Source organism: Rhizobium johnstonii 3841, from assembly GCF_000009265.1.
Taxonomy (GTDB): Bacteria; Pseudomonadota; Alphaproteobacteria; order Rhizobiales; family Rhizobiaceae; genus Rhizobium; species Rhizobium acaciae.
The window spans coordinates 4,944,757-5,002,061 of record NC_008380.1 but is presented as its reverse complement, the minus strand read 5'-3'; the positions used below and the strand labels follow the sequence as shown (position 1 = coordinate 5,002,061).

51 protein-coding genes, 2 tRNA genes and 2 pseudogenes (2 of these 55 only partly in view) are annotated in these 57,305 nt (G+C 59.3%); 26 read left to right on the top strand and 29 right to left on the bottom strand.

Annotated elements, in window-relative coordinates; genetic code table 11:
- From RL_RS24170 to bfr, 3 genes are all read left to right on the top strand, one after another.
- Positions 1-3,259 carry the 3' portion of an error-prone DNA polymerase gene (locus RL_RS24170; RefSeq protein WP_011654032.1) on the top strand. 206 nt of this gene lie to the left of the window's left edge, so only the last 3,259 of its 3,465 coding nucleotides appear in the window; its start codon lies beyond the left edge, outside the window; the stop codon is at positions 3,257-3,259.
- A gap of 123 nt (positions 3,260-3,382) precedes the next feature.
- The gene (locus RL_RS37880) at positions 3,383-3,781 is read left to right on the top strand and encodes a (2Fe-2S)-binding protein (RefSeq protein WP_080667645.1); all 399 of its coding nucleotides are present in this window, start codon (positions 3,383-3,385) and stop codon (positions 3,779-3,781) included.
- Positions 3,747-4,232: a bacterioferritin gene (gene bfr, locus RL_RS24160; protein ID WP_003543950.1), complete on the top strand. Its 486-nt coding sequence runs from the start codon at positions 3,747-3,749 to the stop codon at positions 4,230-4,232. The genes RL_RS37880 and bfr overlap by 35 nt, the downstream gene beginning before the upstream one ends.
- A 135-nt stretch (positions 4,233-4,367) precedes the next feature.
- Here the strand turns inward: bfr and RL_RS24155 are convergent, their stop codons facing one another.
- From RL_RS24155 to rsfS, 6 genes are all read right to left on the bottom strand, one after another.
- Positions 4,368-4,901: an RNA pyrophosphohydrolase gene (locus RL_RS24155; RefSeq protein ID WP_011654030.1), complete on the bottom strand. Its 534-nt coding sequence runs from the start codon at positions 4,899-4,901 to the stop codon at positions 4,368-4,370.
- A 38-nt stretch (positions 4,902-4,939) separates the two neighbouring features.
- Positions 4,940-6,130, bottom strand: a complete 1,191-nt coding sequence (locus RL_RS24150; protein WP_028742674.1) for a divergent polysaccharide deacetylase family protein — start codon at positions 6,128-6,130, stop codon at positions 4,940-4,942.
- Between the two features lie 74 nt (positions 6,131-6,204).
- Positions 6,205-7,527: a S41 family peptidase gene (locus tag RL_RS24145; RefSeq protein WP_003543943.1), complete on the bottom strand. Its 1,323-nt coding sequence runs from the start codon at positions 7,525-7,527 to the stop codon at positions 6,205-6,207.
- Positions 7,517-8,917 (bottom strand): murein hydrolase activator EnvC family protein, encoded by a 1,401-nt coding sequence (locus tag RL_RS24140; protein ID WP_011654028.1) that lies wholly within the window; start codon positions 8,915-8,917, stop codon positions 7,517-7,519. The genes RL_RS24145 and RL_RS24140 overlap by 11 nt, the downstream gene beginning before the upstream one ends.
- A gap of 172 nt (positions 8,918-9,089) precedes the next feature.
- The gene (gene rlmH, locus RL_RS24135; RefSeq protein ID WP_011654027.1) at positions 9,090-9,572 is read right to left on the bottom strand and encodes a 23S rRNA (pseudouridine(1915)-N(3))-methyltransferase RlmH; all 483 of its coding nucleotides are present in this window, start codon (positions 9,570-9,572) and stop codon (positions 9,090-9,092) included.
- 117 nt (positions 9,573-9,689) lie between these two features.
- Complete coding sequence (gene rsfS / locus RL_RS24130) at positions 9,690-10,133, bottom strand: ribosome silencing factor (RefSeq protein ID WP_032984631.1); 444 nt, start codon at positions 10,131-10,133, stop codon at positions 9,690-9,692.
- 210 nt (positions 10,134-10,343) lie between these two features.
- Here rsfS and RL_RS24125 point away from each other — a divergent pair, with 210 nt between their 5' ends.
- Positions 10,344-10,721 carry a winged helix-turn-helix domain-containing protein gene (locus RL_RS24125; protein ID WP_011654026.1) on the top strand — a complete coding sequence of 126 codons (378 nt, stop codon included), beginning with the start codon at positions 10,344-10,346 and terminating at the stop codon, positions 10,719-10,721.
- Here the strand turns inward: RL_RS24125 and modC are convergent, their stop codons facing one another.
- The 7 genes from modC to obgE all read right to left on the bottom strand — a co-directional run bounded on the left by modC (position 10,722) and on the right by obgE (position 18,213).
- Positions 10,722-11,789 (bottom strand): molybdenum ABC transporter ATP-binding protein, encoded by a 1,068-nt coding sequence (gene modC / locus RL_RS24120; protein WP_011654025.1) that lies wholly within the window; start codon positions 11,787-11,789, stop codon positions 10,722-10,724.
- Positions 11,786-12,487 (bottom strand): molybdate ABC transporter permease subunit, encoded by a 702-nt coding sequence (gene modB / locus RL_RS24115; RefSeq protein WP_011654024.1) that lies wholly within the window; start codon positions 12,485-12,487, stop codon positions 11,786-11,788. Before modB ends, modC begins: the two co-directional genes overlap by 4 nt.
- Before the next feature lie 276 nt (positions 12,488-12,763).
- Positions 12,764-13,555 carry a molybdate ABC transporter substrate-binding protein gene (modA, locus tag RL_RS24110; protein ID WP_011654023.1) on the bottom strand — a complete coding sequence of 264 codons (792 nt, stop codon included), beginning with the start codon at positions 13,553-13,555 and terminating at the stop codon, positions 12,764-12,766.
- Between the two features lie 494 nt (positions 13,556-14,049).
- Positions 14,050-14,712, bottom strand: coding sequence for a nicotinate-nucleotide adenylyltransferase (locus RL_RS24105; RefSeq protein WP_028742673.1), 663 nt, complete (start codon positions 14,710-14,712; stop codon positions 14,050-14,052).
- On the bottom strand, positions 14,687-15,970 hold the full coding sequence (locus tag RL_RS24100; RefSeq protein WP_011654021.1) for a glutamate-5-semialdehyde dehydrogenase: 1,284 nt from the start codon (positions 15,968-15,970) through the stop codon (positions 14,687-14,689). Before RL_RS24100 ends, RL_RS24105 begins: the two co-directional genes overlap by 26 nt.
- Positions 15,963-17,132, bottom strand: a complete 1,170-nt coding sequence (gene proB, locus RL_RS24095) for a glutamate 5-kinase (protein ID WP_028742672.1) — start codon at positions 17,130-17,132, stop codon at positions 15,963-15,965. The genes RL_RS24100 and proB overlap by 8 nt, the downstream gene beginning before the upstream one ends.
- Positions 17,119-18,213 (bottom strand): GTPase ObgE, encoded by a 1,095-nt coding sequence (gene obgE / locus RL_RS24090; RefSeq protein WP_011654019.1) that lies wholly within the window; start codon positions 18,211-18,213, stop codon positions 17,119-17,121. Before obgE ends, proB begins: the two co-directional genes overlap by 14 nt.
- 84 nt (positions 18,214-18,297) lie before the next feature.
- Here obgE and RL_RS24085 point away from each other — a divergent pair, with 84 nt between their 5' ends.
- Complete coding sequence (locus RL_RS24085; RefSeq protein WP_011654018.1) at positions 18,298-19,164, top strand: endonuclease/exonuclease/phosphatase family protein; 867 nt, start codon at positions 18,298-18,300, stop codon at positions 19,162-19,164.
- 37 nt (positions 19,165-19,201) lie between these two features.
- Here the strand turns inward: RL_RS24085 and RL_RS24080 are convergent, their stop codons facing one another.
- The 4 genes from RL_RS24080 to rplU form a co-directional block, all read right to left on the bottom strand.
- Positions 19,202-19,789, bottom strand: coding sequence for a GNAT family N-acetyltransferase (locus RL_RS24080; RefSeq protein ID WP_028742671.1), 588 nt, complete (start codon positions 19,787-19,789; stop codon positions 19,202-19,204).
- Positions 19,786-20,442, bottom strand: coding sequence for a GNAT family N-acetyltransferase (locus RL_RS24075; RefSeq protein WP_003543911.1), 657 nt, complete (start codon positions 20,440-20,442; stop codon positions 19,786-19,788). The genes RL_RS24080 and RL_RS24075 overlap by 4 nt, the downstream gene beginning before the upstream one ends.
- 126 nt (positions 20,443-20,568) lie before the next feature.
- Positions 20,569-20,838, bottom strand: coding sequence for a 50S ribosomal protein L27 (gene rpmA, locus RL_RS24070; RefSeq protein ID WP_003543909.1), 270 nt, complete (start codon positions 20,836-20,838; stop codon positions 20,569-20,571).
- 34 nt (positions 20,839-20,872) lie between these two features.
- On the bottom strand, positions 20,873-21,190 hold the full coding sequence (rplU, locus tag RL_RS24065) for a 50S ribosomal protein L21 (protein WP_003543907.1): 318 nt from the start codon (positions 21,188-21,190) through the stop codon (positions 20,873-20,875).
- 304 nt (positions 21,191-21,494) lie between these two features.
- Between rplU and RL_RS24060 the strand changes: the two genes are divergently transcribed.
- Positions 21,495-21,584: transfer RNA gene (locus RL_RS24060), tRNA-Ser, on the top strand.
- Between the two features lie 214 nt (positions 21,585-21,798).
- Here the strand turns inward: RL_RS24060 and RL_RS24055 are convergent.
- The 3 genes from RL_RS24055 to RL_RS37875 form a co-directional block, all read right to left on the bottom strand.
- Positions 21,799-23,241, bottom strand: a complete 1,443-nt coding sequence (locus RL_RS24055; protein ID WP_011654016.1) for a hypothetical protein — start codon at positions 23,239-23,241, stop codon at positions 21,799-21,801.
- A 549-nt stretch (positions 23,242-23,790) separates the two neighbouring features.
- Positions 23,791-23,985 (bottom strand): hypothetical protein, encoded by a 195-nt coding sequence (locus RL_RS24050; RefSeq protein ID WP_011654015.1) that lies wholly within the window; start codon positions 23,983-23,985, stop codon positions 23,791-23,793.
- Between the two features lie 291 nt (positions 23,986-24,276).
- The gene (locus RL_RS37875) at positions 24,277-25,188 is read right to left on the bottom strand and encodes a helix-turn-helix domain-containing protein (protein ID WP_049778405.1); all 912 of its coding nucleotides are present in this window, start codon (positions 25,186-25,188) and stop codon (positions 24,277-24,279) included.
- Positions 25,189-25,385: 197 nt separating this feature from the next.
- Between RL_RS37875 and RL_RS24040 the strand changes: the two genes are divergently transcribed.
- Both RL_RS24040 and RL_RS24035 read left to right on the top strand, forming a co-directional pair.
- Positions 25,386-26,396 (top strand): site-specific integrase, encoded by a 1,011-nt coding sequence (locus tag RL_RS24040; RefSeq protein ID WP_041936519.1) that lies wholly within the window; start codon positions 25,386-25,388, stop codon positions 26,394-26,396.
- Positions 26,397-27,595: 1,199 nt separating this feature from the next.
- Positions 27,596-28,126: a hypothetical protein gene (locus tag RL_RS24035; protein WP_011654012.1), complete on the top strand. Its 531-nt coding sequence runs from the start codon at positions 27,596-27,598 to the stop codon at positions 28,124-28,126.
- 416 nt (positions 28,127-28,542) lie between these two features.
- Here the strand turns inward: RL_RS24035 and RL_RS24030 are convergent, their stop codons facing one another.
- Entirely contained in the window at positions 28,543-28,803 is a 261-nt protein-coding gene (locus tag RL_RS24030) for a hypothetical protein (RefSeq protein WP_041936518.1), read from the bottom strand.
- A gap of 206 nt (positions 28,804-29,009) precedes the next feature.
- Between RL_RS24030 and RL_RS24025 the strand changes: the two genes are divergently transcribed.
- Complete coding sequence (locus RL_RS24025) at positions 29,010-29,567, top strand: recombinase family protein (RefSeq protein WP_011654009.1); 558 nt, start codon at positions 29,010-29,012, stop codon at positions 29,565-29,567.
- A gap of 211 nt (positions 29,568-29,778) precedes the next feature.
- Here the strand turns inward: RL_RS24025 and RL_RS24020 are convergent, their stop codons facing one another.
- The gene (locus RL_RS24020; RefSeq protein WP_011654008.1) at positions 29,779-32,925 is read right to left on the bottom strand and encodes a type ISP restriction/modification enzyme; all 3,147 of its coding nucleotides are present in this window, start codon (positions 32,923-32,925) and stop codon (positions 29,779-29,781) included.
- 231 nt (positions 32,926-33,156) lie between these two features.
- On the opposite strand from RL_RS24020, the pseudogene RL_RS40670 reads away from it, so the two are divergent.
- Positions 33,157-33,349, top strand: a pseudogene (locus RL_RS40670) (DUF91 domain-containing protein); the annotation flags it as partial.
- A gap of 131 nt (positions 33,350-33,480) precedes the next feature.
- A tRNA-Ser gene (locus RL_RS24015) sits at positions 33,481-33,570 on the top strand.
- A gap of 339 nt (positions 33,571-33,909) precedes the next feature.
- On the opposite strand, the gene RL_RS24010 is transcribed toward RL_RS24015, so the two are convergent.
- From RL_RS24010 to RL_RS24000, 4 genes and pseudogenes are all read right to left on the bottom strand, one after another.
- Complete coding sequence (locus tag RL_RS24010) at positions 33,910-35,541, bottom strand: ArnT family glycosyltransferase (protein ID WP_028742670.1); 1,632 nt, start codon at positions 35,539-35,541, stop codon at positions 33,910-33,912.
- 29 nt (positions 35,542-35,570) lie between these two features.
- Positions 35,571-35,711: pseudogene (locus RL_RS40665) on the bottom strand (ATP-dependent DNA ligase); the annotation flags it as partial.
- Positions 35,712-35,841: 130 nt separating this feature from the next.
- The gene (locus RL_RS24005) at positions 35,842-36,402 is read right to left on the bottom strand and encodes a DsbA family protein (RefSeq protein WP_011654006.1); all 561 of its coding nucleotides are present in this window, start codon (positions 36,400-36,402) and stop codon (positions 35,842-35,844) included.
- A gap of 36 nt (positions 36,403-36,438) precedes the next feature.
- A complete protein-coding gene (locus RL_RS24000; protein ID WP_011654005.1) occupies positions 36,439-37,875 on the bottom strand; it encodes a DUF6880 family protein in 1,437 nt (478 codons plus the stop codon).
- 201 nt (positions 37,876-38,076) lie between these two features.
- Between RL_RS24000 and RL_RS23995 the strand changes: the two genes are divergently transcribed.
- The gene (locus tag RL_RS23995) at positions 38,077-38,331 is read left to right on the top strand and encodes a DUF2934 domain-containing protein (protein WP_041936517.1); all 255 of its coding nucleotides are present in this window, start codon (positions 38,077-38,079) and stop codon (positions 38,329-38,331) included.
- Between the two features lie 33 nt (positions 38,332-38,364).
- Here the strand turns inward: RL_RS23995 and RL_RS23990 are convergent, their stop codons facing one another.
- Together RL_RS23990 and RL_RS23985 are read right to left on the bottom strand one after the other, a co-directional pair.
- The gene (locus RL_RS23990) at positions 38,365-38,934 is read right to left on the bottom strand and encodes a GNAT family N-acetyltransferase (protein WP_011654003.1); all 570 of its coding nucleotides are present in this window, start codon (positions 38,932-38,934) and stop codon (positions 38,365-38,367) included.
- Between the two features lie 161 nt (positions 38,935-39,095).
- Positions 39,096-39,740 carry a ThuA domain-containing protein gene (locus tag RL_RS23985; protein WP_011654002.1) on the bottom strand — a complete coding sequence of 215 codons (645 nt, stop codon included), beginning with the start codon at positions 39,738-39,740 and terminating at the stop codon, positions 39,096-39,098.
- 268 nt (positions 39,741-40,008) lie between these two features.
- Here RL_RS23985 and galE point away from each other — a divergent pair, with 268 nt between their 5' ends.
- A complete protein-coding gene (galE, locus tag RL_RS23980; protein WP_011654001.1) occupies positions 40,009-40,992 on the top strand; it encodes a UDP-glucose 4-epimerase GalE in 984 nt (327 codons plus the stop codon).
- Complete coding sequence (locus tag RL_RS23975) at positions 40,970-42,529, top strand: alkaline phosphatase family protein (protein ID WP_011654000.1); 1,560 nt, start codon at positions 40,970-40,972, stop codon at positions 42,527-42,529. Before galE ends, RL_RS23975 begins: the two co-directional genes overlap by 23 nt.
- A 6-nt stretch (positions 42,530-42,535) precedes the next feature.
- Here the strand turns inward: RL_RS23975 and RL_RS23970 are convergent, their stop codons facing one another.
- The gene (locus RL_RS23970) at positions 42,536-43,033 is read right to left on the bottom strand and encodes a DUF1993 domain-containing protein (RefSeq protein ID WP_011653999.1); all 498 of its coding nucleotides are present in this window, start codon (positions 43,031-43,033) and stop codon (positions 42,536-42,538) included.
- 376 nt (positions 43,034-43,409) lie between these two features.
- Between RL_RS23970 and RL_RS23965 the strand changes: the two genes are divergently transcribed.
- The 12 genes from RL_RS23965 to RL_RS23915 form a co-directional block, all read left to right on the top strand.
- Positions 43,410-44,339: a sugar ABC transporter substrate-binding protein gene (locus RL_RS23965; RefSeq protein WP_011653998.1), complete on the top strand. Its 930-nt coding sequence runs from the start codon at positions 43,410-43,412 to the stop codon at positions 44,337-44,339.
- A gap of 69 nt (positions 44,340-44,408) precedes the next feature.
- The gene (locus tag RL_RS23960; RefSeq protein ID WP_011653997.1) at positions 44,409-45,950 is read left to right on the top strand and encodes a sugar ABC transporter ATP-binding protein; all 1,542 of its coding nucleotides are present in this window, start codon (positions 44,409-44,411) and stop codon (positions 45,948-45,950) included.
- A gap of 34 nt (positions 45,951-45,984) precedes the next feature.
- Positions 45,985-47,010, top strand: coding sequence for an ABC transporter permease (locus tag RL_RS23955; protein ID WP_011653996.1), 1,026 nt, complete (start codon positions 45,985-45,987; stop codon positions 47,008-47,010).
- Between the two features lie 250 nt (positions 47,011-47,260).
- Positions 47,261-48,319: a dipeptidase gene (locus RL_RS23950; RefSeq protein WP_011653995.1), complete on the top strand. Its 1,059-nt coding sequence runs from the start codon at positions 47,261-47,263 to the stop codon at positions 48,317-48,319.
- A 37-nt stretch (positions 48,320-48,356) separates the two neighbouring features.
- Positions 48,357-50,000 carry an ABC transporter substrate-binding protein gene (locus RL_RS23945; RefSeq protein WP_041936516.1) on the top strand — a complete coding sequence of 548 codons (1,644 nt, stop codon included), beginning with the start codon at positions 48,357-48,359 and terminating at the stop codon, positions 49,998-50,000.
- An 18-nt stretch (positions 50,001-50,018) separates the two neighbouring features.
- Positions 50,019-51,086 (top strand): ABC transporter permease, encoded by a 1,068-nt coding sequence (locus tag RL_RS23940; protein ID WP_011653993.1) that lies wholly within the window; start codon positions 50,019-50,021, stop codon positions 51,084-51,086.
- The gene (locus RL_RS23935) at positions 51,083-52,018 is read left to right on the top strand and encodes an ABC transporter permease (RefSeq protein ID WP_003543863.1); all 936 of its coding nucleotides are present in this window, start codon (positions 51,083-51,085) and stop codon (positions 52,016-52,018) included. Before RL_RS23940 ends, RL_RS23935 begins: the two co-directional genes overlap by 4 nt.
- Positions 52,015-52,848 (top strand): ABC transporter ATP-binding protein, encoded by an 834-nt coding sequence (locus tag RL_RS23930; RefSeq protein WP_011653992.1) that lies wholly within the window; start codon positions 52,015-52,017, stop codon positions 52,846-52,848. The genes RL_RS23935 and RL_RS23930 overlap by 4 nt, the downstream gene beginning before the upstream one ends.
- Complete coding sequence (locus tag RL_RS23925; RefSeq protein ID WP_011653991.1) at positions 52,845-53,594, top strand: ABC transporter ATP-binding protein; 750 nt, start codon at positions 52,845-52,847, stop codon at positions 53,592-53,594. Before RL_RS23930 ends, RL_RS23925 begins: the two co-directional genes overlap by 4 nt.
- A gap of 163 nt (positions 53,595-53,757) precedes the next feature.
- Complete coding sequence (locus RL_RS23920; RefSeq protein WP_003543859.1) at positions 53,758-53,946, top strand: hypothetical protein; 189 nt, start codon at positions 53,758-53,760, stop codon at positions 53,944-53,946.
- A gap of 128 nt (positions 53,947-54,074) precedes the next feature.
- Positions 54,075-54,239, top strand: a complete 165-nt coding sequence (locus RL_RS40245; protein WP_003543858.1) for a hypothetical protein — start codon at positions 54,075-54,077, stop codon at positions 54,237-54,239.
- Positions 54,240-54,889: 650 nt separating this feature from the next.
- Positions 54,890-57,305, top strand: the start of a protein-coding gene (locus RL_RS23915; protein WP_011653989.1) for a GH36-type glycosyl hydrolase domain-containing protein. Its footprint extends 6,104 nt past the window's final position; the window shows 2,416 of its 8,520 coding nt (coding positions 1-2,416); its start codon is at positions 54,890-54,892; its stop codon lies off the right edge, out of view.

The window sequence follows — 57,305 nt, the reverse complement described above, 5'->3', positions numbered from 1 at the left end:
TGAGATTATGGCCCAAGCGAAGAAGGAAGGAAAAGAGGCGGAGATCCTCGATCCTATCCGGATTCAGCCGGGCGCCCGTCTCGTCTTTTCCGATGGAACGCCTGATATCCTCGCCTATCCATGCAATCGACGGGGCTGGGCGAACCTTTGTCGTCTTCTCACCGCCGGCAATCTGAAGGAAGAAGCGGTAAAGGGAAGCTGCATCCTGACGGAAGCGGAACTCATGAAATGGGGGGACGAGATGATGCTTGCCCTCGTTCCCGATCGCACCCTTGCCGGTCATCAGGCGGGTCAGTCGACGCTGGAAGATTATCTGGAACGGTTTCGCAGACGCTTCCGCAAGGCTTTTTATATGGCGCTGGCGCCAGCCTATGATGGCCGCGACAGGCAGGTCTTTGCAGTGCTTGCCATGCTTGCCGCTCGAAACCGTGTGCCGCTGATTGCAACCAACCAGCCGCTTTACCACCATCCTGAACGCCGGCCGCTTTCGGATGTCGTGATCGCGATCCGGGAGCATGTACAGATAGCACAAGCCGGATTTCTGCTGGCGCCGAATGCCGAGCGCTACCTCAAGGATTCACGTGAAATGACCCGGATCTTCCGGGACTATCCTAATGCGGTCGAGAATACGCAGGTATTTTTCGACAGGTTGATCTTCTCCCTGAAGGAACTGGAGCACAATTATCCGCCAGAAAACGATCCCGGCGAAACGCCGCAGGAGACACTCGAAAGGCTGACGAGAGCGGGAGCCGCTAGACGCTATCCCGAGGGTATCCCGCCCAAGGTGGCGCAACAGATCGATTATGAACTCGATCTCATTAAAAAGAAGAAATATGCCTCTTATTTCCTGACAGTTCACAGGATCATCCAACACGCCCGCTATAAACTTAATATCCTATGCCAGGGACGCGGATCGGCGGCAAATTCGGTCATCTGCTATTGCCTCGAAATAACGGAAGTCGATCCCGAAAAGAGCACGCTGCTCTTCGATCGCTTCATTTCGATGGATCGCGACGAACCGCCGGATATCGATGTCGATTTCGAGCATGACCGGCGTGAAGAGGTCATTCAATTCATTTACGAAAACTACAAAAGAGAACATGCCGGGCTGACGGCGGGCGTGACCACCTACCGCACCCGCTCGGCCGGCCGCGAGGTTTCCAAGGCCTTCGGGCTGTCGGAGGATGTCCAGTCGGCGATCAGCAGCCTCGTCTGGGGTTGGTCGGAGGACAATCTCTCCGAACGGGATGCAAAGGCGGCGGGACTCGACATCAAGGATCCGGTGACCCGAAACGTTCTTCAGTATGCTTCCGAACTTCTCGGCTTCCCGCGCCACCTCACCCAGCATGTCGGCGGCTTTGTTATTACGCGGGACAGGCTCGACGAGGTGGTGCCGATCATGAAGACGGCGATGCCGGATCGCTACATGATCGAGTGGGACAAGGACGACCTCGACAACGTCAAGATCCTCAAGGTGGATGTGCTGGCGCTCGGCATGCTGACCTGCCTGCGAAAAGCCTTCTCGCTGCTTGAATTGCATTACGACGTAAAGAAGACGCTCGCAGATCTCGGCAACAAGGAGCATGGAGACGAAGGCGAGCCGGTTTACGAGATGATGGGCCGGGCCGATACGCTCGGCGTCTTCCAGATCGAAAGCCGGGCGCAGATGAGCATGCTGCCGCGTCTCAAGCCGAAGGTGTTTTACGATCTCGTCATCGAGGTGGCGATCGTGCGGCCAGGCCCGATCCAGGGCGATATGGTGCATCCCTATCTGAAGCGCCGGGAGCAGCGGGCCAAGAACATTCCGATCGAATATCCGAGTCCGGAACTAAAAGATGTCCTAAAGAGAACTCTCGGAGTTCCTCTGTTCCAAGAGCAAGCCATGCAGATCGCCATCACTGCAGCAGGCTTCAAGCCAGCGGAAGCCGATCGCCTCAGACGGTCGATGGCGACATTCAAGAGAACAGGCACAATCGATAATTTTAAAAAGCGTTTCGTCGATGGGATGATCGAAAATAACTACGCCCGCGAATTCGCGGAACAGTGTTTCAAGCAAATCAAGGGCTTCGGTGAATATGGTTTTCCAGAAAGCCATGCCGCTTCCTTCGCGCTGCTCGTCTATGCCTCCTCATGGCTCAAGGCCTATTATCCCGACATCTTCTGCGCGGCGATGCTGAATTCCCAGCCGATGGGCTTTTATGCGCCGGCGCAGCTGGTCCGGGATGCACGCGAGCACGGAGTAAAGATCCTGCCGGTCGATATCAATGAATCGAACTGGGATTGCGATCTGGAAGAGGCCGCTTTCGATCGGAATGCCGTCGATTTTCGACATCATGAGATGCGCGAGATCATCAAGACCCGGCATGCGGTGCGGCTCGGCTTCCGGCAGATCAAGGGTCTCTCGACAGACGATATGGAACGGCTCGTCGATAATCGAGGCGAAGGCTACAGCTCGGTGCGGGATCTCTGGCTGCGGTCCGGTCTGCAGAAGTCGGTCATCGAGCGACTGGCGGATGCCGATGCGTTCCAATCCCTCAAACTGTCACGACGCGAGGCGCTCTGGGCGGTGCGGGCGCTGGATGTGAAGAGCGCGGCCGAGGAATTGCCGCTTTTCGAGCAGGTCCGCCATGTCGACCTCCAGGCCGAGCCCGTAGCGAAGCTGCCGGAAATGCTGCCGGGAGAGCAGGTTATCGAGGATTATCGTTATCTCTCACTGTCGCTGAAGGCGCACCCCGTCTCCTTCCTGCGCGAGGAATTGCGCAAGGCTGGCGTGACGCGCAGTGTCGATCTGTTGAAGGTCGCGAACGGGCAGAGGGTGACGATCGCGGGCCTCGTGCTGGTGCGCCAGCGGCCGGGTTCGGCCAAAGGCGTGATCTTCATGACGCTGGAAGACGAGACCGGCGTGGCCAATGTGATCGTCTGGTCGAAAATGTTCGACAAATACCGGTCGGTCGTGATGGGCGCCCGGCTGGTAAAAGTCCGCGGCAGGCTGCAAAGCCAGAGCGGGGTGATCCATACTGTCGTCGAGCATATCGAGGACATGACGCCGGCGCTCGGTATCCTGCAACGCGAGGCCCGGCGTTTCGGCGTCTGCGAGCGGGCAGACGAGGTGCTGAGGCCGGGTGCCGATCAGCGGCAGAAAAAGCTTGCGAATGTGCAGGAAAGGGCGGAGCTGGAAAAACGGATGGTTGCCACAGGCCGCCATGCGGGCGCGACGGAAACCGCTGAGGTGATGCCGCGCGGACGCAACTTCCATTGAAGTGCGTCGCCAGCGATCAGAACCATGCAGCGCGCCTTCACTGCCTTATGGCGTCATCCCTATGAAACCGCTGCATAATCCCGTACGACATGCATGAGGGTCTCATCCGCGCACCGCTGTTTGATGCTGCAGGACTCGAATTTTTTCTTGACAGCCACCATCTTCTTTAGCAGAAAACACGATAGTCAGTGTCATGTTTGGAATGAAGACGTGCTCGTCTGCAGCTGCAATTATATAACCGACAAAGAAATCCGGGAGGTTATCACCAACCTTCTCGATGAAGACTGTTGGCAGCTTATCGTGCCTGCGAAGGTCTATCACGCCATGGAAAAACGCGGCCGCTGCTGCGGCTGTTTCCCCAACGTCGTCGACATCATTATCCAGACGACCGAGGAATATCACGCCCGTCGCCACTCGACGGAGACCGAAATATTTGATTTCATGTCCCGCTTGAAACAATTCCATGAGGAAAACAGGAGAGCGGACATTGAAAGGCGACAAAAAGGTCATCGAGCGGCTTAACGAGGCGTTGTTCCTCGAACTCGGTGCGGTCAACCAATATTGGGTTCATTACCGTCTTCTTGAAGACTGGGGTTACACCAAGCTCGCCAAGAAGGAGCGCGCCGAATCAATCGAAGAGATGCACCATGCCGACCGGCTTGTTGCACGCATCATCTTCCTCGAAGGCCATCCCAATCTGCAGACCCTTGCACCTCTGCGCATCGGCCAGAACGTCAAAGAAGTTCTGGAAGCCGATCTTGCCGGCGAGTACGACGCTCGTGCGGCCTACAAAAAGTCGCGCGATATCTGTCATGACGCAGGCGATTACGTTTCCATGAAACTTTTCGAGGAGTTGCTGGCGGACGAGGAAGGTCATATCGACTTCCTCGAAACACAGATCGACCTGCTCGAGAAAATCGGCGAGAGCAAATACGGCCAGCTCAACGCCGATTCCGCCAACGAAGCCGAATAATATTCGAACGAGATGCCGGCCGCCCATGGCGGCCGGAATTCCCCGATCTGACACGGTTGAACGCAAATCGGTGCGGTCGGCCTCCTTCGGAGGCATCGTTACCGAGCGCAAACGGAGGTGGTCATCCTGCCGTGATCAATCTTCCGATTGAAGTGTTTCCAAGTGCTGGAACTCGGCCACCACCTGGTCGTAGACGGCGCGCTTGAAGGGCACGATCAGCCCCGGCAGTTGCCGCATCGGCTTCCATTCCCAAGCATCGAATTCCGGTTCATGGCCGCCAGGCGGCGGGTTGATTGCGATCTCGTTGTCGTCGCCGTCGAAGCGGAAGGCGAACCAGCGCTGCGTCTGGCCGCGGAATTTCCCCCTGAGCCCGATGCCGATCAGTGCCGGCGGCAAATCATAGTTGATCCAGTCTCTCGCTTCGGCAAGCAGGGTCACCGTCTTGATGCCGGTCTCCTCGTAGAGCTCGCGATAGGCGGCGTCCAATGGATCCTCGCCCTTGTCGATGCCCCCCTGCGGCATCTGCCAGAGCTGTGGGGAGCCGTCATATTCGGAATTGCCGTCGGAGATGCGTCTTCCCGCCCAGACGAGGCCATCGCGGTTCAGGATCATCACGCCGACGCAGGGGCGGTAGGGCAGATCCTCGGCTTTCACGGTCGCCTGGCTCATCTTCTTCTCCGTTCTGGGATTCTTCTCAGGGATCCATCTCAAGGATTCCTGGGGTCGTTTGAAAGGGCGGCAACGCCGACGATCTCGATGCCGCGCATCGCGGCCTCCTCGCTCCATTTGGCGATGGCGTCAACGCTCTCATCGAAAGCCGAGGCGACGCCGATCGCCTGGCCGTTCTTGCGGGCGATGCGCTCGAGCTCGTCGAGCTTCTTCAGGACGGCGTTGATATCGAGCTGGCCGTCGAGCTGCAGGTCGGCGAAGGCATAGGGCAGTTCGGTTCCCTTGGCGATCGCCGCCGTCTTCGACTGCGCCGATGTACCATCGTCAAGAAACAGCAACCCGCGCTTGCCGATGTCGCGCATGACAGGTTCCATGGCGGCGGGATCAGACAGGAAACGGCCGCCGAGATAATTCATGACGCCGGTATAGTTGGTGATCTCGCCCATCGCCTTGTGCAGGTTTTCGATGTTGCGGGCAGCCGACTTCGTGGTCAGCAGCGTTTCGGGGCCCGGATCGTTCGCCGGATAATCAAAGGGCTCGAGCGGCACCTGGAGAAGGATCTCGTGACCGCCGCGGCGGGCTTCCTGCATCCAGCGCTGCAGGCTGTTGCCGCTTGCGGCAAAAGCGAAAGTGATCTCTTCCGGCAATTCCGCGATGGCGCGCTGCGTTCCGGTCTGGCTGAGCCCGAGGCCGCTGACGACGATGGCGATGCGGACGCCGCGCGCGCCGGACGAGGGACGCGCATATTGATCCATCGGCCGCCGGCCATCGGGGCCGACGATCGGCAGCCTGCCAAAAGGCGTCTCTTCGAGCAGTGCTTCATTGGGCTGGGCTGCCATGCGCGGATCCTGGCCGATCTGCATGGCGTCGACCAGCACCGGCCCGCCGCCGTCACGCGTGCGAGGGCTGTATTTGGTGACGACCGAGCCGTCGCCGGTGACCATCTGCTCGACATTGGCGCCCGAGCGCGGGTCGGCGCGGGGCATACCGTCTGCCGCTTGGCCGGCCGTCGGCGGCTGAGGAGTATTGGCAGGGGGTGTTGCGGCTTGTTCGCCCGTCGGCGGTTTGGTGCGTTCGAGCTCATCGCCGCGAAATGCCGTATAGAGGGAAAAGCCGCCTATCGCAAAAAGACAAAGACTGGCGGCGATACGGCCGAGGCGCAGGATACCTGGGCGCCGGCTGCCGGTTTTGCGGTTGCGGCCCAAAGGCGCATGCAGGTCCGTTCCCAATTTTTCGCCCGCTCCAAAATCGGGAAACAGCAGAAAGGGTCAAGGCCGGGCGAGTGCCCGGCCTTGAGTTGCGATTACTTGGCGACGACGGCCTTGTCCGGGTTCGGCGGGAAGGCCGGATCGGTCTTCTTGCCGCGCAGGAGGTCGAGCGCGTAGTTCAGTTGAACGTCGTCCTTCGGATCCGGCGGGACGTAGGCAACGGAGCCCGAACCTTCGTCCGTCTCGCTCTGGCCCTTGATGTGGCCGCGCAGGCTGGATTCGCCTTCGGTCACCATCTTGCCCTGCAGTTCCTCCGGCAGCGGTTCCTCGACTTTGATGTCGGGGGTGATGCCGGTGCCCTGGATCGAGCGGCCCGACGGCGTGTAGTAGAGCGCAGTGGTCAGGCGCAGCGCGCCGTTTTCACCGAGCGGGATGATCGTCTGGACGGAGCCCTTGCCGAAGGAGCGCGTGCCGAGAACCGTGGCACGGCGCAGATCCTGAAGAGCGCCAGCGACGATTTCCGATGCGGAAGCCGAACCGCCGTTGATCAGCACGATCACCGGCTTGCCATCCGTCAGGTCGCCCGGGCCTGCATTGAAGCGGCGGGTTTCATCCGGATTGCGGCCGCGGGTCGAAACGACTTCGCCACGCTGCAGCAGGGCATCGGAGACGTTGATCGCCTGGTCGAGCAGACCGCCCGGATTGAGGCGCAGGTCGAGAACATAACCCTTCAGCTTGTCGGCCGGAACGGTGTCCTTGATCTTCTTGATCGCCTTTTCCATGTCGGGATAGGTCTTCTCGGTGAAGGAGATGATGCGGAGATAACCGACATCGTCCTCGACACGCGACTTGACTGCCTGGACGGCGACGACGTCACGGACGATCGTCAGCTCGATCGGCTTGTCGGCACCCTTGCGGATCAGCGTCAGTTTGATCGGCGTGTTGACGGCGCCGCGCATCTTCTCGACGGCGTCTTCCAGCTTCAGGCCGCGCACTGACTGGCCGTCGATCTCGGAGATGTAGTCGCCGGCGAGAACACCGGCCTTGGCGGCGGGCGTATCGTCGATCGGGGTGATGACCTTGACGAGTTCGTCTTCCATCGTGACTTCGATGCCGAGGCCGCCGAACTCACCCTTGGTCTGGGTGCGCATGTCCTCGGCGTCCTTCGCATTCATGTAGCTCGAATGCGGATCGAGCGAGGACAGCATGCCGTTGATGGCGTTCTCGATCAGCTTGTCTTCCGCAGGCGGCGTCACATATTGCGCACGCACACGCTCGAAGACATCTCCGAAAACCGAAAGTTCCTTGTAGGTCGAGGACCCGGCCGCTTCTGCCGGCACACCCGCCGAGTAAATGACGCTCATTGCGGTCGCACCCATCAATGCGCCGACCAGAACAAGAGAAGCCCTACGAATCATTGCGTGCCTTTCCAGTGTCTTTGGCGGTCCACCACGGCCGGGAATCGACCGGTTTACCGTCCTTTCGAAATTCAATGTAAAGCGTTGGCCGGTTCGTTTCCAGCGCCAATGCAGTTGCGCTTGCCACTCTTTTCGCGCCCATCACGGCAAGCGGCTCGCCGGAGAAAACGAATTTTCCCTGACGGGTATTGATCGTATCCATTCCCGAGAGAACCAGGTGGTATCCATCGCCCGCGTCGAGGATGATCATCTGGCCGTAACTGCGGAATGCGCCGGCGAAAACCACCAGACCATCCGCAGGCGCCGTCACCACTGTCTCTGGATTGGTGGCGACCGTCATTCCCATGGCCTCGTGCCCGGTGCCGTCGGCATCGCCGAACTGGCGCAGGATATCGCCCGTAACGGGCACCTCCAATTTCGCCTTCAATTCTCCGAAGGGATATGCGGGCGCAATGCGGTTTTTATCGGGCACGCCGCTGTCGGCAAGCGCCTTGGCCTGGGCGCGCTGCTCGTCCGTCAGCAGCTTGCGGTTCTCCTCGGCCTGACGGGCGGCAGCGGCGGCATCCCGCACCGAAGCGATCTCGGATTCCATCGAGTCGACCAGGCCTTCGAGGCTGGTCGCCTTGCCTGCCAGCTCCTCGGAACGTTTCCTTTCGGCCCCGAGTTCGGCGGCGTTGCTGCGGCTGAGCTTGTCGTTTTCGGCAAGCAGCAGGTCCATGCGCCGTTCTTCCTCGATGCCATCAGTCATCGTCCCGGTCAGCGAGGTCTTCTCGGCAGCACTTGCGGTCTGCAATGCGGCGAGGCTTGCGAGGTCTGCGGCAAGCTTGTCGGTCTCCTTGCGGATGCCGGGCACGACGGCGCCGAGCAGAATGGCGCTGCGCACGGAGGCGAGCGCATCGTCGGGGGTAACGAGCAAAGCGGGCGGCGGGTTACGGCCCATGCGCTGGAGCGCTGCCAGCACCTCGGCCAGCAGGCCGCGGCGCTCGTGCAGAGAACGGCGGATGCCATCCTCCTTGACGCCGAGATCGGCAAGTTTCTTCTCGCTTTCGAGGATCTGCTTTTCGAGCGCCTTGCGGCGGGCAGCGGAATCGATCAGTGCCTGGCGGATGCTTTCCGTGCTCTTTTCGAGATCGGCGATGCTCTGCTGAAGCGCGCTCACCTTGTCGGTGGAGAGGTTGATCGTCTTCGACAGGGTTTCGAGTTCGGCACGGGTCTGGTCACGCTTGGCGGCAAGTTCGGCCGCAGGATCGGGCGGCGCCGGCTCGGCTGCCGGCGGCGGTGCGGATTGTGCCGCCTCGGGCGCGGCATCCTGCGCCCGGACGATGAACGGATTTGCCGACATGACAATCACCGCCACACCGACGCCGGCCGCGATAGCCGGCAGGATCATGCGGTGTCGCCTGGTGGATGCTCTCGTCATGCGTGTTGGGGCACTTTCTCAAATCGCGCGGAGACTAAGCTGATTTGGTGCGCTTTGCCATAAGGTTTGCAGGAGAACGGGCTGCCTAGCAAAACACGGCTGCGTGACATTGCGATTACCGACGCATCGGGCCGACGCGGCATCAGACGCGGTGATAGGGATGGCCGGACAGGATGGTGACGGCGCGATAGAGCTGTTCGGCGATCAGCGTGCGCACGAGCTGGTGCGGCCAGGTCATCTTGCCCAGGCAGAGCGTGGCGTCGGCACGGTCGTAGAGGGAGGGGTCGAGGCCGTCGGCGCCGCCGATCGCGATGGTCAGCTCGCGTTTGCCTTGGTCGCGATAGGAGCCGAGCAGGTTTGCGAAGGCTTCGCTGTCGAGCGCCTTGCCGCGTTCATCGAGAAGAATGAGGATGCTGCCATCGGCAAGCGATTTCAGAAGCATCGCCGCCTCTTCACGCTTGCGGGTCTCCGCATTGGAGGCCCGGCTTTCGGCAACTTCGGCAACGCGGGTCAATTCGAGACCGACGGCAGGGCCGGCCTTGGCAAAACGGTCGAAATAACGGGCGGCAAGATCCTTTTCCGGGCCGGACTTCAGCCGTCCCACCGCAAAAAGACCTATTCGCATTCATCCGCTCCCGCTCATGCGGCACATCGGGCGCACACTACGCCACCGGCCGGCTTGTCTGTTTGCCGGCCAGCCAATGCCACGTCTCAGGCGCCGGACAGAATGCCGGCTTGCCTGTTAGTGCCGTGTTTCTTCGTCCATATCCGGAGCCGCCCACATCTTTTCGATGTTGTAGAACTCGCGGATTTCGGGACGGAACACATGCACGATAATGTCACCAGTGTCGATCAGGACCCAATCGCCGCCTTCCTGACCTTCGACGCGGGCCGTACCGAGGCCGTCGTCCTTAAGGTCGGTGAGCAGGTGATCCGAGATCGCCATGACATGCCTGTTCGAGCGGCCGGAGACGACGATCATGTAGTCTCCCAGCGCCGATTTTCCGGCAATGTCGATGGTGACGATATCTTCAGCTTTGGAGTCCTCGAGGCTGGCGAGGACGGTTTCTAGGGCACGGGCGGCGGCATCGGCGCCACGTTCCGCACTCTTCGGGATAACGGCGAGCGTTTTTCCCTTGGCGTGTACTGTTGTCAGTGCTTTCCCTTTCCTGGAATGACAAACTATGCACAACACAGATCCGATCACGACCGGATCATGGTTAAGATAGGCATCAAACCATTAATGTTTCAAGACATGCTAAGGTACAGAACGGCCGAAAATCCGATCTGCCGTTCGAATTGAAGTATTTGACCGCTCGGGGCGGCCTCGTGCGGGCGGTGTACAGTTTCCATGCCGTAGCGTAAAGTGCGGCAAATTCCACGATCTCCAGATTCAATGACCGACTCAGCCGCAAAAACACTCGTGCCCGTCCTGCGAATCAGCTTCCCGGACGAGGATCGTCTTGGCCATGGCAAGATGGAACTGCTGGAGCATATCCGCCAGACCGGATCGATCTCGGCGGCCGGGCGGGCGATGGACATGTCCTATCGGCGGGCGTGGCTGCTGGTCAGCGAGATGAACCGGATGTTTAACGAACAGGTGGTGGAATCGCAGCGCGGCGGGCAGAAGGGCGGCGGCGCGGCGCTGACGCCGTTCGGCGAGGAATTGCTCGAGCGTTTCCGCCGGATGGAAAAGACGGTGCGGACCAGCCTTGCTGAGGACCTCGCCTGGCTCGAGGCCAAGCGCAACCTGCAGCAGGGCGAGCACGGCTGATCAAGCCTCCAGGGCAACTGTCTTGATGATGGCGAAGATCGCCCTTCCCTGTCGAAGATCCAGACGCTCGCAGGACAGTGTGGTGATCCGGGAAAGAATGATATCGCCGCCGCAATCGAGCCGGATTTCCACCGTTCCGTCCTCGGTCGATGACATCCCGTCTATCCTTGCTTCCAGGATATTCAGCGCGCTGAGCCCCTCGGGCCTTGTGGTCGCCAGCATGACATCGCGGGAGGGGATGCGGATGCGGACCGATTTGCCGGGCGCAAGGGCCGCACCCGGAATATGGACCTGACAGGATTTCAGCGCGACCGTCGATAGATGGTGCCGCGCATCGAAGCTTTCCACCGTGCCTTCCAGCAGTGCGCCTGCCTCGCGCCGGTCGGAGGCGGTGGAGGGGCGGCTCAATATGTCGATGGCGGGGCCGGTCGCTTCCACCTTGCCGTCGCGCATGACGACGACCTGGTTTGCCAGCCGCGCCACCTCGGCGATCGAGTGGCTGACATAGACGATCGGTATGTCGGTTTCGTCGCGTAATCGCTCGAGATAAGGCAGAATCTCGGCCTTGCGGGCATCATCGAGGGCAGCGAGCGGCTCGTCCATCAACAGCAGGCGGGGCGAGGAGAGAAGTGCGCGGCCGATGGCGACGCGCTGCTTCTCGCCGCCGGACAGCTTCGCGGGGCTGCGCTCCAGCAGCGTCTCGATACCGAGCAGGTCGACGATGTGGTCGAAGCTCTCACCGTGTGCCGTTCTCGCCGCGAACCAGCGGCCATAGGTGAGATTGGCGCGAATGCTGAGATGCGGGAAAAGCCGGGCCTCCTGGAAGACATAACCGAAGCGGCGGCGATGTTTCGGGACGAAGATGCCGGTTGTGGTTTCGGTCAGGGGCTCGCCGTCGAGGACGACACGGCCTTCGTCCGGGCGGGCAAGGCCGGCGATAATGCGGATCATCGAGGTCTTGCCGGAGCCGGAGCGGCCGAACAGCGCGGTGACGCCGCGCTCGGAGGTGAATGCGGCATCGAGCGAAAAGGCGTCGAGCCTCTGTTTTGCCTCGACGATCAGCGTCATTCCGGGTCGATCCTCCGGCCGGCGAGACGGGCGAGGAATTCGGAGGCGAGCAGGGCGGCCATCGAAATGACGACGGCGACGAGCGTCAGGCGGAGCGCGCCGGCATCGCCGCCCGGCACCTGGGTGAAGGTGTAGATCGCCGCCGACAGCGTCTGGGTTTCGCCCGGAATGTTGGAGACGAAGGTGATCGTCGCGCCGAATTCGCCCATCGCCTTGGCAAAAGAGAGGATCATGCCGGCGATGATGCCGGGCAGGGTCAACGGCAGTGTGATCGTCAGGAAAACCCAGACAGGGCCGGCGCCGAGCGTTCCGGCCGCCTCTTCCAGCTTGCGGTCGACCGCCTCGATCGACAGGCGGATGCTGCGCACCATCAGCGGAAAGGCCATGATGGCGCAGGCCAAGGCCGCGCCCGTCCAGCGGAAGGAGAGAACAATGCCGAAATACTGGTCGAGCAGGCTGCCGATCGGACCGCGGCGGCCAAACAGGATGAGGAGAAGAAAACCGGTGACGACCGGAGGCAGGATCAGCGGCAGGTGAACGACGCCGTTCAGCACCGACTTGCCCCAGAAGCGGCCACGGGCAAGCAGGAGAGCAACGAGGATGCCGAAGGGTAGGCTCGCCAGCATGGCGACAATCGAGACGCGCAGGCTGAGCAGGATCGCCGTCCATTCCTCATTGCTCAAGCCCAATATGTTCAAATGCGATGCTCTCCCTGGAAATCCGCCATCACCCGATGCCTGCCCCTCATCCGCCTGCCGGCACCTTCTCCCCGCTCGCGGGGCGAAGGGGAATAGCCGCAACCTCTCCGTCCCTCGCTAACGTCTCGCTGGGCACGTCCCCTCGCCCCGTTTACGGGGAGAGGGTTAGGGTGAGGGGCAACATCGGCACGAACCAGACTGCTATCTGCGGCTCGCCTTATTGAGTCTTCACGCTAAGCGGTCACTGTCGATTCCGCAATCATCTCAACTTCTCAATCATTTCAGTGTGGTGAAACCCTGCGCCGTGAAGAAGGCGGCTGCCTTGTCGGATTTCAGGAAGTCGAGATAGGCTGATGCATCCGGGTTCTTGCTCTCGGCGAGGATCGCGATCGGATAGATGATCGGCGGATGGGACTCGGCGGGGAAGGTGCCGACGACGGCGACACCCTTATCGGCTGCGGCATCCGTCTGATAGACGATGCCATAAGGCGCTTCGCCGCGCGAAACGAGGGCAAGGGCAGCGCGCACGCTTTCGGCGCCGGCGACCTTGGTTTCGACCGATTTCCAGACGCCGAGCCTTTCGAGCGCGGCCATGCCGTATTTGCCGGCCGGAACCGATTTCGGTTCACCCATGGCAAGCTTGCCGTCACCCAAAAGGCCGGCGAGATCGAAGCCTTGCTTGACATCGACCGGTTTTGCCTTGTCCTTTTCGGCAACGAGCACAATCTTGTTGCCAAGCAGGTTGGAGCGGGTGTCGGCCTTGATCAGTTTCTTCTTGGCGACGTAATCCATCCAGTCGAGGTCGGCCGAGATGAAGACATCGGCAGGGGCCGCGTTTTCGATCTGCTTGGCTAGCGCGCCGCTTGCCGCATAGGAGGCGACGGGTTCCTTGCCGCTTTCCTTTGCCCAGGCGGCATTGGCGGCGTCGAGCGCATTCTTGAGGCTCGCCGCCGCAAAGACGGTAAGTTTTTCGGCTGCGGCGGCAGGCGCCGGAAGCGCTGTCGCGCCAAGCCAGAGGACTGCGATCGCGGCGGTCGCCAGTTTCATCCATTGGCGGCGGTTTTGCATAATTCATTCCCCGGAGTTCGAAATATTGCGACGAATATAACGGGCCGCGCGCCTTGGCTAGGGATATATCCAAGAAAATATAACCGTATCGGGCGCTCGCGTTCGCAGCGGCGCCACGTTCACGCATTCGTGAGGTGCATGGCTTCCGCCGAAAGTGAGATCAGCAGGGCGAAAATACCTGAAGTCAGTTTGCAAACCGCAAGGACTCCCTGCGACCGAGGCCGGTTCCTTAATTTTTGCTAATAAAAACGGCAATGGGGAAGCCAAACCCGCCTCGAGATTTGCATCGGGTGCATTGCTGCAATGCACCAATCGATATTCATCTTCGTGCGAAATATGCTACAACACACTCATCGACACGGCTTCTCCTCCTCCCATAGCCGTTCGATAGGGTCGACAACACTCCTCCTCCCAGTTGTCGATCGAGTTTATAAGCCCGACGGATCTCCTCCCCCGTCGGGCTTTCTCGTTTTCGGGATCTTCTGAAAATTAGGCTATTCGGCGTCGCTGTGCGACGAGCCGTTGCGGATTGCCGTCGAGCTTAGGCCGGAGCGCGGTCCGTGGATGAAGGTCCAGGCTGGCGCACGTTTCTTCCAGAGAACACGGGCATCGTCCTCGTCGACACGGGCGAAACCGAAGGTCCTGGCCATTTTCGAAGACAGGAAGGATAGCGTCGCGCCCGGCCGGTCGATCACCGCGATCGGGAAGGTGCGGGCAATCTCCTGCCATTTCTGCCATTTGTGAAAGGTCTGCAGGCTGTCGGCGCCCATGATCCAGATGAAATGCACATGCGGATTGCGTGCCTTGACCCGGGCAAGCGTGTTGGCGGTGTAGCTGGTACCGAGCGTCTGTTCGAAGGCGGTGACCTTGATGCGGGGATCAGCGGCAACACGCTCGCTTTCGGCGAGGCGCTCGGCAAGCGGGGCAAGCTGGTTGCGGCTCTTCAGCGGATTGCCGGGTGTGACCATCCACCAGAGCTGGTCGAGGCGGAGCCGCTTGATGGCAATCTCGGCGACGAGCGCGTGGCCCTGATGCGGCGGATTGAACGAGCCGCCGAACAGACCGACGACCATGCCGCGCTCGCTGTGCGGCATGCGGAGATAGCGCCGGTCCACATTCTCGGTCGTCACGTCAGGGCCGCGTCTGTCCGGCACCATGCACCCGATATTTGAAAGAGGTGAGCTGTTCGACGCCGACGGGGCCACGGGCATGCATCTTGCCGGTGGCGATGCCGATTTCCGCACCCATGCCGAACTCGCCGCCATCGGCAAACTGCGTCGAGGCATTGTGCAGCAGGATCGCCGAATCGACCTCGGTGAAGAAGCGTGCGACGACGTCAGGGTCCTCGGCGATGACCGCCTCGGTGTGGTTGGAGGAATATGTCTGGATATGGGCGATGGCGCCCGATATGCCGTCGACGACGGCAACGGAGATGATCGCGTCGAGATATTCCGTCGACCAGTCCTCCTCGGTTGCAGGCTTCATGCCAGGCGCGACCTTCAGCACCGTTGGCGAAGCACGGATCTCGCAGCCGGCATCGGTGAGAGCTTCGAGCAGCGGTGTCAGATGCGTGCCGATCGCGGCGCCATCGACGAGCAGGGTTTCGACCGCGCCGCAGATACCGGTGCGGCGCATCTTGGCGTTGACGATGATCTTCTTCGCCATCTCGATATCGGCCGAGGCATCGACATAGATATGGCAAAGGCCTTCGAGGTGGGCGAATACCGGCACGCGAGCCTCGCTCTGCACCCGGGCAACCAGGCTCTTGCCGCCGCGCGGCACGATCACGTCGATCGCGCCGTCGAGGCCGCGCAGCATGGCGCCGACGGCAGCGCGGTCGGTGACCGGCACGAGCTGGATAGCATGCTCTGGAAGTCCCGCCGCCTTCAGACCCTTGACCAGGCAGGCATGGATAGCCTGCGATGAACGGCGCGAATCCGAGCCGCAACGCAGGATGACAGCATTGCCCGCCTTGAGGCAGAGGGCGCCGGCATCCGCGGTAACGTTCGGGCGGCTTTCGAAGATCACGCCGATGACACCGAGTGGCGTACGGACGCGCTCGATCTTCAGGCCGTTCGGCCGGTCCCAGGCAGCGATGACTTCGCCGACCGGATCGGCAAGGGCGGCGATGGCGCGGATTCCCTCGGCCATTTCGGCGACGCGCTTGTCGTTCAGCGTCAGCCGGTCGACGAAGGAAGCGAGCATCTCGGTGCCTTCGATGTCCTTCAGGTCCTTGGCGTTCTCGGCAAGAATATGCGCCTTGTTCGCCAGGATCGCATCGGCCATGGCGTTCAACGCGCTGTTCTTCGCCTCGGTGGACGCAAAGCCCAGCGGTCGTGCGGCAGCCTTTGCCTTGCGGCCGATATCGTTCATCAGCACGTCAATGTCAGGGCCCGGCGCAACGGTATCAAGCATAGCTCGCGTCCTTCTTCTGCCTTTCCGATTTCGAACCGATCTGCGCGGTCATCACCATGTCGTCGCGATGGACCATGGCGGCGCGTCCGGGATAACCGAGAATGGTCTCGATCTCCGCCGACTTGCGGCCGGCAATCCGACGGGCGTCGTCGGCATCGTAGCTTACCAGGCCGCGGGCGATCTCGCGGCCGGCCGGGCCGATGATCGCCACCGTGTCGCCGCGGCTGAAGAGGCCGGAAACGCTGCGAACGCCGGCGGGAAGCAGGCTCTTGCCGGCGCCGAGGGCTGTGACGGCGCCGTCATCGACATGCAGTTCGCCGGCCGGCTGCAGCTGTCCGGCAATCCAGGTCTTGCGGGCGGTAACGGGTGTGCCCGACGGCGCAAACCAGGAGGAACGCGCGCCGTTTTCGATCGCCGACAGAGGGTTCTCGGTCTTGCCGGAGGCGATGATCATCGCGCAGCCTGATGCCGTCGCAATCTTGCCGGCATCGATCTTGGTACGCATGCCGCCACGCGAAAGCTCGGAGGCCGCGCCTCCGGCCATTGCCTCGATCTCGGGGGTGATTTCAGCAATCGTCTCAAGGAACGTTGCGTTCGGATCGAGATGGGGCGGCGCGGTGTAGAGACCGTCGATATCGGAGAGAAGAATGAGCAGATCGGCGCCGGTCATCGTCGCGACGCGGGCGGCCAGCCGGTCGTTGTCGCCGTAGCGGATCTCGCTGGTGGCGACCGTGTCGTTTTCATTGATGATCGGCACGGCGCCGATCTTCAAAAGCTGATTGATGGTGGCGCGCGCATTGAGATAGCGACGGCGCTCCTCGGTATCGCCGAGCGTCAGCAGGATCTGGCCGGCGACGATCTCGTCGCGCGACAGGCTTTCCGACCAGGCGCGGGCCAGCGCGATCTGGCCGACGGCCGCCGCCGCCTGGCTTTCCTCAAGCTTCAGCGCGCCGGAGGGCAGGTCGAGCACCGAGCGGCCGAGCGCGATTGCGCCCGAGGACACGACGAGCACGTCGATACCCTTGGCCTTCAGGCCGGAGATATCGGCGCACATGGCGTCGAGCCAGGCCTTCTTCAGCCCGGCCTTGCGGTCGACCAGAAGCGCGGATCCGATCTTGATGACGATGCGGCGGTAGCGGCCAAGCGGCTTACGGCTGGTCATCGCCCTCGTCTCCACCCTTGTCCTCGCCCTCATCGGTGACGACCATGTCGCGATGGCGCAGCTTCGGCACCTTGGCCGGCTTCTCCTCGGTATTGGCTTCGACGATGATGTCGCGCAGCGCACGCAACACCTCGGTCATGCCTTTGCCGGTGACGGCCGAAATCTGGAATGGCGTCTTGCCGCAGGCCTTGGCCAATTCCTTGGTCTTCTTCTTCAGTTCGGCATCGTCGAGCACGTCGATCTGCGACAGCGCCACGATCTCAGCCTTGTCGGTCAACTCGTTTCCGTAGGCTTCGAGTTCGTGCTTGACCGTCTTATAGGCCTTGCCGACCTTTTCTTCCTGGGCGGAGATGAGGTGCAGCAGCACGCGGGTGCGCTCGACATGGCCGAGGAAACGGTCGCCGATGCCGACCCCCTCATGGGCGCCTTCGATCAGGCCCGGAATGTCGGCCAGGATGAATTCGCGCTCGTCGATGGTGGCGACCCCGAGATTGGGATGCAGTGTGGTGAAGGGATAGTTGGCGATTTTCGGCCGGGCGCGGGTGACTGATGCCAGGAAGGTCGACTTGCCGGCATTGGGCAGGCCGACGAGGCCGGCATCGGCAATCAGCTTCAGGTGCAGCCAGATGGTCTTTTCCTCGCCGGGCAGACCGGGATTGGCCCAATCCGGCGCCTGATTGGTCGAGGTCTTGAAATGGGCATTGCCGAAGCCGCCATTGCCGCCATGGGCGAGACAGTAACGCTGGCCTTCGACGGTCAGGTCGCAGATCAGCGTTTCCTGGTCTTCCTCGAAGATCTGGGTGCCCACGGGGACCTTCAGCGTCACGTCGCTGCCATTGGCGCCGGTGCGGTTCCTGCCCATGCCATGGGTGCCGATCGTCGCCTTGAAATGCTGCTGATAGCGGAAATCGATCAGCGTGTTGAGGCCGTTGACGGCCTCGACCCAGACGTCGCCGCCGCGTCCGCCATCGCCGCCATCCGGGCCGCCGAACTCGATGAATTTCTCGCGTCGGAAGGAAACGCTGCCGCCGCCGCCGTCCCCGGACTTGATATAGACCTTTGCTTCGTCGAGAAATTTCATTTTACTTCCAATATTCAGTGGCAGTTGGACGGCCCGTCTTGGCCCATTCGATATAGGCGGTTCCGACGGAGGTCAAAGATTATCGTGAATTTTGCGAGCTATAACATACAGTACGGCTTCGGTCTCGACGGCAGATACGATCTGGCGCGCATTGCCCGGAGTCTCGAGGGTGCCGATGTCATCGCGCTGCAGGAGGTGACCCGCGGCTTCTCCCGCAACGGTTTTGCCGACATGGCGGCCGATATTGCATCCTTCTTTCCCGACTATTTCTGGGTGTATGGACCGGCCTGCGACATGCATGTCGAAGCTGATGAAGGCGGGCTCCAGCCGGTGCGCGGGACCCGTTTCCAGTTCGGCAACATGGTGCTGTCGCGCTGGCCGATCGTCTCGACCCGAACGCTGCTTCTGCCGCGCAGCCGGACGATCGGCAAGATCAACCTGCAGCGCGGCGCGACGGAGGCGGTGATCGATGCACCCGGCGGTGCGATCCGCGTCTACTCCGTCCATCTCGACCATGTCTCTGCCGACGAGCGCATCCGCCAATTGGAATTCTTGAACGCGCATATCAATGCCTTCGTCCAGGAGGGTGGGTCGCTGACAGGGGGTGGTGAATTCGACCTGCCGGAGCCGCCGCTGCCGGAGGATTATGTTATCATGGGTGATTTCAACATGGAGCCGGAATCGCCGGAATATTGCGCGCTTGCCGGGGCTGGCGGCGGATATTACGGCCGCGTGGCGAGGATCGGCACGCCGGTCGACGCCTTTGCGGCGCTGAAGACTTACTCTCCGGAGAGCTACAGCTGGATGGATCCCGAAGATCACGGCAAACGCATGCATCTCGATTATTGTTTCGTCAGTTGTGGCCTGCAGAGCCGATTGAAATCCGCCTGGATCGATACGCAATCCGTCGGTTCCGATCATTTCCCTCTATGGGTCGAGATCGGCGATTGATGGAGACGCCGCCGGTGCGGCGACGTCTCGAGTTTAATCAGGCGACCTTCCGCGGCTGCAGCGTGCCCGGCTGCAGCACGGTTTCGATGTGCGACACCATGGTGTTGCGGGCGAAACAATAGATTTCGCCGCAACCCGTCATGCGGAAACCGAGCTTCTCCTGCAGTCGCAGCGAAGCTGGGTTGTCGGCGAAGACGCCGGAATGGATCGGCGTCTCCGGCATGCGGCGCGAGAAGCGCTCGATGATCGCCGTCACCGCCTCGCTCATATAGCCGCGCCGCCAGTAGTAGCGGTTCAGCCAGTAGCCGAGGTGCCAGCGGCCGTGGCGCAACTCGATCGAGACGTTGCCGATATGGACATCGTCCTTGCCGGTGATCGCCAGCGGCCAGTCGGGCAGGGCGCCTGATGTGACCGGGATCAGCCAGTCCAGCGCATCCTGCCGGTCGAACGGCGCGGGTACGCGGGACAGCATGCGCGTGACCGCGAAATCGGAGAGCGATTCCGCGATATCAGGCGCATCGCTCAGCCTGTGGGGGCGGAGCGTCAGCCGGGCGGTCGAGATGACCGGCGCGGGGCCGGGCATCATCGGCTTGACCTCTGGCCTTTGCAGCGCAGTCGTGCTCATGCGATGTTCCCCCAGCTTCTGAGGGACATCCAGGTCTTGCGGTCGAGCCTGTACCATTCGACCGGCACGTTGCTGCCGAGCGCCAGCGAGGCGGCGAGCCCCGAACCCTGGAACTGGAAGCCGCATTTCTGGATGACGCGGCGCGAGGCGACGTTCATGACCCGGCAACGGGCGTCGATCTGATCGACGTCCTGACGGGTCCTGAACACCATATCGACCAGGGCGTGGCAGGCCTCGGTGGTATAACCCTTGTTCCAATAGGGCTCGCCCAGCCAGTAGCCGATCTCGACGGTCTTGCCGTCTGTCTGCGGTTCCACGCCGCAGCAGCCGATAAAGGCGCCGTTTTCGGCCTTGGTGATCGCATAGACGCACTTGCCAATCTCGCCATTTTTCGTGCGACGCACGAAGTCGGCAGCATCATCGGCGGTATAAGGGTGCGGCATACGCGATACCATGGTGGCGACTTTGGCGTTATTGGCGAGATGGGCAAGGGCGTCGATGTCTTCTTCGTGGGGCGCGCGCATGACGAGCCTTTCCGATAACAAGACAGGGCAATCGGTCCTTAACCGTTCCGGCCTCAGCCGCTCCGTGGAAGACCGCTGGTCCTCCTGGGGAGACCGTGATTGGTCTACCCTTAACAATTCGCCTTGCATGGTTCAGTCCTCCTTGAGGGGTAAAGAAAAAGGGGAGATGGCGCCCCATCTCCCCTGTTTTCTAGACTGAACCTGATACGGCCAGCCGGGTCGATGAGACGCCGGCTGTTTTTGAGCGCTACCGGCTTATTCCGCTGCTTCCGCTTTCGGCATGACAGACACGTAGACGCGACCGTTGGCCTTGGTTCGGTAGTTCACATTGCCGGCGGTAAGCGCAAAAATCGTGTGATCCTTGCCGAGGCCGACGTTGGAACCCGGATGCCACTCAGTACCGCGCTGACGCACGATGATGTTGCCTGCGATGACGGCTTCGCCGCCGAACTTCTTCACGCCAAGGCGCTTGGACTGAGAATCGCGACCGTTGCGCGATGAACCGCCAGCTTTTTTGTGTGCCATTGGAGTTCTCCTTTAAAACCTTGTCTCGTTGATCTTACTTGGCAGCCACGATGTCCGTGATACGGACGACCGTGTGATGCTGACGATGGCCGCGCGAACGCTTCGAATTCTGACGGCGGCGCTTCTTGAAGGCGATGACCTTCTTGCCGCGGTTCTGTTCGACGACTTCTGCCTTGACAGAGGCGCCGGTTACGAAGGGCGCACCGATCGCAGCGTCGGCGCCTTCGCCGATCACGAGCACTTCGGTGAATTCAATGGAGTCGCCAGCGGTGGCTTCCAGCTTTTCGATGGTCAGCACGTCGTTGGCTGCCACACGGTACTGCTTACCGCCGGTCTTGATGACTGCGAACATTTTTTATCCTTTCATGTTCGTTCCAGCGCTCCCCGCTAATCCAGCAGGTGGCTGTCTTTTTATCAGTCGAAGTTAAGCAGGGATTTCAGAGGTCTAATCCTCGAACTCGTCCTGCCGGTGAAGCCCCGCGCGAGCGCGGGACGGCCAAGGCGCGGATTTCTCCAAACCTATTGCGCAGCCGAGATACGCGAGTGACAAAAAGGTGTCAAGGCAAAAGGATGGAATGCTTCGACTTTTCGGCTTGCCAGCCTGTCATTTGCCCGTTATGAGAACGCCCGCGCCGAACAAGCGCCGACCAGACCGCGGAGAGGTGGCAGAGTGGTCGAATGCACCGCACTCGAAATGCGGCATACCTGCAAGGGTATCGTGGGTTCAAATCCCACCCTCTCCGCCATTTTGAACCTTTGGCCATAAGGCTTTTCCGCCAGTTGCTGAATTTGTTTGACCTTCGATGTCGCTGCCGGACTTGATGAGGGCCACACCCGAGGCACGTCCCTTAGAACGCAGTTATTGGGGGAGGTCGTGCCGCGCAGTGTGAATGGCGCTAGTGATGCAGCCTTCAAGATTTTTTCAAAATCCTTGCTGCTTAATTGTGATGGCCGGATGAGCTACATAACTTTGAAGACAGCCTTCGTGGCACCTTTTGTGGCCGGGTCGCGCTGGTATCCTGATATTGCCCCATCCTGTGAAACCTTTATGCCGAGGCCAAATTGAGCGAGCTGCTTAGCGGCAGCTGTTCGCCCGCCACCGGTGCTACCTCCATCTATTTTTAGAATTGCACCGACGGATATAATCTCCCCTTCGTGATTGACAATTGTCGCACCATCTATCGCGACCAATTCCTGGCGAAGGGTGCGCTCGAGTTCATTGAGCTTCCGACCTGCGACAATCTTAGAAATTGCTTTTGTCTTTTTAGCTTTAGAACTTAAAAGCCAATCGTCTGGCGCAATGATTTCCTTGGCCGCACGAAGAGAGCGCGAAGCAATTACGCCGATACAGGCGCCAGTTCTGGCAAATGAAGCATCTAGCGCCGTTTCGTATATAGCTTGCCTAATGTTCTCGTCCCTTGGAAAGCTCATCTGGCGAATAACTGGCCCATGGGTCAGAAAATGCCAATTCCCACTCCGTCTGGCGAATAGAAGCTGACCGTTCCGGAATATTAGTATCTCACCCAATCTGTTTAGAACGACCGCGATACGTCTGTCGTTTGCTAACGTCCATTCAGCAACAGCGGAATGTCTTAATGGGCACAGACCCGATGCTTTTGAGGAGAGACTTAATACTTCGTGTCCCGTTAAGTTCAACTCTCCATCAACTGTAAGTATCGTGTCCAAGCCATTTGATAGGACCGCGCAAAAATCTTCGTGCACGATTTCCGATAGCGGCAAGTCTCTCATGCCATTTGCTGTAGGGTCGATTCCAATTGCACTCGAAATTGGCGCCCCTTCGTAGAGTCGCGTCGCCCAGATCGCCATTTGATCAATCACTTGCAACAATTTAGGGGCGCCGCCATTTTCAGTGGCTGCCTCACTTACCACTTGGCGTTGAAATGTCGTAAGGAGATCGTCTTTCAGAGGTCCATGTAGCGCCACAGACATGCGATTGAGGACGGCAACAAAAGCCTCAATAACTTGCGTTTCCCTAGATATATCTGAGCTTAATCCAAACGGTTGATCGCGACGAAATTTAAGCCGGTAGTTGTCGAGGCGATCCACTTTAAAGCCGATAGTCTGAGGATCGATCAAGGCTACTGTCGATTCGTTGGCGTTCGACGCCGATGCTGCTGCATCAAGCGATGCACCCGAAAACAATGGCAAAAGAAACTTTTCTGCAATCGCGCGCAATAAATTTTCATCAATACTGACAAATTCACTCCGATTTTTTATCGAAGTAGTTTTATTATCAGATTTTTCTGAAATATTGCTTGTTATTGCTTTGTTTAGCAGTGACTTTATTATTGCGGATTTATTTGAAGAATACTCTTCAGAAATCCTATTAAGGACTTCCGAGGTTTCCGGTGAAATTTTTATAGTTAAGTGAGTTGTCTTCATTCTAATTGCCTACATCGCGCATTATCTATGAGAGCCAAAATACAACCAACCTTAGATTCGGCGGGCGTGTCAAGCGAGTCCGAGGCGCCGACCGATGTCGAATGCTGATCAACGTCTAGACGGTCAGGGCACTTGTCGATTCGCGAGTGCTCGCACACGCACGGATAACGCTTGCCCCTTAAGGGCATCCTACGCGTGATCTTCAATATCGATTGGAGACCACATGGTAACGATCAGAAAGCTCAGAGGGCGCTGGCAGGCGCAGTAAGACCTTCGACAGCAAGCTCGAAGCGGAGAAGTGGCACGCTTTCGAAAGCAAATACCTCGGGCCGTTGCTCGCGGTGAACAGCGACCCGAGGTGTAGCGTTACTTCTTCTTCATCGTCTCGACAGTATGCGTGCGGGGCTTAGCTTTGGCCGTAGAGACCTTAGTAAAGCGACCGGTGACCGCGCTGCGGCCGATTTTCGTCGACTTAGCCATTCTGAATTCACCTCCTTCCGGCAGGTGTTAGTTACTTCTCAGGGGCGCGGAACGATCGCCCTCGGTCGGTTAAGTTGCCGGAAAGTCGGGAGGTAGTTGTTTGGCAGGAGGGATATCAGAGAACATGCGCCCCTTCATCACGTCTGCAATGCGGCCGAAGTTCAGCCCTGCGTAATAGCCCGAGATCCAAGAATATGGGATCTTCTTGATGCGGGCCAATTTGATGATCGGAACCATGTCCGGAGTCACCTTACGGTCGTGCATATCCTTTCCTTTCTAGAAAGGCTGTGACCGAATAACGGTTGACGAGATTCCTGAAATGAATCATGGTCAAATTGCAAAGATGTCCGTTACGCGGTCATTGTTCTGACCCGAAGCTATTTTCGGATCAGTGCTGAACCGAGGCGCGCCCCCGGCTCTGCCGCCCTTGTGGCGACTGCTGAAATAACAGGGTGATCAGACCCCGTTAGATCAGGAAGCGGTTTTTACAGGGGAACTGACGTTTTCGGAGGATTGCTGAACCGGTCCATCGGTTTTCAGTCCTCCGAAATTACTTCATTTGATTCTTCCCTCTTTCACGTATTTTGACCACATGACGCGAGCGGCGGCAGGGTTCATGTTGCATGCCTCAGCCGCAGCGTCGGAACTGGCGAACAGGTGGACGTGTCGCGACGATAGCATCAACGATCCAGCAAACTCATCCGCTTGCCATTCGCTGTCAGTGTAAATCTTGTCCGTATCCTCCCGCGATCTCGCAAACTTGACATCGCGATGCATAAGGAAATGCGCAAACTCATGACACGCGGTAAATCGATCGCGCCGATTTCCCCTACATGCGCCTTCATAGACATCTTCTCGAAAGATTATTGAATTTGAGCCGGCCAAGACCCGACCCTCGTCGTCGCCCATCACCGCCGCTGTTTCAACGTCTATGAAGAATTCCGGGATTATCTTGTTCAGCTTGAATTCCAGGACCTCCATAATTGGAAACTCGATGTGGTCATTGGGGACGAAAACTTCGCGAATCTTTTCCGCAAATCTGCGAAGCTTGTCGGTTGACATAGGGGGCACCACAATCCCACGACGTTTTCTGAAGAACGGTGCCTCCCCGCCGATCGACTTCAGGACGATTTTCTTCAAAGCCTCCATGAGATCGTTGGGAACGTCGTCAAGCTTGCGAGCAAATGCCGCGACTAGCTCACGTTGCTCTCCGCGCAAATTGTCGACCCTCACTTCTTTGCGGGTCTTCTCAGCAGCCCCACGCAACCGGCGAATCTCCTCGGCCGACAGATTCATCGCCTGTGAAATTTTGTGAAGGTAGCCGTCCGGGATTTGTTTTCGTCCGGTCTCAATTGCGGAAACGAATGCTGTGCTCTGGTCGAGCTTAGCAGCAAGGTCCAAAAGACGCATGTCTTTGTCAAGGCGCAGCTTTCGAAGCTCCACGCCGAATGGCGTAAGCTTTGCCATGGCGAATCTCCTTAAAATCGTTGTGCCTGGCAGAAGAAACCATCCGCGAAGAAAAATCAACCAAAAAGGAAGAAATTTATCTGCGAGCGGTTGAAGCAGAGTGAGTGAGCGTCGCTGTCGTAGGTTCGCCGGAATTATCCTTGGCCCCCTCAACGGGGCGTCCTACGCATTGATCGACGACATCAGATGAGGACCAAATGGCGACGATCAGAAAACTTAGAGGCCGCTGGCAAGCACAGGTGCGGCGACGCGGTATGAAGCCTCGGGCAAAAAGCTTTGACAGCAAGGCTGAAGCTGAGAAATGGGCACGTGAGCTAGAAAGCCAGGTCGATCGTTTCGGGGCCGCACCCGATACTAAGATCCTGGAGACCACAACACTGGGCGACTTGCTCAAGCGTTACAAGATCGAAGTATCGCCAACAAAGCGAGGGTGCGTGCAAGAGATCCAGCGCATCGACGTGCTTGAGCGTCACGAGATCGCACACCGGACGCTTGTGGGGCTTTCACAGCCGGATGTCGCGTCGTTCCGCGACGAGCGCCTCAGCAGCGTAGCTCCATCTACCGCGGTTCGCGAAATGGCGATCCTTAGTCACGTCATCGAAGTTGCGATGCGGGACTGGGGCTTTCCTCTCAGTCGCAACGTGGTCAAGCTAGTTCGGCGACCCGTCATACGGAACGAGCGCAAGCGCCGCTTGGAAGGTGACGAGGAGCAGCGCCTGCTCGACGGCTGCGATGGCGGCAAGATCCCGTTTATGAGGACCTTGCTTATCGTCGCCATCGAGACCGGGATGCGCCGTAGCGAAATCCTCGGTCTGAAGTGGACTGACATTTCTCACAACCGCCGCGTCATTACGCTAGAAATGACGAAGAACGGGTCCGGTCGCGAGGTGCCGATGACGCAGCGTGCGTTCGATGCGCTTTCCCGGTGGAAGGAAAATGCACCCGTAGAGGAATCTATGGTCTTTCCCATCGCCCCCGGTTCTTTTGAACAGGTTTGGCGACGTCTTCTGAAGCGTGCAAACATCGTGGGACTGAGGTTTCACGATCTTCGCCATGAAGGCGTAAGTCGTTTATTCGAGCGGGGGCTGAATGTGATCGAAGTCAGTAGCATCTCGGGACACAAAGAGCTTAGAATGCTGAAGCGATATACACACCTGAGCGCTGACGATCTGGTCGCTCGCCTGGGTATGTCGATCAATCCAATCTGACCAAAAACTTGCACGACCTTTACATTTGCGATGGTTCTGAGTTGCTTTTGTAAAGGTTGGGCAGCTTCGACCTTTACAAATATATATCTCTGGTTGTGAAGAGCCCTGCGTGTAAAGCCAAAATCGTTGCGAAAATGGACGTGACCTTTACACTAAGTTTACCAAAAGTTTACAAATTACGTCGGAATCGGCTTTTTTGCTGACGATGTAAAGGTCGAGGGACATTCATTGGTTGTGCGGCGCCCCTCGTGGGCTCTAAATTGCTTGCGGAAGCCACGCCGAGTATCGAACGCTGTGCGGGATCTCTTCTGTGAACATCGGCACGGATCGCAAAGCCTTTACCCAGCAGCACCAAAAACATTTCCAGGCGTAGTCAAGCGGATGTGTTGTTCTGTGATCGACGTGGCGACCTTCGACAGCTCTGGGATCGCGAAATGTGCGCGATCTGAGCGGTTACTCAGAGCGCCAGGTATTCGCTTTGACGCTCGTGGACGATGACCGATTGACCGCAGTTCTTTCGTTGTTTTCCATTCGGTGCCGCCGACCCTCCTCTGCCGTCGAAGTGATTGACGCTGTCGCCCCTGATTGAACTCGTGCCAGGTTGCGAAGTCCTAGGAAAAAGCAACTCGCGTGATGGGGATGCTTTCCATTCTGGCGACGATCTGGACACTCTATCCTCCTCAGCCGAAAATCGACAGAGAAGTTCATGGGCGAGCGCGAGAGGATCGGCAGCATTCCTTTGCACATCGAGCGACGGAATGCGCCTAAGCCAATCCTCGAGTCAAAGAGCGCTTGCTTCAGTCCGTCATCTCCACAATGCTCTGCCATCGCTTTCCTCATAGACGCCTGGAGGACTAGGTTTGCGAAGAGCCGGACAAACCCAACCTGATCCGGGTGGTGCTCCGCGACCGAAGCGGCTCTCCGGAGCCTAGTGTCGGCGGTATCATGACTTTCCTCGCCGGACGCGTTTTTCCCTCCCGCAGGATAGAAATGAACCGGAGCGTGAACTTTCGTCCGGTGTATTATGGATTTATAAAAAACTACAGTTATTATAAGTCTATATAAATGTTCTAATAACGGCCAGAAGTTCACGCTCCCGGCTCGTCAGAAGCTTCCTGCCTTCGCTCGCGACTTGAAGCAGTTCCACCATGCCGCCGCTATAAGTCTTTGCGAACAAGAACGGCAAAGGAACTTCCGGTATGGAAAATCGGAACGATGACGACGCTTATGCTTTCATTCCTGCGACAATTAAGCTCACCCCATACGACCGTCGGCTGCGAGAACTTCGCTCTCTACGCGAGAAGCGTGAGCTTGCGATCTCTTCGAATGACCAGCGCCGCATGGCGGAGCTGGATTACCAGATCAAGAAGGCAGAGGAGCGGCTTGAAGAGGAAAAGCGGCGTGATGCCGACGAAAAGTGGCGCAGGCTGCGTGATATTGACGACTGGCGTTCTCGGAACGGTAGGGCGTCGCGCAATGCCGGCCGGCGCAAGGTTCGCAACAAGCCGAACGAAGATCTGTCGCACATGACGCCTGCGCAAAAAGAGGAGCGCAAGCGTGACCAGCGTGCTGACGCGAATTTCATCAAGCGCCAGGAGGCAAAGGGCGTGGCAGCATCTGACATTCAGGTCTGGCTTATGCTTCGTCAGCAGGAGCGGGACAGCAAGCGGGGAGCAGCGGCAGAAGCCGAGTGTGGGATGGCGAGCAATCCAACTTTCGGGATGTTTTGATGGTCCGGAAGGCTCGTTCGCTTCTCCCAGGATATCCTTCAAGTGAAACGTCTTCGGTCGAACAGTCTGTCAAAGCGCCCAAACACGCACGATCAGGCACGCGTAGAGCGCTGTTGAACTATCTTATTAATGGGAAATCCGAACCTATGTTGAGTGAAGAATTGAAAGCTCAGGTGCATGCAATGGCCGCTAAATACCGTGAGCGGCCCAGCAATATCGTATGGGCTGACGACCGTTTTCCTGATTTCCGGTGCCCGCAGAGCAAGCCTCGGATTCGTGTCAAGGCAATCGCATATCACTGGCACTTACCGCCTCTTGCCAATTGCTAAGGTGTTTCGATTTGTGTGTGTGTTCGCCAAGCTGAGGTTTATCGGCCGCGAATTGACCAATTGAATTCGCCGGTGCGAGGGTTTCCTTTAGCCGAGCCACGGACGCTCAGGATCTACTGGATTGTCAGGGAAGCCATTCGTCGACTTGGTTTTGCGAGATGACTTGCCAGTCGTGCTTTGTGACTTCACGACAGGCGAAAGCGCAGCGATCACAATCAAAGCGATGAAACTGAAGAAGAAACCTATGGCAAACCAGGCCAGCGGATCGCGGTTCTTATTCGTTGCCAAGATCGCACACGCGCCGCCGAAGACGACGCCAGATGCAAACACGATCAGTGAAAAGTCCATGCACTCCTCGTCGGACATCGAGCCAATACATAACCCGCGAGAGCGAAAGGGAACCTTTGTCCGATAGACGATAGCGGTAACCGCTGATCTGGTCGCATCCTGTAATTTCAAGGACTTCCGGCTTGGCTCGATTTTAAGCCCGACAGAGCGAAAAGGTTCCTATATGTCAATTGCTTAGGTGCAAGCCGAAGGCGGGTCAAATCATCATGAAACTTATCGGATATGCTCGCGTGTCGACGGTTGAGCAGAATCTCGATTTACAGGTTGCGGCGTTGAAGGCTGCTGGCTGCTCTGACATCTTCACCGACCATGGGTTGTCTGGTGCCGATTTCCAGCGCCCTGGCCTGCGCAAAGCCCTTAGACACCTGAAGCCTAATGACATGCTCGTCGTGTGGCGGCTCGATCGCCTTGGCCGTTCGTTGGTAGATCTCATCCAAACTGTAAATGGACTTTCGCGACGTGGCTGCGATTTCAGGTCCCTGACCGAGAGCATCGACACCTCCTCATCAGGCGGGCGGCTGGTTTTTCATATGATGGCCGCGATGGCGGAATTCGAGAGAGCTATCATCAGCGAGCGCACAAAGGCAGGGATGGAAGCTGCGAGAGCCAGAGGTTCACGCTTAGGGCGCCGCCCGTCGATGACCGACGAGCAGACGGACGCTGCCCGGCGCGCTGTCGAGGTCGACCTGGAGCCAGTTGCTGCCGTCGCTGCAAGGTATCAGGTGCATCCGAAAACCTTGGCACGCGTTCTTCGTGAACCTTAGATCACTGCCCTGTTCACCAATCGACCAGGAGACTCGCTGTCGCGTTTGGCATGTCTGACGCTATGACTTTACAGCTGGATCGCGTGGTGCGCGCTGGTAAGCTCCCCTGAGGCAACAGCACTCAGTCGTTCAGAAATCCGCGTCTAGAAATGCGGGTCCCGGTCTCGCGCCCTGACAGCTTCAAGACCGTTCCAGAAGTCAACAACTGAAATTAACCTGCCATTTTCAACGTCATTTCCATCGAGGTCATTATCCGGTCGGTCTCGGCCAAGATTTTGATGATGCGCTGGAAATGCTTTACTTCATCGAAGCTCAGGGCCCGTCTCCTCCGGTCTTTAAGCCAGCGCTGTGCCGGCTGGTATCCGCCGATGAAGAAGTCCCAGGCCTTCTCCGGCACGGCGTCGAAGCCTTGGGTTTTGTTGATCCAAACCTTTCCACCCTCGAATTTTGGATAATCCACGACGTTGTCACCCTCCCCTTGGAAGGGATAAGGCGTGGCGCCGATCGAGGTCGAATCCATAAGGTGAAGCTTGCGGAGCTGCGCGCCCTGGGCGGACAGGGTCCAGAACTCCTGAGGGTTGGCGGGATAAGGTATTCGCGGGAAATCGATCCGGAGGAACTCGGCATAGGTCTCGCGGTAGGTCGGGCAATGAAGCACAGCGTAGATGTAGTCGAAGATGTGGACCTCGTCCGGAATGCCGTGCGCCTTGTCCTTCCCTAGCGACTGGATCCGTTTGAAAATCTTCGGATCGAAGTTCACTCGTCGTTCCCGGTCTAGATCCTGCTCGGTCGGATAGAGGTAGAGCGGAAAGTGGTAGGATTGGATTGTGCTTTCGCCCGTCTTCATCTCACTGGGGCAGTTCGACACGAAGAAATGGTTGATTGCACCCGACTTGTTCTGTCGGCCGGAGATGAGCGCGATGTTTTCGCCGCCGATCATGTGTTGCATCAAGCCGCGTCTCGAGTCACCCCGTGGGATGATGTGGTGGATCTTGTCGAGGGGATAGTAAGTCCAACGCCAATCGAGCGGCCGATAGGCAATTTTTATGAAGTCACCGGCCTGGCGATCTTGGAAGTTCGGCCGCTGCTGATCGAGCTGCCAGTCGTTTGTCTCGGAAAACCCATACTTCTTCAGGAGGGCGCTCTTGGTCATCGTGGCCACGTCTTCGGCCATCTGAACGGCGTCGGCGCGGGTGTAGTTTCCGAGGACCAAGAGTCGGTCCTTGCGGAACTTGATGCCGCTCAGCCCCGAAAGGAACAGGTCGCTGATCTTGAAGCCGGCTTCATAGGTGTCGACGTCGGCGAATTCCTTTCGTGTAAAGAAGTGATAGTCGCCATGGAAGTTAGCGTCCTGGAAGTCGATCGACTTCAGGGAGTTGGCAGTGAGGTAGTCGTATTTGCTCTGCCTCGAGCCCCAGATGTCCTTTACGTGAACATCGGCCAGCCCCTCCTTTTTTCCGGTCTTGATCGCGATCGTGATCGAGACACCCTGCATGATATCGAAGACGTTCCGATCGGGCAGGCCTTCCGGGGTCCGCTCCTTCTTGTTCGAGTCGCCGTGCAGGTTGATGATGTAGATGTCGTCGAAGGTTCGGCGGAGGTGAAGACGCATCTTTCGGTGGACCACGCCGTCCAGGAACGAGTTATTGGTTATCATGCCGAACATGCCGACCTTGTTCGCCGACACGAAGGTCTCCGCCAGGCGGATGAACTTGACGTAGTCATCGGAAAGCGAGTTTATGCTCGTCTCGTCCAGGTCGGCTTTGTAGGGTGCCACTAGCGCGTTCGCCCATTCGCCCTTGTTGCTTGATGCGACCGAATAGGGAGGATTGCCGATCACGCACATGATCGGCATGTCTCGCTTGATCGTGTTCGCGCCCTTCGCCTCGCGACTGAGCCACTGAGTGAACGGGAGCGTTTGGTTTGCCGGCTCCCCCTCCTCCAGGCTGTTCGTCAGGTAGACTGAGAGTCTGGGCGGCATCGCGCCGGGCTTGTAGCCGAGCTCCGTCAGGATCATGTCGATTTTCGTGTGACACATGGCGTAGGAGGCCATAAGCAGCTCGAAGCCGTGAAGTCGCGGGATAAGATCATCCGCGATGTATTTCGACCACATGCCGGGTGCTACTCCTTGGACCTTAGGAGCAATTTGTTTGATGACCTCCGCCAGGAATGTGCCAGTGCCTGTCGCAGGGTCGAGGATCTGAACGCGATGAACCTCGCGCTTCTCAATCTGGTTTTTTCCGTCCTTGGTGAAGTCACCCTTTTGCGTGTGTTTTCGCTGTCCAGTGTCCCAGTCGATGGTCACCTTCGACGTGTCGGCCAAGCCATCGCCGAGCCCAAAATCGCCCTGCAGCACCTCATCCACGGCGCGCACGATAAAGTTCACCACAGGCTCGGGTGTATACCAGACGCCGCGCGCCCTGCGCTTCGCCGGATTGTAGGCCGCCAGGAACGTCTCGTAGAAATGCAGGAAGGGGTCGTCCTGCCCTGTGAGCTTCCCGAACCCAGCCATAATTTTCGAGATGTCGACCGCTTGGAAGACGCCTGCCAGGTCATCGATAATCCAGGCGATACGGTCATCGAGGTCATGCCCTGCGACATATCCGAAGAGCGACCGAAGAAAGGGGTTGGATTTCGGCAGAAGCTCAAGCGCTTCCTGACGCGTGAAGGTCTTTAGTGTTGTGTCGTGCAGGCGGGCGGCGAACATGCCATAAGCGACGGTTTCCGCATAGATGTCTGAGAAGTCTTCCGGCGTGATGTCGTGAATCAGGTTTTCTTTGAACGCGGAATACTGTGTGAAAAGGTCTGACTGGAAGGTCTTGTCGTCGGCTAGCGTCTTTCGCAGCACGTCCTTGATCAGGTTGGCTTTACCGGCCATGCGCGTGGCCAGGTCGCGCGGGCTAGTAATGGTCTGCGGTTTTTGGACGACGAAGTTCTGGAGAAGGTTCTCGAGTTGTTCATATTGGTCGGGGTTCGGTTTAATGCCGGAATCCATCTCGCCGATCTTGACCGTCGCGAATTTCTCGCCATCCCGGAAGAAGTCCCAATCGAGGCAATTCGTGTAGATTAGGTTCGGCAGCGCTTTCAAATAGCGCTGCTGCTGGTCCATGTTGGCATCCTTGAACGAATGGATGTCCAGGCCGAGATCTTTTGCCTCAGCATGTCCGATCACAATATCGCCCCGCTGCACGATGAAGTCGGGAGCGCCGCACTTCACGCGTTTCGGTTCGTTTATCGCTGTGACTGATGGATTCAGCGAGTTGAACAAGCCTTCTAGCGCCGGCCGATAAGAGTGTTCGGTCGCGGCACCGGTCTTGTGAACGGCAAGCACCTTGCTCATAAAGTCGGCGATTAGCATCGATTTCCCCGTTTAGTGAATCGGACATACGTTTACAACCTGTCATTGAGCAAGTTGCATGCTGATTGTCAACGCTTGAGATGGAAGGAAAACAATGGGTTCAGTTTGCAAGCGAGTTAGCGAAAAGCGGTAAGCTTGGATCCGGTGATCGCCGACAGCGACATCACCGAGAGGGCGATTTTCGTCTGATCGCCCATCAAGACGCACATAACAGTAGATTCGGAGTTAGCTTTGAGAGACACCAAGCTATTTCAATTGCGCCCAGGTGACGAACTTGCCGGGCGGCCGTCCAGGTCGAAAAGTCGCTTCAGAACCTGTTCGAGGCAAATCTGGAAGCGTTGCTTGGGATCCGCTTTCTGGCCAGTGAGCATTCAACAGGTGCGGTGCACGCAGCAGGATCGATACGCTTGGTCTGGACGAAGACAATTTCGCCGGGCGTTCCATTTGCGTGAAACGGCACGGTTCAGCCACAACGGCCGCGCCGCAGCGATCGAAATTGCCTGTCATTTGCCCGTTATGAGAACGCCCGCGCCGAACAAGCGCCGACCAGACCGCGGAGAGGTGGCAGAGTGGTCGAATGCACCGCACTCGAAATGCGGCATACCTGCAAGGGTATCGTGGGTTCAAATCCCACCCTCTCCGCCATTCGGCCTTCGACCGTAAGGGTGTCCGCGTCCTCCTGCTATTTTCGATCTTTCGGTGAAGCGGACGTCGAGATCGGCTGTCTCCTTGAACCATCTGCGTTGACACGCCGCGCGGGCTCAAGCCGCCCTCGTCAGAGCCATATGCTGCAGCCCGGCGCTTGATGTGAGCGGTGCGCGACGGATTGCGGCCGGCGCCGAAACGGCCGTGCGCCACGTCGCGAGACTCATTGCAGACGTGCAGCATTTCCAAGACATAGGTGAGGAAAAACGCGATCGTCTTCACTGCGAAGGTGCTGGGCGTGATGTGGTCGACGGCCCATGACCCCGACTGTCGCGGTGCTCATGGACGGGTGATCCGATAGACCAGCAAATTATTGAAATCCGCAAGCTTGGTTGCAGTCCTGTCCAGATGGTCGATAACCCCATCATGATGCTCGACGAACAGCCGGCCCTCCTTGTCGGTGGCGTTCCTGGCCACGCCGAACAGATCCGCGCCCTGCGCGCGCAGTTCCTCGAGCTGCGCGATCGCGGTGGCGTCATCCGCAACGAATTTCGACCATTCCGCATCGCCTCCGCCAGGCGGGAACACCCAGCCGCGCGCCCTGCTGTAATAGACTGCGACGGGATCGCCGACCTCAGGCGCGATGGCGACGACAAGGTCGCCCGGTTGCGCCAACCGCGCCAGTTCTTCGCCAAGCAGCTTGCCGTTCATGGCGATTGGCTTCTTCATCGTTCTGACGAGGGGCAAGGTCGACCAGGCAAGCGCGATGGCCACGATGAAGATCGAGCGAAGCACCATCGCCGGCGTCAGAACGGTTCTCGACCCAAGCGTTGCCAGAAGAAGCGCGCCGTGGCCGCAGAACATCGCGATCGGCACATGGAAGATGTGAAAGTTCCATACGTTGCTGGTGATCTCGCCCGCCGCCGCCAGATAGAGGATGATGGCCGCAGTCAGCCAGACATAGGGAATGGCCGAAAGGGTGCGTTGCTTCGGGTCTTCGGCGCGGCTGAGTGGTATCCACAAGCCGACGGCCAGCAGCACCAGGAACGGATAGCCGTAGAACCACAAGACCGAGGTGTTCCATAAGGATTTGAAGTAGAACCTGTCCCTGACATATGTCCAGAAGCCGTAATCCCAGATATAGCCGCCAGTACCGGCGACATGAAACGGCGGATAGCTGCGGCCGAGATAAATCGCCCAGCTGAAGTAAGCGCCGATGATGGCCAGGCTCAAAAGCCCCGACAGGAAAACCCAGGTCGCCTGCTTTCGCTTCTTCTCCAAAATCCAGCAGACCATCAGATAGAAGATGGCGGCGCCGGCCGCGATGCCTGGCGGCTTTGACAGCACACCGAGCGAGAAGCTGACCGTGGCGAGCGGCAGGAGCCAGCCGCTGCCGCCGGCCCAGTATTTGGCGAACAGCCAGACGCCAAGAGTGACCAAGGCCAGCATCGCGGGATCGGGAAGAAAGGAGCTGTCGATCATGATCGCCGCCGGCATCAGCGCGTAGGCCAGTGCCGCCGCGTGGGCGCGGATCTCGCCCCAGCATAGCGCCGTCAGCCGATGCAGCGAAAACACCGTCACCAGACCGAAGAAGGCCGCAACCACGCGGCCGAACCAGTCGTGCCAGCCGAAGAGTTGGTAGAGCAAGGCTGTGAGATAGCTGACGATCTGGAACTCGCGGCCCTGATAGCTTGGCCCAGGCCCGGTCCAGCTGACCTCCGGAAAGAAGATGTTCCAGCTGCGCTGCTGGAAATTGTCGGCCATCATGGCGGTGCTTATCTCGCGCCAGCTGAAGCCGTCGACGAGCGGCAAGGTGATCTTGTGGAACCTGAAGACGATCGCAATAAACAGGATCCCTAGCAAGATCGCCGTGTTGAGGCTGAGGTAGTTGCGAGCAACCATGTCCCGGTCGGTCGTCTGCTGCTGATATTGCTGACCTTCGGCCCGATTCAATTTCGGGTCGTCGTTCATCTGAACCGTGTCCTTCCCACTGACGCCGGACACGGCGCAATACGCGCCGGCATCGGATCGAGAGAAAGATGAGGTTGAGCGGGATCTCGCCGTCGGCGCGGTCGGCTGCGAAGCGGCTCGTAGGCTTCATCGAGCAGCGGCTTGGAAGGCTTGCGGGGCGGCTTTGTCATGATGGCAGTTCATCAGCAATGCCTTAAAAAGCAATTAGCCCAGATTCATTACTGACTCCATCCCCCGTGCGAACACAATAAGGACATCGGCGAGACGGCTCACCTTATTAGTCTCTGGCACTCGGCAGCGTCAGTTGCCCAGTGCCTTCTTCACCCAGGCTCCAACCTCATCGCCGCTGCTCATGTCGGCTTGCACCAGTCCGTTGAGCATGAAGGTCGGCGAGACATGGATGCCGTTCTGCCGGGCATATTTGCAGTGCCATTTGATTTCCCGGTCGAGATCCGGGATTGCGAAGGCCTCTTTCAGCTTGACGCCGCTGTAGCCTTCCAGGCGCTCGATGATCTGGTTCGGCGTCACATCCATATTCGGGCCACCGGCATGACGCTCGAATTCGAACTCCTCGCGATGGGCGGCGATAGCAGCCATCACCTTCTTTGCAGTTTCCTTGCCACCTTCCAGCGTCGAGGCTGCGATGATGCCGCGGACGAGGACGCCCGAATACATATGCCAAGGTTGCGACTGCAGGCGGATCTTCACGGTGATCTTGTGTTCGCCGGCCTGGCTCAGCAGGTCATCGAGCTTTTTGAACGTTTTGACCGAATAGGGGCAAGTCGGCTCCAGAAAGGCTTCGAAGATGCGGGGTCCATTGCCCCAAGTGAGCGGATCTGCATGCCAGGAAATGGTCGTCATGAAATTCCTCTCTGAAGGTAAAGCATCCGCAGCGACTTAGGTCACCTGGCTCCAGAAGCCATGCTTCTTGCCGTGCCGACGCATAAGTTCCGCGACATAGATGTCATGGGATCTTGTGTTGCCGAAGTCATTGATATGAGGCGCAAGCGATGCGCAGTCCGCAAGATGCCTCGCCGCATGCTTATAGCGGCTGGACCGACCGCTATCGAGCGTGAAATCGATCATGGAGCGCAAGACGATGGTTGCCGCAAGCGGATGTTTCTCCGCCAGAGCTTCGGCCGCCGCCGGCATCAGCTCATAGAGATTGCCATCCAGTTCCGCCTTCCGCCTCATCACGAGTTTTGCTGCCTCGGCGGGTGCCGGCCAAAGCAGGAAAAATGCAAGCGCCTGGTGGACGTCCGGGAAAGCCTGAGCATGGGCGAATGCCTTCTCCTCTGCCTCCAGATCGTCGAAGTCCGGCAGTCGCTTGAGGAAGGCGCGGAGATGCTGGTCGTGCAGCGACTGCTCGAAGCACGTCCATCTATAGGTTTGGGCCTCCTCTCGTCGCCCCAGGGCCTCGAGCGTCTCGACGCGCGCGAGTTGCCATTCGAATGGCATGCCGGCCCAGCCTGTCGTATCGACCTCATTCAGCACCTCAAGGGCTTCCTTCGCCCGACCGGCCGAGACCAGGCGATTTGCAATGTCGGCTGCAATCATCGGCATCTTGCGCGTTTTCTCGGGTTGCTGAGCGATGTAGGCATCAACATCGCCCTGGGCGTCGGCAATTTCCTGCAAGGCTATGCGCACCGTCAGATCTCGCTGAGTGCCGTAGATCTCATCTCCGTAAAGGGGGCCTGCGCTACCCCAGCCGATGACCTTTCGCTCATCCTTAGCCGGTTTGTCTTTCGGGTCCTTGGACCATTGAACGAAGAGCGTTTTCAGGCAATCGAGACCATCCTTGCCGAGGGCCGGCACCATCGCTGCAATCAGGTTGTCGTACTGGCCGTAGCCATCGTCCTGCACGGCTTTGAACACCTTGTCGGCCAGGACATCGGAGCCGATCTTGGCGGACGCGGCGATTGCGGCAGCATCCTCGCAAGCCTGATGAAAACTTTCGATGAGAGAACTACTGCTGTCGCTGGATCTCTCAAAGATCGAATTCGCCAGCGCGAGGAACTGCCATATCAGTTCGAAAGCCTCCTGGGGATCATCGGCGGCAACCGTCTCTGCGATCGTCTTGCGCTGCGTTTCCAGATCGCTCTTCAGCGCTTTCACTTTGCGCCAGTTGATGACAGTGCGAGCGCGGGCGATGCTGGCAAGCCGCTTTCGCACCTCACGCGCGACCTCGGCGCTGCCGTGATTGCCGGCAAGCTCCATGCGAAGCCGTCGTTTGTGGGCGGCGCTGCCCATGCTGATCTCGACCAGCAGCTCGGCAAGGCGCTGCGCACCAAGGGATTCGAGATTCTTCGCATTGAGTGTTGTCTTGGCTGCCATCGGTCATCGCTGTCGTTTCTGCGGGTGACCCTACCCTGCAGTCGGTACGAGGCCAAGGTCCGGGAATGTGTGCACGGGATAAACCCTCGGCACCTCGGTATTAGCTAAAAACTAACGCTGCCTCGTAACGACTCCTAAAGCCGGTTTTGGCACCTTGTTGCTTGTCGAATATTGCTTCCAAATTTCTCGCTGGGGTTGATTATGAGTCATAATAAAGACGCCTGGGTCAGCCAGCGCGCTTATTCACTATGGGAATCGGAAGGCAGGCCGGATGGGCGTGGGGAAAGCCATTGGGCGCAGGCGCTGAGGGAGTTCGAACAGCTGGAGCTGACGAAGGCCTCGCCTGATGGAAACGACCTCATCGAGAAGCTGAAGACAGCCGGGCGGCTGATGCGGATCTATGACGAGGCGGCTCCCACCTTGGAGAACGACCGGCAGATCAAGGCGGCCCGCTAAGCCATATTATCAATCCCTGGGTTGCCGAAATATTCAGCGGCATTCCAGGCGAACGACCGGTCTTGCCGGCAGGCGTCTTGCCACTTCGGTGAAACCGGCATCCAGAAACATCGAGAGCGTTCCCGGATAAAGCTCGGCTCCGTTCGAAGCGCGGGCCGCCTGATCGACAGGATAGGCTTCGAGACATTCGGCGCCGTTCGCGCTTGCGAATTCAACGGCTTGTTTCAATAACAATCGCGACAGACCCTGCCGCCGGAACGGCTTGCGAACGATGAAGCAATTGATCGACCAGACCGGCCTGTCATCGACCGGAGCAAAGGGTTTTGAGCGGCGCAGCCGATCGAATACAGCGCGTGGCGCGACACCGCACCATCCGGCCGGTTCATTCTCGCGATAGCCGAGAATGCCGGGCGGGCGCGGTTCGGCGACGAGGCTGCGGAACCAATTGCGATTTCCTTCGCCCCATCCTGCCTTGTAGTCGGCATTCGGGAGATACCAGTAGGCGCAGCGACAATTCCGGCCGTCGGCGCAATCGTCGAAGACCGCTTCTATATCGGCCAGGCGGTCGGCAGTGGCGGGGAAGAAAGAGAAGCGATCCTGCATGCGGGCAAATTATGGCGCGGGCGGAGGATCGGCAAGCGGTGGCCCGTGCTGGCCGATCAGGCGAGGCTGCCCTCCAGCTTGAAATGCTCATTCTTTAGCGGCCGATGTCACTCGGCTGTCGCCGCTGGTCGGCATTCGGCTGCATACGGCTCGTCCCGACGCTACTGGCGTGCGGCCCAGCTCAGACCCCGTCGCAGGATGAGCGGCATATAGGGATGGTCGAATTCGGCAGCAACATGGCCGAGGGCGGAATAGAAGATGCGGCCGGCGCCGAAATGGCGCTTGAAGACGACGGGCATCACCACATTGCGGGCCGCCGGATCGTAGGCGCCGGTGAAGGTGGTGGTCGCAAGGATTTCGACCGTCGGATCGTAATGGAGATAATATTGTTCCGAACGATAGTCGAAATCGGGAATGCCCTCCATGACGGGGTCGTCCTGGCGGGTGACGGCAACGCGGAAGTCGATGATGTTGCCGGGATGGGCGACCCAGGTGACGCCGGAGACATAGCGGAAAGGCGCGCTTTCCTTGAAGGACGTGGCGAGCGCGCCGTGATGGCCGGCAAGCCCAAGCCCGCCGCGCACGGCTTCGACCAGGCCAGCGGCATGCTCCTTCTCAAGCTTTTCGCCGGTAATGATGGGCACCAGCAGATCGGCTTTCGCCAGCGTCGGAGATCCGAACACGCCGAGATCGCCGGTCACCTCGACCATAAAATCGTCCTCGCGCAGCAGATCTGCGACGATATCGGCACATTGCTCCGGCTCATGGCCTTGCCAGCCGCCCCAAACGACCAATGCCTTCCTCATTCGCGCTCTCCCTGCCTGATGGCTGCGGACCGTTGATCATCACATGATGGTGCAAGCGCCTTAGATCGGGCCGCTATGCAAATCACGCGAATAATTTGTGTTTCTTCCTGATCCGGTACAAATTGCGCGAGTGGCTGATCGCACCTGGTCGAGTGTGGCTTCGGCATTTGACGTATTGTCCGTTGACGCCGATCGCAGTTCCTTCTTTTTATTGACGTCTATCTCGTCTAGGTTTCTCCCATCTCTCAATGAAAAATAAGGGTGGTGCATGGCAGGTGAAACGGTTCTTGTCGTCGGCGGCGCCGGCTATATCGGCTCGCATACGTGCCTCGACCTGGCGAACAAGGGCTATACGCCTGTCGTCTTCGACAATTTTTCGAACGGCCATCGCGAGTTCGTCAAATGGGGGCCGGCCGAAGAGGGCGATATTCGCGATCGCGCCCGGCTGGATGAGGTGCTGGCCAAGCACAAGCCGGCGGCGATCCTGCATTTCGCGGCGCTGATCGAGGTCGGCGAATCGGTCAAGGATCCGGTTTCCTTCTACGAGAACAATGTGATTGGCACTTTGACGCTGCTTTCGGCGGCACAGGCGGCCGGCATCAATGCCTTCGTCTTCTCCTCCACCTGCGCGACCTACGGCCTGCCGCAGAGCGTGCCGCTCGACGAGACGCACCGGCAGGTGCCGATCAATCCCTACGGGCGGACGAAATATATCGTCGAGCAGGCGCTCGCCGACTACGACCAGTACAGGAGCCTGCGCTCGGTGGTGCTGCGCTATTTCAATGCGGCCGGCGCCGATTTCGAGGGCCGGATCGGCGAATGGCATCAGCCGGAAACGCATGCGATACCGCTGGCGATCGACGCGGCACTCGGCCGCCGTCAGGGTTTCAAGGTGTTCGGCAGCGATTACGAGACCCGTGACGGCACCTGTGTGCGCGACTATATCCATGTGCTCGATCTTGCCGATGCACATGTGCGCGCCGTCGAATATCTGTTGAAGGGCGGCGATTCCGTCGCGCTCAACCTTGGCACCGGCACCGGCACGACAGTCAAGGAATTGCTCGGTGCGATCGAGGACGTGTCGAACCGGCCTTTCCCGGTCGAATATATCGGCCGTCGCGAAGGCGATTCGCATACGCTGGTCGCCAATAACGACAAGGCGCGCGACGTGCTCGGCTGGGTGCCGCAGTATGATCTGTCTGAGATCATCCGCTCTGCCTGGGACTGGCATGCAAAATCCAACCAGCATTGAGCCAACCAGCATCGAGAAAGCCCGCCGGCCAAACATCCTGCTGATCACTGCGGACCAGTGGCGCGGCGATTGCCTGTCGGCCGTCGGTCATGCCTGCGTAAAGACGCCGGGTGTCGATGCGCTGGCGCGCGAAGGCACGCTCTTCCGACGGCACTATGCCGGCGCGGCACCCTGCTCACCGGCGCGGGCCACGCTCTATACCGGTCTCTATCAAATGAACCACCGCGTCTGCCGCAACGGTTCGCCGCTCGACGCCCGCTTCGACAATCTGGCGCTGGCCGCCCGGCGGGCGGGATACGACCCGACGCTGTTCGGCTACACGGATACGGCGCCCGATCCGCGCGGGATGGATGCCGGCGATCCGCATCTGACGACCTACGAAGGCGTGCTGCCGGGTTTTACCGCCCGCCAGCTTTTGCCGGAGCATGAGAAACAATGGCTCTCCTGGCTCAGGTCCCGTGGCCATGCCGATGCCGTCAGCCGCGATATCCATATTCCCGTCGGCGCGGAAGCAGGCGACATTTCAAATGCGGCGCCGGCCTATTCCGCCGACGAGACCCAGACGGCATTCCTGGCCGGCGAGTTCATTCGCTGGATGGGCGAACAGGACAAGCCGTGGTTCGCGCATGTCTCTTTCTTGCGTCCGCATCCGCCATTCTCCGTGCCGGAGCCGTTCAACCGAATGTTCACGCCGGGGGACGGACCGGTTTTTGCACGCGCGGCAAGCTGCGAAGCGGAAGAGAACGGTCATCCCTATCTCGCCTATGCCATGCCACGCTCTGACAAGGGCAGTTTTATCCACGGTGCAAGGGGGCAGCTCAGCGGCTGGAACGCTGAGGATTTCGCCGCGATCCGGGCGATCTATTACGGCATGATATCAGAGGTCGATGCGCAGCTCAGCCGCATCTGGCAGGCCCTCAAGGATGCGGGTGCCTGGGACGACACACTTGTTATCTTCACCTCGGACCACGCCGAGATGGCGGGCGATCACTGGACGCTCGGCAAGGGCGGCTTCTTCGACGGCAGCTATCATATTCCTTTGGTGATCCGCGATCCCGCAAGCAGTGCTGCGGTTGGGGTCGTCGACAAATTCACCAGCGCTGCCGATATTTTTCCGACACTTTGCCAAAGGCTCGGCATCGACGCGAAGAACGGGCTCGATGGCCGGTCGCTCATGCCGTTTGTCAGGGGTGGGAGCGGACAGGGCTGGCGGGATGCGGCATTCTGGGAATTCGATTTCCGCGACATTGCGCATGGCGAGGCCGAGCGGCATTTCGGGCTGCGGTCCAACGAATGCAATCTCGCGGTGATCCGCGACGCGCGGTTCAAATATGTGCATTTTACCGCATTGCCGCCGCTGCTCTTCAATCTTGCCGACGATCCGATGGAACTCGACAATGTCGCGGCGAATCCGGCCTATGCGGCGATACGGCTCGACTATGCCGAGAAGCTGCTGTCGCTCCGAGCATGCCATCTCGATCAGACGCTCGCCTATACCGAACTGACGGAAAGAGGGCCGGTGACGCACCGGCCCTGATATCACTTAGCCGAGATAATCGCGCTTGCCGATCGGCGCACCCTGGTTACGCAGGATGGCGTGGGCCGTCGCGACGTGGAAATAGAAGTTCGGCAGGGCGAAGGTGGCGATATATTCGCCACCCGGCAGCACGATACCACTCTTTCCCGGAAGGGTGATCTGGCGAGCTTCTGTGCCTTCCAGTGCTTGCGCCGAGAAACCGGCGAGATAGGCTTCGGTCTTTGCCAGGCGCTCGCGCAGGTCGTCGAATGTCGCTTCGTTGTCCTCGAATTTCGGGGCATCGGTCGCGGTCAGGCGGGCGAGCGCAAATTTGGCGGTGTCGCTGGCGCGCTGATACTGGCCGGAGAGCGGCAGCATGTCGGGTGCAAGGCGAGCAGTCACCAATATAGCAGGATCAATATTCTTTTCCTTCGCATAGGCCTCGGCCTTGTCGAGGTAGGTTTTCAGGCTGTTGAGGCCGCGCTGGAACATCGGAACGGTGAGGCGATACATCGAAATGGACATTTGTCCTGTCTCCAAAATCTTCAAATGATTGGGTCGCGGCGAGAGGTCGAAGGCGTCTGCGGCCGAGAGCCTTTCTTCGACCCTCCCATAGATGGATGCTCGTTTCGTCTTTCACAACACCGACAATGCGGGTGTCGGTCCTGAAGCCTCGCATGGCATTGCGCTCTCCTCCATATCTCGCCGCCGCTAAAGATACTTGACGTCGTTCCCAGAAAATGGAATGAATATTCCGCAGAACAGATTTTACGGTTTGTTTGTTCCGTTTTGCGGAGCGCCGCGGGAGAGGTGGCGCGGGGAATTGCGGCTTCAGAGCAAATGCCTGGAGCTCCGGCGTGAGGAGGGTGCAGCCGGGCACCGCTTTGTGGAGGAAGTGAAAATGAAAAAGTTTATCCTGGGCACCGCGATGGCGCTCGTCCTGTCGACGGCCGCTCACGCGGAAACTGTCGGCGTCTCGATGGCGAAATTCGACGACAATTTCCTGACGGTTCTGCGCAACGGCATGACCGATTATGCAAAGACACTGAGCGGCGTGACGCTGCAGGTCGAAGACGCACAGAACGACGTTTCCAAGCAGCAGAGCCAGATCCAGAATTTCATCGCCTCCAAGGTCGATGCAATCATCGTCAACCCTGTCGATACCGATGCGACCACGGCGATGTCGAAGCTCGCGGCCGATGCCGGCATTCCGCTGGTTTACGTCAACCGCCAGCCGGTCAACGTCGACACGCTGCCGGACAATCAGGCCTTCGTTGCTTCCAACGAGCAGGAATCCGGCACGCTGGAAACCAAGGAAATCTGCCGCATTCTCGGCGGCAAGGGCAAGGCCGTCGTCATCATGGGCGAGCTCTCCAACCAGGCCGCGCGCATGCGGACCCAGGACGTTCATGACGTCATCAAGACGGATGAATGCAAGGGCCTGGAGATCGTCGAAGAGCAGACCGCCAACTGGGACCGCACCCAGGGCGCCGACCTGATGACCAACTGGCTCTCCAGCGGCATTGAATTCGACGCCGTGATCTCCAACAACGACGAAATGGCGATCGGCGCCATCCAGGCGCTGAAGGCGGCCGGCAAGGATATGACCAAGGTCGTCGTCGGCGGTGTCGATGCCACGCAGGACGCGCTTGCCGCCATGCAGGCGGGCGATCTCGACGTCACGGTGTTCCAGGATGCCGCCGGCCAGGGCAAGGGCTCTCTCGATGCAGCGCTCAAGCTCGCTAAAGGCGAGAAGATCGAAAAGAAGGTCTACATTCCCTTCCAGCTCGTCACGCCTGCCAACGTCAAGGACTTCGTCACCAAGAACTAAGGCGGATGCCACACAGGATGCGGGCTTTGCCCGCATCCTTTTCGCTTACCCGTATCCGGAGGAGATGATATGGCCGTCAGCCCGACAACCATGGCCGCCGTGCGCGCGAGCGGCGCAGTCCCGAATGCGGAATATCTCTTGAGCGCCGAGGGTGTCCGCAAGGAATTTCCTGGTGTCGTCGCACTCGACGATGTGCAGTTCCGGCTAAAGCGCGCCTCCGTGCATGCGCTGATGGGCGAAAACGGCGCCGGCAAATCGACATTGATGAAGATCCTCGCCGGCATCTATACGCCGGACAAGGGCGATATTCGCCTGAAAGGGATCGAGATCCAGCTGAAATCTCCGCTCGACGCACTCGAGAATGGGATTGCCATGATCCATCAGGAGCTGAACCTGATGCCGTTCATGACGGTTGCCGAAAATATCTGGATTCGCCGCGAACCGAAGAACCGCCTCGGTTTCATCGATCACGGCGTGATGCACCGCATGACCGAGGAATTGTTTACTCGGCTCAATATCGCAATCGATCCTGATATCGAGGTCCGATTCCTCTCGGTCGCCAACCGGCAGATGGTCGAGATCGCCAAGGCGGTTTCCTATAATTCCGATGTGCTGATCATGGACGAGCCGACTTCGGCGCTGACCGAGCGCGAGGTCGAGCATCTTTTCCGTATCATCCGCGACCTCAAGGCCCAGGGTATCGGCATCGTCTACATCACCCACAAGATGAACGAGCTTTTCGAGATCGCCGACGAGTTCTCCGTCTTCCGTGACGGGCGATATATCGGCACGCATGCCTCGACCGACGTCACCCGCGACGACATCATCCGCATGATGGTCGGGCGCGAGATCACCCAGATGTTTCCCAAGGAAGAGGTGCCGATCGGCGAGGTCATGCTTTCCGTCAAGGATTTGTGTCTCAACGGCGTCTTCAAGAACGTCTCCTTCGAGGTCAGGGCCGGCGAAATCCTCGGCGTGGCCGGCCTCGTCGGCTCTGGCCGGTCGAATGTCGCCGAGACGCTGTTTGGGGTGACGCCGGCAAGTTCCGGCTCGATCGAACTCTACGGCAAACCGGTGGCCATTTCTTCGCCGACCGAGGCCATCCGCAATCGGATGGCGTTCCTGACCGAAGACCGGAAAGATACCGGCTGCCTGCTGATCCTCGATATTCTCGAGAACATGCAGATCGCCGTTCTGCAGGACAGATATGTCAAGGGCGGCTTCGTGCAGCAGGGCGCCGTCGAGGCAACCTGCGAAGACATGGCAAAAAAGCTGCGCGTGAAAACGCCCAATCTTTACGAGCGGGTGGAAAATCTTTCGGGCGGCAATCAGCAGAAGGTGCTGATCGGGCGCTGGCTGCTCACCAATCCGCGCATCCTCATCCTCGACGAGCCGACGCGCGGCATCGATGTCGGCGCCAAGGCGGAAATCCACCGGTTGGTCACGGAGATGGCGCGAGACGGTGTGGCGGTGGTGATGATCTCGTCCGAGATGCCTGAGGTTCTCGGGATGAGCGACCGCATCATGGTCATGCACGAGGGACGCGTGACCGGTTTCCTCAATCGCGACGAAGCAACGCAGATCAAGGTGATGGAGCTGGCTGCGCAGTGATGCGTTGACGGCGATCGCCCAAGGGAGGTTTGACATGACTACCAAGGCAGCAGAGGGCGCGGCTCCGCTCGCAACCCGGCAAAGGCGGCGGCGCATACCGACGGAGCTCAGCATTTTCCTCGTGCTCGTCGGCATCGCGCTCATCTACGAAGTGCTTGGCTGGATGTTCATCGGCCAAAGCTTCCTCATGAATTCGCAGCGTCTGACGATCATGATCCTGCAGGTCTCCGTTATCGGCATCATCGCCGTCGGCGTTACGCAGGTCATCATCACCGGCGGCATCGATCTTTCGTCGGGGTCGGTCGTCGGCATGACGGCGATGATCGCAACGAGCTTTGCCCAGTCCTCGACCTGGGGACGGGCCGTCTTTCCCTCGCTGACCGACCTGCCGGCTTTCGTGCCGATCGTCGTTGGTCTGCTGATCGGGGCGGCTGCCGGTCTCGCGAACGGCGCGCTCATCGCCTACACGAAGATCCCGCCGTTCATTGCCACGCTTGGTATGTTCGTTTCGGCCAGAGGCGTGGCGAAGTGGTATACGAAGGGACAGCCGGTTTCCGGGATCACCGAGCAGTTTCATTTCATAGGAACGAAAGCCTGGCCGGTTGTCGTCTTCCTGGTCGTCGCACTGATCTTTCACATTGCGCTGCGCTATACGCGTTATGGAAAGTTCACCTATGCCATCGGCGCGAATCCGCAGGCCGCGCGTGTTTCCGGCATCAACATCGAGGCGCATCTCGTCAAGGTCTATGTGATTGCCGGACTGCTCGCCGGTCTTGCCGGTATCGTCACGGCGGCCCGTGCTGAAACCGCACAGGCCAGCATGGGTGTCGGATATGAACTCGACGCGATCGCCGCGACCGTCATCGGCGGCACCTCGCTCACCGGCGGTGTCGGGCGCATCACCGGCACCGTCATCGGCACCATCATCCTCGGCGTCATGACCTCCGGCTTCACGTTCCTCAGGATCGACGCCTATTACCAGGAGATCGTCAAGGGCCTCATCATCGTCGCGGCTGTCGTCATCGACGTCTACAGACAGAAGAAACGCCGCAAGCACTGATCTCTGGCCTGCCATGGTTTTCTTGCGGGGGCTTCGGCCCCCGCCTCGTTTTCAGCGTTGACGGATTTCTAAAAAAAGAAGTGGCGAATTCCGTCAGCTTTTCTATTCTGCCGCTTCATTCGCCCTCTGCAGCGCCGCGCGTCTGAAAAGACGCGCAAAGGACGCTGTAGCACTTTGAATGCTGCATAATTTTATTCTTAAATCGATTCCGATTTAAGGAATTATGCAGTAGGGCAGCGCAGGAAGACAGATGCAATTCGTATTTGACGGTCACAACGACGTTCTCCTTCGACTCTGGACACATTCAAAAGACGGCAGCGACCCGATCGCGGAATTCGCAGACGGCACGACGGTCGGCCATATCGATGCGCATCGTGCCAGAGAGGGCGGTCTTTCGGGCGGTCTCTGCGCCATCTATATTCCTTCAGGCGATCTCGTCTTCGCCGATCCGGATGCCGATGGCCGCTATGTGACGCCGATGGCGGCCCGTCTCGATCCGTTGCCTTCCCTTGCCATCGCCAATGAAATGGCGGCGATCGCGCTGCGGCTCGACCAGGCCGGCGCCTGGCGGCTCTGCCGGACGGTGAAGGATATCCGTGGCGCCATGGCGGACGACATTTTCGCCGCCGTCATGCATATGGAAGGCTGCGAGGCGATCGGCGCCGATCTGTCGGCGCTCGAGGTCTTCTATGCCGCAGGGCTGCGGTCGCTCGGTCCGGTCTGGAGCCGGCACAATGTCTTCGGTCACGGCGTGCCCTTCGCCTTCCCGATGTCGCCGGACACGGCGCCGGGCCTCACCGATGCCGGCTTCGCGCTGGTCAGGGAATGCAATCGTCTCGGTATCCTGATCGACCTTGCCCATATCACCGAGAAGGGTTTCTGGGACGTGGCGAAGAAGACGGACCAGCCGCTGGTCGCCAGCCATTCCAATGCCCACGCCCTGACGCCTGTTGCGCGCAACCTGACGGACAAGCAGCTCGATGCGATCCGCGAAAGCCGCGGGCTCGTCGGCATCAATTATGCCACCGCCATGCTGCGTGCCGACGGCCGCTCGGACAGCGATACGCCGCTTGCCGACATGATCCGCCACATCGACTATCTTGTGAACCGCATCGGCATCGACTGCGTGGCGCTCGGATCGGACTTCGACGGGGCCACCATTCCTGAGGAAATCGGTGATGCAGCCGGTAATCAGAAGCTGATTGCCGCTCTCAGAGAGGTTGGCTATGCTGACGCCGACCTGGCAAAACTCGCCCGTGAAAACTGGCTTCGCATTCTGGCTCAGGCTTGGCGAGAGGACCACGCCTAAGCCTTTCGTATCCAATCAAAAAACAGGGGAACAGACCATGATGATGACCAAGCTCAACCGCAATTTCCGCATGCTTTCCGCGGGAGCTGCGCTTTCACTGCTGATGATGGCCGCACCCTCGGCCTTTGCCGAGACGCCGAAGGATACGCTGGTCGAAGGTTTCGCCATCGACGATATCATCACGATGGATCCGGGTGAGGCTTTTGAGCTTTCGACGGCCGAAATCACCACCAACAGCTACAGCCTGCTCGTCCGTCTCGATATGGACGACACGTCCAAGGTGAAGGGCGATCTGGCCGAGAGCTGGAGTGTTTCCGATGACGGTCTGACCTATACGTTCAAGCTGAAGTCCGGCCTGAAATTCGCCTCCGGCAACCCGATCACCGCCGAAGACGTCGCTTATTCGTTCGAGCGCGCCGTCAAGCTCGACAAGAGCCCGGCCTTCATCCTCACCCAGTTCGGCCTGACCGGCGACAACGTCACGGAAAAGGCCAAGGCGGCCGATGCCGGCACCTTCGTCTTCACGGTCGACAAGGCCTATGCGCCGAGCTTTGTGCTCAACTGCCTGACGGCAACGGTCGCTTCCGTCGTCGACAAGAAGCTGGTGCTGGAGCATGTGAAGGCGGTGACGCCCGATGCCGAGCACAAATACGACAACGACTTTGGCAACGAATGGCTGAAGACCGGCTATGCCGGTTCCGGCCCCTACAAGATGCGTGAATGGCGCGCCAACGAAGTCGTCGTGCTGGAGCGCAATGACAATTATTATGGCGACAAGCCAAAGCTCAACCGCGTCATCTACCGCTACATGAAGGAAAGTTCGGCCCAGCGGCTGGCGCTCGAAGCTGGCGACATCGATATCGCGCGCAATCTCGAGCCGGGCGACCTCGATGCGGTGTCGAAGAATGCCGATCTGGCGACGACGAGTGCACCGAAGAGCACGATCTATTATGTCAGCCTGAACAACAAGAACGAGAACCTGAAGAAGCCGGAAGTCCAGGAAGCCTTCAAGTATCTGGTCGACTACGACGCGATCGGTGCGACCTTGATAAAAGGGATCGGCGAAATCCACCAGACTTTCCTGCCGAAGGGGCAGCTTGGTGAACTCGACGAGAATCCCTACAAGCTCGATGTCGCCAAGGCCAAGGAACTGCTGGCCAAGGCCGGCGTACCCGATGGTTTCTCGATCACCATGGATGTGCGCAACACGCAGCCGGTGACGGGTATTGCCGAATCCATGCAGCAGACGCTGGCGCAGGCCGGCGTCAAGATGGAAATTATCCCCGGCGACGGCAAGCAGACGCTGACCAAATATCGTGCCCGCACCCACGATATGTATATCGGCAACTGGGGCTCTGATTATTTCGACCCGAATTCCAATGCCGACACCTTTACCGGCAACCCCGACAATTCCGATGCCGGCACGGTGAAGACGCTCGCATGGCGCAACACCTGGGAAGCGCCGGAACTCGACAAGCAAGCCAAGGCAGCCCTTCTGGAACGCGACGCTGCCAAGCGCGCCGCCATATATCAGGACATCCAGAAGAAGTACCTGGCAAACAGCCCCTTCGTCTTCATCTTCCAGCAGATCGAGGTGGCCGGCTACCGCAAGAGCCTGAAGGACTTCAAACTGGGTCCGAGCTTCGACACCAATTTCGTCGGTCCGATCGCCAAGGAATAGTCCGGCAGGATTGGTCGCTTGAGCACCGTCGAAACAACGCAGGAGGCGCGGCCCCGGAAGGGCCGTGCTAGGGCCTTTGCGAAGGCGTTAGGGCGGTTTCTGTTTGCCGCCGTCACCACCTATCTCGGCCTGCTGGCCGTCACCTTCTTCATCGGCCGCGTCGTGCCGATCGATCCCGTGCTCGCCATCCTTGGCGACCGCGCGCCCAACCATGTCGTCGAGCGCGTGCGCGAGGAGATGGGCTTCAACCTGCCGCTCTATCAGCAGTTCTTCATCTATATCAAAGGCATCCTGTCCGGCGATTTCGGCAATTCGGTGCTGACGACCAATCCTGTGATGGTCGATATCCGCCGTGTCCTGCCGGCGACAATCGAGCTCGCGACGTTCGGAACGCTCATCGGCGCCTTCGTCGGCGTACCGCTCGGCGTTCTCGCCGCGGTGCGCCGCGGCAGCATTGCCGACCAGGTGGTGCGCGTCATCGGCCTCGTCGGTTACTCGGTGCCGATCTTCTGGCTGGCGCTAATCTCGCTCGTCATCTTCTATGCGCGGCTGCGCTGGGTGGCCTTTCCCGGCCGCATCGACATCGTCTTCGAATATACGTTCACGCCGATCACCGGCCTCTACCTGCTCGACAGCGCCTGGCAGGGGCAATGGGACGTCTTCTATGATGTCTTCCGCCACATCATCCTGCCTGCCTCGCTGCTCGGCTATTTCTCGCTCGCCTATATCAGCCGCATGACGCGCAGCTTCATGCTGAACGAGCTTTCCCAGGAATATATCGTTGCCGCGCGCGCCAAAGGGCTTTCGGAAACGCGGGTGATCTGGGGCCATGCGCTGCGCAATGCCGCCGTGCCGCTGGTCACCGTGATTGCGCTTTCCTATGCCGGCCTGCTCGAAGGATCGGTGCTGACCGAGACCGTCTTTTCCTGGCCGGGCATCGGGCTCTACATCACCAATTCGCTGCAGAACGCCGATATGAACGCCGTGCTCGGCGGCACGATCGTCATCGGCACGGTCTTCATCGGCATCAACCTTCTGTCCGATCTTCTCTATCGGACGCTCGACCCGAGGACGCGAAACCGATGACGGTTCCCGCCAACCCATCCCAGCCGATGAGCCGCCGCGAATGGCTGCTCTCCGACCGGCCGCAATCGCGCCTGCAGGCCCGCCTCGGCCGCACCTATGTCACCTGGCGGCAGTTTACGGCCAACAGGCTCGCGGTCGTCGGCCTGCTGATCATCGTGGCGCTGCTTTTCATCGCTGCCTTTGCCGATGTGCTCGCCACGCATAATCCCGTTGTCGGCGATCTGCGCAATGCCCGGCTGCTGCCGCCCGGCACGGGGGAGTTCTGGCTCGGTTCGGACGATCAGGGCCGTGATATCTATTCGCGGCTGATCTACGGATCGCGATTGACGCTGCTCGTCGTCGTGCTCGTTGCCGTCATCTCGGCGCCGGTCGGGCTGATCGTCGGCACGGTCTCCGGTTACGCCGGAGGGTGGGTGGATGCGACGCTGATGCGCATCACCGATATCTTCCTCGCCTTTCCGAAGCTGGTGCTGGCGCTCGCCTTCGTCGCAGCCCTCGGTCCCGGCATCCAGAACGCGATCATCGCCATTGCCATCACCTCCTGGCCGCCCTATGCCCGCATCGCCCGCGCCGAGACGCTGACGGTCCGGCGTTCCGACTATATTTCGGCGGTGAAGCTGATGGGCGCCTCGCCGCTTCGCATTATCGTGCGCCATGTCATGCCGCTCTGTATTTCCTCGCTGATCGTGCGCGTGACGCTCGACATGGCGGGCATCATCCTGACGGCGGCCGGTCTCGGTTTCCTCGGCCTGGGGGCGCAGCCGCCGCTGCCGGAATGGGGTGCGATGATCGCCTCGGGACGGCGCTTCATCCTCGATCAATGGTGGGTCGCGGCGATGCCGGGCATCGCCATCCTCATCGTCAGCCTCGGCTTCAATCTCCTCGGCGACGGCCTGCGCGACGCGCTCGATCCGAAGGAGAGCGGCCAATGACGACACTTCTGACGGTGGACAAGCTCAAGGTCAGCTACCCCACGCGCACAGGCGTGATCGAGGCCGTGCGCGGCGTCTCCTTCACGCTCGGCAAGGAAAGGCTCGGCATCGTCGGCGAATCCGGTTCCGGCAAGTCGCAGACCGGACGCGCAATCATGGGCCTGACGCCGAAACACGGCATCGTCACGGCCGACAGGCTCAATTTCAACGGCATCGATCTTATCAATGCCTCGGCCGGCGAAAGGCGCAGGCTGCGCGGCAAGCGCATCGCCATGATCCTGCAGGATCCGAAATATTCGCTCGATCCCGTCATGTCGATCGGACGGCAGATCTGCGAAACGCTGCGCACGCATGAGAGGGTCGGCAAGGCGGAGGCGCGCGAGCGCGCGCTCGCTATGCTGGAAGCGGTGCAGATCCGCGACCCGAAACGCGTCTTCGACCTGCATCCGCACGAGGTCTCGGGCGGCATGGGGCAGCGTGCGATGATCGCCATGATGCTGATTGCCGGGCCGGAACTGCTGATTGCCGACGAGCCGACCTCGGCGCTCGACGTGACGGTGCAGCTCGACGTGCTGAGGATCATGGACAGGCTGGTGTCCGAGCGCGGCATGGGGCTGATCTTCGTCTCCCACGATCTGAGGCTGGTCTCTTCCTTCTGCGATCGCGTCATTGTCATGTATGCCGGAAAGATCGTCGAGGAACTGGCGGCGGCCGATCTCAAACATGCACAGCATCCCTATACGCAGGGTCTGCTGAACTGCATGCCCGAGATCGGCGCAAACCGCCACCCGCTGCCGGTGCTCGACCGCAAGCCGGAGTGGGCGGCATGAGCGCAGCTCTCGAGATCGACGATCTCAGCGTCATCTACGACCATTTTCATGCCCTGAAGAATGTCAGCATCACTGTCGAACGCGGCGAATCCTTTGGTCTCGTCGGCGAATCCGGCTCGGGAAAGTCGACCTTGCTGCGAGCCGTTGCCGGACTTGCGCCGGTCAACGGGGGCGCGATCAACATCGATGGCGAGCCGCTGAAAGGTTCGAAACGCAGCAAAGTCTTCTATCGGCGCGTGCAAATGGTCTTCCAGGACCCTTATGGTTCACTGCATCCGCGTCAGACGATCGACCGGCTTCTGCTCGAACCGCTTGCGATCCACGGCATCGCCGACGGCGATAAGCGGATTGCCCGCGCGCTTGACGAGGTCGGCCTCGGCAATGGTTTCCGTTTCCGCTACCCGCACCAGCTCTCCGGCGGCCAGCGCCAGCGCGTGGCGATCGCCCGGGCGCTGATCGTGGAACCGTCGATCCTGCTGCTCGACGAGCCGACATCGGCGCTCGACGCCTCGGTGCAGGCCGAGGTGCTGAACCTGCTGGAAGAGATCCGACGCGACCGCAAGCTCACCTTCGTGATGGTCAGCCATGATCTTGGTGTCATCACCCACATGTGCGAAAGGCTCGCCGTGATGCGCAACGGCGCCGTCGTCGAGCGGCTGAGCTCGCAGGAACTGGCGGCAGGCGCCGTTCACGAGGACTATACGAGAAATTTGATGATCGCGAGTAAGGGTTTCGTCAAAGCCTGAAAGTCAATATTTTCAAACCCTTGAAGAGAAAATACCGGTGGCGTTGTTAAGGATAATGCTTCCCTAAAAGACGACCATTCGACTAGACTATTGACAGCTGCCTTGCTTCTGTCATGATCCCGTTAACGTTTGTTAGCTTTCGTGATCGATGGAGGTTGATTGCATGTTCTTTCTCGGTGGAATGACCATGGGTTACCTCGATCCTCCTGTTAAAGCCGATCGCCGGGAACAGATTTCGGCATCCATTCCTGCGGAAAAGGACCGTCGGCTGATCGAGACTTCCTCCAACCCGTCGCAGACCGAGAACGCCGTCGAGCGCTCGTTGATTTGGGCATGGCGCACGCTCTGCTAAAAGGGCTGGTTGAATTTTCTCTTCCGCTCGCTCTGGACGGAAATTTATCTCTACCTACTTGATAGAGAAAATAAGAATATAAGCGCGAGCCGCACAACCGGCCGCACGAGAAACAACGGAGGCGACATATGGCAGATCTGGGTATTTCGCATGCTCACGTGAACCAGTATGGTTCCGTACCGACCAAGAAGCCGCTCACCACGCGCCACAGGCTTCAGACGATGCTTCATGGCGCGATCTTCACCGCGGCATTTCTGTTCGTCGTAGCCATGGTTTGCGGTGTCGTCGGGTAATCCGGCGGATGATTAAGCGTCGGCAGGTGCCGGCGCTGTGGCGCTTTTTGCCTTTATTGAATTCCGGAACATTTAATATGTCTCGGCATTCTCCTGACACTCGAATGTCAAAAGGAGAATGGTCACGAGAGCCATTTTGTTATGGCGATCGGCATTCCGATCCCCATCATTCTTCCGTACTTTTTTCACGCCACCCAAAACACGCCCGAGCGACCTTGATCTCGAGCGGAAGCGGCGTGGGCCACAACCGCCCAAACCGCCGCCAGACGCATCCTCAGGCGATCATGCGTCTTTCGTTTTTCTGAAATCGAAGAGCTCTTGCAGTGCCGGAACCAGGTGCCGGCATTTTCGTCATTTCCGCCGCCCAGACAAGCTCGCCGGGCGGCGGCGCATGCCTCTTGACTTGAATTTTCTCGAGGGTGTCCAAATTTTCGACATGGCTGTCGCGGAGAGGGTATCGATGGTCTTGATCACGTCGGGTCACGTCCTGGACAGGGATTAGCCCGTTTGCATAGCTTGGCCCGAGTGTCGTTCACCCCGGCTTCATCGATCTTTGAAGAATAGGGCTCCGTTCATGTAGCAGTCATGATAAGCAGTGCAAAAGGCTGAGCAAAACAGCCATAACTTCGTTTGGATCCAGAACCGAACCCATGTCTATTTCTCATCTTTCTCCGAGCCTTCCGCGCGAACCCGATATGAAGCAGATCGATCACAACGGTTCGATCCGTTCGACCTATCTGTCGATCGAGGACATCAAGGCGATGGGCGATGCGGTCGCCCGCAACGGCGTCGACCAGCTGCCGGCTTTCGCCCCCTTCGATTTCTTTGCGCGCCATAAGGAAAACGAGAAGGAAATACTGCGTGTCTACCGGACTACGGCGACCGACGTCGAGGCCGGCGAGACGATCACGCCGGCGGCAGAATGGCTGCTGGACAATCACTATATCGTCGAAGAGGCGATCCAGGAGGTGCGGCGCGACTTCCCCCGGCGCTTCTATCGCGAATTGCCGACCATGGTCGTCGGCGGCGTCGAGGTACCGCGCACCCTCGTGCTTGCCTGGCTCTATGTCGCCCATACCCACAGCACGATCTCGCAGGAAAGTCTGACGGCGCTGGTCGACGGCTTCCAGGCCAGCGAGACGCTCAGGATCGGCGAACTCTGGGCGTTGCCCTCTCTCGTGCGCTACGTGCTCGTGGAAAACCTTCGCCGCATTTCGAGCCGTGTCGAAGCCAGCCGCCGGCTGCGCCGCCGCGCCAACGAGGCGGCCGACGAATTGGTGCGCCTGACCGACCCGGCCGCGGCAGCCGCCTATCTGAAGACGCTGGAACCGCTTGCCGAAGACAATACCTTCTCGACGCAGTTCCTTTATCGCCTGCGCGACGGCTCGCAGACATCGAGCCTGGCGATCACCTGGCTCGATGAGCGGCTGGAGGAGCTCGGCCGCAACACCGAAGAGGCGACGACGGCCGAACACAGCCGGCTCTCTTCCGGCAACGTGACGATGGGCAACATCATCCGCAGCCTTCGCGAGATCGACGATGCCGAATGGTCGGTCTGGGTCGAGCAGGTCAGCCATGTCGACAAGCTGCTCTGGGAGCATTCGGATTACGGCGTCCTCGATTCCGGCTCGCGCAACAAATATCGCAAGCAGATCGAGAAGCTGGCCAAGCGCTCGCCGCTGTCGGAAATGGAAATCGCCCAGCTGGCGCTCGACATGACCGATGCCGCCAAGGCCTCCGACGAGCCGCAGCCGCATGAACCGAATGTCGGCGGCTTCCTGTCGGGCGCGCAGCGGCCGAAGCTCGAGGCGCGGGCGAACTATCGCCCGACGGTCATCCAGCATTTCGTGCGCGCCGTGCGCCGGTTCAACTGGCTGGCGATTGCCGTGCCCGTCATGCTGCTGACGGTCATCGCCATGGCGATCGTCGGCAAGTTCATGGCGAATGCTGGCATGGGTGCGTTTGAAATCGCCCTGCTGCTGATCATGTTCTCAGTGCCGGCGTCGGAGGGGGCAACAGGCCTCTTCAACACCTTGCTGTCCTTCTTCGTGACACCGGCGCGCCTCGTCGGCTACGAGTTCAAGGAAGGCATTCCGGAAGATGCGCGCACGCTGCTCGTCGTGCCCTGCCTGATCTCGAACCGCGACAGCGTCGACGATCACGTGCGCAATCTCGAAGTCCATTATCTCGCCAATCCGCGTGGCGAGATCTATTTCGCGATGCTGAGCGACTGGCCAGACAGCGAGGCCGAGGAAACGCCTGCCGATCTCGAGGTTCTCGATTATGCCAGGCGCGAGATCGCCAATCTCTCCGCTCGCTATGCCTATGACGGCAAGACGCGTTTCTATCTGTTGCATCGCCGCCGCCTCTACAATCCCTCGGAAGGCGTCTGGATGGGCTGGGAACGTAAGCGCGGCAAGCTGCACGAGCTGAACATGCTTCTGCGCGGCGACCGCGACACGACCTACTTGCCGGGCGCCAATACCGTGCCGGCCAATGTGCAATATGTCATGACGCTCGATGCCGATACGCGCCTGATGCGCGATGCCGTCACCAAGCTCGTCGGCAAGCTCTATCATCCGATCAACCGCCCGGTCATCAACCCGAAAACCGGCCGCGTCGAAAGCGGCTATGGCGTGCTGCAGCCGCGGGTCACCCCGTCGCTGACGACGGGCAAGGACGCGTCGGTCTTCCAGCGTGTCTTTTCGATCAACCGCGGCCTCGATCCTTATGTCTTCACCGTTTCCGACGTCTATCAGGATCTCGCCGGCGAAGGCACCTTCACCGGTAAGGGCCTTTACCATGTTGATGCCTTCGAAGCGTCGCTGAAGGGCCGGATCGACGAGAACTCCGTGCTCAGCCACGATCTTCTCGAAGGCTCGATGGCGCGTTGCGCGCTCGTCACAGATCTCGAACTGGTGGAGGATTTCCCGATCCGCTATGAGGTTGAAACCTCGCGCCAGCATCGCTGGGCGCGTGGCGACTGGCAGCTTCTGCCCTACATGTTCAATCCGAAATACGGCGTCACGGCACTCGGCCGCTGGAAGATGTTCGACAATCTGCGCC

Bases quoted from the DNA above. Each gene is read 5' to 3' on its own strand.
- RL_RS37880 (WP_080667645.1), top strand. From the start codon at position 3,383: ATGCTGCAGGACTCGAATTTTTTCTTGACAGCCACCATCTTCTTTAGC.
- RL_RS24155 (WP_011654030.1), bottom strand. From the start codon at position 4,901: ATGAGCCAGGCGACCGTGAAAGCCGAGGATCTGCCCTACCGCCCCTGC.
- RL_RS24145 (WP_003543943.1), bottom strand. From the start codon at position 7,527: ATGATTCGTAGGGCTTCTCTTGTTCTGGTCGGCGCATTGATGGGTGCG.
- RL_RS24140 (WP_011654028.1), bottom strand. From the start codon at position 8,917: ATGATCCTGCCGGCTATCGCGGCCGGCGTCGGTGTGGCGGTGATTGTC.
- rlmH (WP_011654027.1), bottom strand. From the start codon at position 9,572: ATGCGAATAGGTCTTTTTGCGGTGGGACGGCTGAAGTCCGGCCCGGAA.
- RL_RS24125 (WP_011654026.1), top strand. From the start codon at position 10,344: ATGACCGACTCAGCCGCAAAAACACTCGTGCCCGTCCTGCGAATCAGC.
- modC (WP_011654025.1), bottom strand. From the start codon at position 11,789: ATGACGCTGATCGTCGAGGCAAAACAGAGGCTCGACGCCTTTTCGCTC.
- modA (WP_011654023.1), bottom strand. From the start codon at position 13,555: ATGCAAAACCGCCGCCAATGGATGAAACTGGCGACCGCCGCGATCGCA.
- RL_RS24105 (WP_028742673.1), bottom strand. From the start codon at position 14,712: ATGGTGCCGGACAGACGCGGCCCTGACGTGACGACCGAGAATGTGGAC.
- RL_RS24100 (WP_011654021.1), bottom strand. From the start codon at position 15,970: ATGCTTGATACCGTTGCGCCGGGCCCTGACATTGACGTGCTGATGAAC.
- proB (WP_028742672.1), bottom strand. From the start codon at position 17,132: ATGACCAGCCGTAAGCCGCTTGGCCGCTACCGCCGCATCGTCATCAAG.
- obgE (WP_011654019.1), bottom strand. From the start codon at position 18,213: ATGAAATTTCTCGACGAAGCAAAGGTCTATATCAAGTCCGGGGACGGC.
- RL_RS24080 (WP_028742671.1), bottom strand. From the start codon at position 19,789: ATGAGCACGACTGCGCTGCAAAGGCCAGAGGTCAAGCCGATGATGCCC.
- RL_RS24075 (WP_003543911.1), bottom strand. From the start codon at position 20,442: ATGCAAGGCGAATTGTTAAGGGTAGACCAATCACGGTCTCCCCAGGAG.
- rpmA (WP_003543909.1), bottom strand. From the start codon at position 20,838: ATGGCACACAAAAAAGCTGGCGGTTCATCGCGCAACGGTCGCGATTCT.
- rplU (WP_003543907.1), bottom strand. From the start codon at position 21,190: ATGTTCGCAGTCATCAAGACCGGCGGTAAGCAGTACCGTGTGGCAGCC.
- RL_RS24055 (WP_011654016.1), bottom strand. From the start codon at position 23,241: ATGAAGACAACTCACTTAACTATAAAAATTTCACCGGAAACCTCGGAA.
- RL_RS24050 (WP_011654015.1), bottom strand. From the start codon at position 23,985: ATGCACGACCGTAAGGTGACTCCGGACATGGTTCCGATCATCAAATTG.
- RL_RS37875 (WP_049778405.1), bottom strand. From the start codon at position 25,188: ATGGCAAAGCTTACGCCATTCGGCGTGGAGCTTCGAAAGCTGCGCCTT.
- RL_RS24040 (WP_041936519.1), top strand. From the start codon at position 25,386: ATGGCGACGATCAGAAAACTTAGAGGCCGCTGGCAAGCACAGGTGCGG.
- RL_RS24035 (WP_011654012.1), top strand. From the start codon at position 27,596: ATGGAAAATCGGAACGATGACGACGCTTATGCTTTCATTCCTGCGACA.
- RL_RS24030 (WP_041936518.1), bottom strand. From the start codon at position 28,803: ATGGACTTTTCACTGATCGTGTTTGCATCTGGCGTCGTCTTCGGCGGC.
- RL_RS24025 (WP_011654009.1), top strand. From the start codon at position 29,010: ATGAAACTTATCGGATATGCTCGCGTGTCGACGGTTGAGCAGAATCTC.
- RL_RS24020 (WP_011654008.1), bottom strand. From the start codon at position 32,925: ATGCTAATCGCCGACTTTATGAGCAAGGTGCTTGCCGTTCACAAGACC.
- RL_RS24010 (WP_028742670.1), bottom strand. From the start codon at position 35,541: ATGAACGACGACCCGAAATTGAATCGGGCCGAAGGTCAGCAATATCAG.
- RL_RS24005 (WP_011654006.1), bottom strand. From the start codon at position 36,402: ATGACGACCATTTCCTGGCATGCAGATCCGCTCACTTGGGGCAATGGA.
- RL_RS24000 (WP_011654005.1), bottom strand. From the start codon at position 37,875: ATGGCAGCCAAGACAACACTCAATGCGAAGAATCTCGAATCCCTTGGT.
- RL_RS23995 (WP_041936517.1), top strand. From the start codon at position 38,077: ATGAGTCATAATAAAGACGCCTGGGTCAGCCAGCGCGCTTATTCACTA.
- RL_RS23990 (WP_011654003.1), bottom strand. From the start codon at position 38,934: ATGCAGGATCGCTTCTCTTTCTTCCCCGCCACTGCCGACCGCCTGGCC.
- RL_RS23985 (WP_011654002.1), bottom strand. From the start codon at position 39,740: ATGAGGAAGGCATTGGTCGTTTGGGGCGGCTGGCAAGGCCATGAGCCG.
- galE (WP_011654001.1), top strand. From the start codon at position 40,009: ATGGCAGGTGAAACGGTTCTTGTCGTCGGCGGCGCCGGCTATATCGGC.
- RL_RS23975 (WP_011654000.1), top strand. From the start codon at position 40,970: ATGCAAAATCCAACCAGCATTGAGCCAACCAGCATCGAGAAAGCCCGC.
- RL_RS23970 (WP_011653999.1), bottom strand. From the start codon at position 43,033: ATGTCCATTTCGATGTATCGCCTCACCGTTCCGATGTTCCAGCGCGGC.
- RL_RS23965 (WP_011653998.1), top strand. From the start codon at position 43,410: ATGAAAAAGTTTATCCTGGGCACCGCGATGGCGCTCGTCCTGTCGACG.
- RL_RS23960 (WP_011653997.1), top strand. From the start codon at position 44,409: ATGGCCGTCAGCCCGACAACCATGGCCGCCGTGCGCGCGAGCGGCGCA.
- RL_RS23955 (WP_011653996.1), top strand. From the start codon at position 45,985: ATGACTACCAAGGCAGCAGAGGGCGCGGCTCCGCTCGCAACCCGGCAA.
- RL_RS23950 (WP_011653995.1), top strand. From the start codon at position 47,261: ATGCAATTCGTATTTGACGGTCACAACGACGTTCTCCTTCGACTCTGG.
- RL_RS23945 (WP_041936516.1), top strand. From the start codon at position 48,357: ATGATGATGACCAAGCTCAACCGCAATTTCCGCATGCTTTCCGCGGGA.
- RL_RS23935 (WP_003543863.1), top strand. From the start codon at position 51,083: ATGACGGTTCCCGCCAACCCATCCCAGCCGATGAGCCGCCGCGAATGG.
- RL_RS23930 (WP_011653992.1), top strand. From the start codon at position 52,015: ATGACGACACTTCTGACGGTGGACAAGCTCAAGGTCAGCTACCCCACG.
- RL_RS23925 (WP_011653991.1), top strand. From the start codon at position 52,845: ATGAGCGCAGCTCTCGAGATCGACGATCTCAGCGTCATCTACGACCAT.
- RL_RS23920 (WP_003543859.1), top strand. From the start codon at position 53,758: ATGTTCTTTCTCGGTGGAATGACCATGGGTTACCTCGATCCTCCTGTT.
- RL_RS40245 (WP_003543858.1), top strand. From the start codon at position 54,075: ATGGCAGATCTGGGTATTTCGCATGCTCACGTGAACCAGTATGGTTCC.